This window comes from Corynebacterium sp. HMSC077D03, assembly GCF_001808545.1.
GTDB lineage: Bacteria > Actinomycetota > Actinomycetes > Mycobacteriales > Mycobacteriaceae > Corynebacterium > Corynebacterium simulans.
The window spans coordinates 159,988-217,658 of the sequence record NZ_KV793690.1 but is presented as its reverse complement, the minus strand read 5'-3'; the positions used below and the strand labels follow the sequence as shown (position 1 = coordinate 217,658).

Genomic DNA, 57,671 nt, shown 5'->3' with positions numbered 1-57,671 from the left:
GGAGGCGGTCAGCGTTGCCCTCACCCTTGATCTCAGCGTCGATAGCCTCGAGAGCAGCGTTTGCGCCAGCAACGTAGTTAGCGTGGTGCTTGGTGTGGTGCAGCTCCATGATCTCTGCGGAGATGTGTGGCTCGAGTGCGTCGTATGCGTAGTCGAGTTCTGGAAGTTCGTAGACAGCCATTGTTAATTCCTTTCTTTGGGTACGGTGCCCAATGATAGGAGCGCTGAAAGTATTCCGCCACAATTTTTCCACCCCGCGCTACACTCGTCCGCATCGAAGAGCAGGCCTTGGCCCTAAACGGTGGCCAAACGGCCCGAAGAAAATTCGTGAAAACCATCAAATAACCATCAAATTCAAAGTGAAACGAGGAAGAAAACATGTCGTGGTTGTTTAAACCAGAACCGAAAATCGTTAGCCGGGAAGATGCTCTGCCGGGGCGCGCGGAACCGATCTTGGAGCCGCAGCCGCACGCTGTGTTGGGCACGCCGATTACCGGCCCCTGGAAGGAGGGGCAGAAGTCTCTCGTGATCGGCATCGGCTGTTTCTGGGGTGCGGAGAAAATGTTCTGGGAAACCCCCGGTGTGGAGTCCACGTCCGTTGGCTATGCCGGCGGCACCACCCCAAACCCCACCTATTACGAGGTCTGCCGCGGGCTGACCAATCACGCGGAGGTCGTGCAGATTACCTATGACCCGCAGCAGGTAACCCTGAAAGAGCTCGTGGTCAAGGCTTTGGAGGCACACGATCCAACGCAGGGCTTCCGCCAGGGCAATGATGTGGGAACGCAGTACCGCTCGGCCTTTTATCCAGAGACCGAGGCCGAGCGCGTGGAAATTCAGGGCATCGTTGACTCTTACGCGGGCAGGCTTGCCGACGCCGGCTTTGGTGACACCACCACCGAAGTAGTCGTGCTATCTGAGACCGACGCAGGCGAGTATTACCTCGCCGAAGACGAGCACCAGCAGTACCTGCACAAAAACCCGCACGGCTACTGCCCGCATCATTCCACTGGCGTGAAGTGTGGCTAAGACCCAGCCATGCCGGGATAGAGCGAGAAGCGTTTCTTAGCTAAAAACGCTTTTTTACCTGGTGCCGGAAATCGGAAGGCTTGTTGAGCTGGTCGCGCTCGACGAAGGCGCGCATGCGCTCTGCCAGTTCTGGCGTTAGCTGCGTACGCGCCTGTGAGCCGAGCACGCTATCCCAGTACCAGAAGGTTTCCTCGAAGTAGTTATGCCCGTGCCCGCCGGGAACGTTGAGGGAGTTGAGCTGGTCCAAAGCAACCTGCCAGAAGGTGATAAACGGCACCCATGGCAGGCGCCTGAAGGTATCTGCGTACAGCGTCCTTGGGGTGGGTTCCTGGATCCAGTCAGGGCGCATGAAGATAAGGCGGCGATCCCACCATACGATGGCGTCCGAGGCGTGTTGGCCAAAGACCACGCGGGGGCGCTGCCAGCGTTGATAGTCGTTGCCGAAGGCATCGTGCTCCATATGAGCAGGTACGGAGGCAAACCTGACGTGCCGCCCGGCGTCGATAAGCGGTAGCCGCTCCAATGAACCGCGGTCGCGGGCGCGGGCCAAACGGCGGGTAAAAGCCGTCATCCGCGGCGGGCCGGTAAAGACCGCGCCGTCGCAAGCCGCCAGCAATTCCTCCAAGTCCCGATAGTTTTCAACGATGCCGTAGCAGCCCAAAGACTCCCCGGCGAAGTAAAGCTTCGGCCGGTTATCCTCCGGCATATCGTTGATGCGTGATTGCACCGCGGCGATGAGTTCGCGTGCAGCATTGATTGGTGCTTTGCGGTCCACGACGTAGCAAAAGACCGAAGGAAGATAGGAAAACTGCAGCGTCACGGTGGCGCAGTCGCCATGGGTTAAAAACTCATAGGCGGATACCGAATAGTTGTTGATCCAACCGGAACCTGCTGGCATCTCAATCACAATGGTGTCGCGGCGGAAGGCACCGGTGCGTTCCAGCTCGGCGAGCGCCTGTTGAGCGGCAGCGATGGGGCCGCGGCCTTGGACCAATCCAATGAAAATGCGGATCGGTTCGTGCGCATCAGAGCAGAGCATGACGTCCTTGATGTCGTGCGCGCGGGGGCCGCGATCCAAAAAGGCGCGGCCTTGTGAGCCCACGGCAGTCCATGGCTCCAGGGACCACGGGCTGCCGGAGCGCTCAGGCTCCCACGGCATCACAGAGCCGGGATAGACCAGCTTATTAAGCTGCAGCGCCTGCATCGAGGCGTCGTGGATGAAGCGCCGCCACAGCATGCGGTCACTAAACAAAGTCATGAGATAACCCACGGTTGATCCGGCCAACGGCCACGCCAGCCAGCGTGGCAGCCAGCGTTGGGCCTGGCGGGAGAGCTGGGTGACAGTGAGCTGAGCGGCCTCGCCGATGACGAGCAGGCTGCCATAACCTAGGATTCCGATGGCGATGCCGAGTGCTGCCGACTGGGGGCCGCGTTCGTTGTACTTGTTGACCAGCTTGGCCTGCTCGCTCTGATTACGCAGAGAGCGCACGCCCATCAAAAGAGTGACTGCGCCCAGTGCGAGGTGGGTGCGGCTGCGGGTGGTGGGGCCAACCCTGTCTTGCGGGCGCTTACCGATGTAGCGCAGCCCGCGTTTAGTGATAAACGCAGCGGTGGTTGCCGTGAAATGTCCGGCTGCCTGCCCGATGGCGACGTTGGCGGCCGTGACCCACCACGGGCGAGGAAGGAGCGAGGGTGAGACCGCCGCCCAGGTGGCAATCTCGGCGGCGAAGATGCCGGGCGCCATATTTTGTGGCAAACGTCTCCTGCCCGTCATGCGTACTCCAGGGGTAAGATCGCTTAGCACTTCCAGGCCGAAAACCGCAGCTGAAAGGGTATGTATGGCTGCGGTGCGGGCGAATTTGCGGGCGATATCACGCATGCGAACCATTCAACCAGCATCCTCACCCTCGTGCAGGGGATGTTTGATCGGGCATAAATGATGTGAAATCGGACAGTCCCTTGTGTGAGATCGGGCGTACAACAGGCGAAGTTGGGGGGCTCGGGGCACAATAGGGCTCATGGGAAATCATGTAGGAAACAAAGTCGTACTCATCGGCGCAGGTGATGTTGGAGTTGCCTACGCATTCGCACTCGTTAACCAAGGAACCGTCGACCACCTGGCCATCATCGACATCGACGAGAAGAAGCTCGCCGGCAACGTGATGGACTTGAACCACGGCGTGGTCTGGGCGCCTTCGCGCACCCGCGTCACCAAGGGCACCTACGCGGATTGCGCTGATGCCGCAATGGTGGTCATTTGCGCCGGCGCCGCGCAGAAGCCGGGCGAAACCCGCCTGCAGCTGGTGGATAAGAACGTCAACATCATGAACTCGATCGTCTCCGACGTCATGGCCAACGGCTTCGATGGCATCTTCCTGGTTGCTTCCAATCCAGTGGACCTTTTGACCTACGCAGTGTGGAAGGCTTCCGGCCTGCCGCATGAGCGCGTCATCGGCTCCGGCACCATCCTGGACTCCGCGCGTTATCGCTACATGCTCTCGGAGATGGATGACATCGCTCCGACCTCCGTCCACGCCTACATCATCGGCGAGCACGGCGACTCTGAGCTCCCGGTTGTCTCTTCGGCCAATATCGGCGGTGTGTCCTTGTCCCACCGCTCCGAGGAGGACCCGGGCTACAACGAGCGCATCGAGAAGATCTTCGAAGATACTCGCGACGCTGCCTACACGATCATCGATGCCAAGGGTTCCACCTCTTACGGCATTGGCATGGGCCTGGCACGCATCACTCGTGCAGTCATCCAGAACCAGGCAGTTGTGCTTCCGGTTTCTGCGTACCTGCAGGGCCAGTACGGCGTTGAGGATGCCTACATCGGCACCCCGGCAGTGATCGATCGCTCCGGTATCAACAAGGTCGTTGAGCTGGCGCTCGACGAGCACGAAAAGGAGCGCTTCCGCGCTTCCTATGAAACGCTCAACAAGATCAAGACTGAGATCTTCGGATAGTGAAAATCGTCGCGCACAGGGGATACTCCGGTAAATATCCGGAATTGTCCCCTCTTGCATTTGCTAAGGCGCTGGAGCTGCCGATTCACGGCCTCGAGTGCGATATCCGCCTGTCCCGGGACGGCAAGGTGGTGGTCAACCATGACGCCACCCTTGACCGCACCGCGGGCCGCCCAGGCCGCATCGCGCAGATGGATTGGGAGGAGTTGCACCAGGTCGATATCGGCGGCGGCCAGCACATGTTGCTGCTCGATGAACTGCTGGAGATGCTGGGCGATAACCCGCATCACCTTTACATCGAAACCAAGCATCCCTCCGGCCAGGGCGATGTCCTTGAAGAACAGCTGGTGCTGCGCTTGCGCTACGCCGGGCTTCTCGATGACCCCCGCATCCACATGATTTCCTTTTCCCACAAAGCAGTCCGGCGCATGCAGTCTCTTGCCCCGCAGGTCGATCGCTTCTATCTACGTCGCGACTGGGAGCGGCACTTCCCGGATGTTTTGCTTTCCCGCCCAACGGGCCTGGGCATGTCGTTGTTGCGTGCCAAATTGCGCCCCGATGACATCGGGGCCTTTGGGCTTCCTACCTATCTGTGGACGGTGGATAAACCGGATGACATGAAATGGGCGTGGTCCAACGGAATAGACATTTTGGCCACGAATCAACCAGAAGTGGCCCTACACGCCATCGAGCTCTAGCCAGCAGGTAGATTGGTGAACATGGCCAAGAAGAAAAAGAACAAGGAACAGCTGCCTGAGGGAATGTCTCGCCGTCAGGCCAAGCTAGCTGCTCGCGCCGCAGAGCGCGCGGCCCTAGAAAAGGATGCCCGTCCATTCGGCGGCTTGAGCGCTGAGGCTTCCCTCGTTGCGATGCAGGAATTCGTTCCTTCCGCGACTGCAAAGCTCTCCCTCAAGGGCTTTGACAAGAACGTTTATGTCGCCACCGTTCTGCCGGGCGCTTCTGCCGCACTCATCCGTGACGATGAGTTCGGCGGCGACGCATTCGTGGGCTTGCAGGTACAGTCCCACACCCACAACCCGGGCCGCGACCTCGCATTCGCCCTGAACTGGGTAAAGAATAATGAGCCGGGCTCTACCCTTGAGTCCACCGCGGCAGACGGCTCCGAGCCGGCTCTTAGCGAGTTGCTTGAGGAATCTGCAGACTTGGACATTAACGTCTACCAGGATTTCTCTTGGTGGATGCCAGAGGGCGCTCAGATCACCCCGCAGGTGGCGCAGTCCATGCAGATGGCAAACGACTCCGTCATCGAGTCCCACCAGGTAGGCAACGATATCGAGGGCATCGCCTTCTGGGCAAACGCCGGCGGCGGCAAGGCGCACATCCGTTGGGTACGCCCGAACGATGATGAGAACGCCTTCTTGAACGCCCTGGCCCGCGTTGCAGCACGCGGCGAGCTGAACCTTGGTGAAAACACCAAGTTCGCCGGTGTTTTCCGCACCCACGGCCTCATCGCGCCGGTCTTTGACCTGCAGCCAGAGGTAGCATTCGACTCCTACGAGGCAGAGCTTGCCCGTGTCGACAAGGCGCTCGCCGCAGAGATCGACAACGACGAGAACCTGAACTCCGACGAGCGCAAGCAGCTCGAGAACATCAAGTCCCGACAGGTCACCCTGCGCTAGAAAGTAGCTGTTTAGTACTTCCCGCGCGGACGATGCGCCTATAAAAGACACAAAGAAGGGGAGGCACCTCCGATGAGGTGCCTCCCCTTTCATGATCGCTGCTTTATCGGGAGCGGTCTTACTTCAGCGAATCCCACAGCTGCTGGGTTGCTTCTTCATCCCAGAGCACCACGTTGCCCACCGTGGTGTCCTCGAAGCCGCCGATTGGCACGGTCTCCGTCTCCACGCCGCTCGCCATGGCCAGCGCCACGCGGGCCAGGTGCCAGACGTGGTCTTTTTCGCCCACGATGAATGAGCTGGCGGTGTGGTTGACCAGGGAGATGGTCCTAAACGGGTTGATCAGCGTGCTCGGCGAGGTGATCTTATCCAGCAGCGCTGCGAAGAATTCACGCTGGCGCTGGACACGGTCAAGGTCACCCATGGCGGTAGCGCGCGTACGCACATAACCCAGAGCCTGCGGCCCGCGCAGTTCCTGACAACCCGGCTGCAGGTTGATGCCGGCGAGCGGATCATCAATCGCTTCCTTGACACAGATATCTACACCGCCAACAGAATCGACCACGTTGGCCAGGCCGCCCATGCCGATTTCGGCATAGTGATCGATGTGCAGGCCAGTGGATTGCTCCACGGTTTCCGTCAGCAGCTGCGGGCCACCATAGGTAAAGGCAGCATTGATCTTGTCCATGCCGAAGCCGGGTACCTCGACGTAGCTATCGCGCGGAATGGAGACCAGCTTGGCCTTGCCGGAGGTCGGAATATGAAGGACCATGATGGTATCGGTACGGCCAACGCCCACGTCACCGCCGGTGCCGAGCTCTGCCTGCTGTTCCTCCGTCAGCCCCTGGCGGGAATCGGAGCCCACCAACAGCCAGTTGGTGCCCGCCGTATTGGAGACCTGCTGTTCCGGCATCGCCTCGATGCGGGTCAGGCGCGAATCCGTCCACAAGGTAAAGACCAAAGTCAGCACGAGCATGATCGCCACGAACCAGCCCAGGCAGCCCAAAGACTTCTTAATCGGGTTTACCTTCTTGCGGCGGCGGTGTGGTCGCTGCGGCTTTACACCCCTTGTGCCTTCAGGTGAGCGATAGCTGCGCGGTACATCCGGCGTTGCGCGCCGGGGCGCACGCTGGGGCACAGGCTGCTGCTCGAGCCGGGGCGGCGTGCGCCGTGGCGCGCCCTGATTGCGCTCCATGTATGCGCCCACATCAAAGCGGGTTTCTTCCGGGCGGGGAGGGGTTGGGCGGGAGCTAGGGCTACTCGCTGCAGATCCTGCCCGCGGTGGGCGCGGCGCTGCTTGGCGACGCCGCACTGGGCGCCCAAAGCGATCCCTAATGGGCTTGCCGTCAGCACCGAGCACGTAGTCTGCGGCCGAGCCTGCGCCGGAATCTGCTCCGGAGGCGGGCACAGGGCTATCACCTGCGCGGCGTGCCTCGCGATGCGGGTCTCGTCCAGATTCAGTCATGCGCTCAACTCTACATCGAATTCACTCCTGTCCCATATGTGTACATGCGTTTGTCCACATGCGTGTGTGCCGAACTGGGTTGTGAATAAACAGAATGCGCCGTCTAGAAAAGCAGGGCATATCCCACGAAAGCCACGGCGTCGATGAGAAAGTGCGCGATGACTAGCGGCCACACCTTGCCGGTCTTGGCATAGAAGTATCCGTAGACCAGCCCCATCACGATGTTGCCGAAACCTGCCGATACACCCTGGTAGAGATGGTAGGAACCGCGCAGGATTGAAGACGCTGCGAGGGTGGCCGGCAGCGCCCAGCCTGATTGGCGCAGGCGGGTCATAAACCAGTAGACCACCACGACTTCCTCGGCAAAGGCGTTCGCGGCTGACTTCAAAAGCAGCACTGGCATTTCCACCCAGACATTATCGAAGGAGGTCGGGACCACTTCCTTGGTCCAACCAAAGTGCAGCGCAGTGTAATACAGCGCGAGCCCCGGCAACCCGATGAGCGCGGCCAGGCCTGCGCCCTGCAGCCAATCCCTTACACGCGGGCAACGCTCAAGCATCGCCGCGGGTTTGTTTCGGACCGAAAGCAAATAGAGCGCCAGCGCGCCCCAGGAAAACAGCACGGCGGCGGAGCAGAGCTGCAGGCCCAGGTCCAGCCACGGGGAGACAGATTGGCTCGAGTTGATGGTCACCGATTGCTCGTTCAGCGGTGCTGGATTGAGCAGGTCATCGATGAGCCGCAGCACCGAGCGCACGCCCGAAATCCCAAAACTTAAGGCCAAGACGATGAGGATTTCCGTCAGCGTTGCTCGCATCGCCTGGGGTCGAGCATCCTTGTGTAGATTGCGCGTCATGGGTGCAGCACTTTCGCGAGGCCGAGCAGCTCGGCGTCGTCAAGCGTGATGCCTCCCAAATGCACGCCCACCGGCGGATGGTCTGGCACCTTCCAGGGAATCGAAACCGCGGGCAGCATCGCGACGTTGAACAGCGAGCCCCACGGCGACCACCGCGTTTGTTCGTCGAAATTCTCCTGGTGCGGGAGGGAGGTGAACGCGCCGCGCCTGGGCGGATCATAGGCCAGCATTGGTGTGAGAATGGCGTCTACCTGCCAGTACTCCGCTAACAACGCTGGCAGCTGCGCCGCGTGTTCGCGCGCCGCCGCGTGCTCCGCGTTGCTAACCTGCATCCCGTGCTGGCGAATCCACTCGGCATAGCCGGTGGTCTCCGGGAGCTTGGCCAGCTTGCGCATGAATAGGTTCTGGAAAGCTTGGAATGTCTCGCCTGCCTGCGGATAGGGCGAAATCGACACCGTTTCAAAACCCTGGCCCTCCAGTACCTGCGCTGCTTGATTGACCGCCTGCACCATGTGCGGGGCAACGGCCGTGGAAGCAAAGAGCGGATCGACCAGCACGCCTACCCGTGCGCGTGGCGTCCGTGGGCGCAGCTCGTGGAGAAAAGCGGCGTCGTCAAGAGTGCGCGCAATAAAGCCCTGCACCGCCAGCTCCTCGCCGGAGGGCTTGAAGCCCACCACGCCACAAGCCGCAGCGGGCACACGGATGGAGCCGCCTCCATCCGAAGCATGGGCCGCACGCAGCAACCCTCGGGCCACCTGCACGGCCGCACCGCCCGAGGAACCACCCGGCGTCTTTCCTGGATAGAGCGGATTATCTGGATGTGGCAGGCCTACCGGCTCCGTATCTATCCGCAGGCCCAGCTCCGGTGCCGCGGACTTACCCACGATGCGCGCTCCCTGCTGCTCCAAGCGCTCGATGAAAGGATCGCTGAACTCTGGGAGATAGGTGCGCTGCGCATGCCCCATGGTGGTAGGCATGCCCGCTACATCGTTGAGATCCTTGGCGGAGAGTATCCACCCGCTCAACCGGCCTTCCGCCTGTGGTGCGCGCTCCAAGTCGAGGTGGGTAAATCCATGCTCTTCGGCGCTTAAATGCCCAAGCGATTCGCGGAGAGCCGCCAAGCTGAAATCCGGGGAAAACTCCATGGCGCCACAGTCTAGTGGGCTAGGGTTGCCAGCATGAGCAACGCAACAAAAATTGCTTTCCTTGGCCCCGCCGGTACTTTCACCGAGGCTGCCCTGCAGCAGATGGCCAGTGAATTCGCTGCAGTGGAGCCGCTGCCAGTGGACTCGCCCGCGGCAGCTGTGAACGCGGTGCGCGCAGGTGAAGCGGACTATGCCTGCGTTGCCCTGGAAAATTCGGTCGACGGTGCGGTGACCGCCACGTCCGACGCCCTGGTCGATGGCGACGCAGTGCAGATCTATCGCGAAGTCGACCTGTCTGTTGCGTTTAGCATCATGGTTCGGCCCGGCACTAAGCCCAATGACGTGCGTACCTTCTCCACCCATCCGGTGGCCTTTCAGCAGGCCCGTGGCTGGTTGGCAGAGAATCTTCCCGCTGCCACGTTTGTTGCCGCCAGCTCCAATGGCGCCGCAGCCCAGGCGGTAGCTGCGGGGGAAGTCGATGCGGCAGCAGCGCCGGCCCGCGCCGCGGAACTCTTTGAGCTGGACACGCTTGCCGATGCCGTGGCCGACGTCCAGGGCGCCACCACCCGCTTCGTCCTCGCGGGGCTGCCCGGAAAACCAACGACCCGCACCGGTCGTGACAAGACCGCAGTGGTCTTTACCCTTCCCAACGAACCCGGTTCGTTGGTCGGCGCACTGGAGGAATTCGCCCACCGCGGCGTGGATCTTTCCCGCATCGAATCGCGACCTACCCGCACTGGACTCGGCACGTATAGGTTCCACGTGGAACTAGTAGGCCACATCGATGACGAACCCGTGGCCGCAGCGCTGCGCGCATTGTGGTTGCGCGCGGAAGAACTCGTCTTCTTGGGTTCGTGGCCCTCCTATTCGGATAAGGGCACGCAGCCGCGTGATCTATCGCGCTTGAAAGCGGCAGATGAATGGGTAGCGCGGGCACGGAAGGGCCAATAGTGTAGGAAACTATGAGCGGAAGAATCTTTCTCGTGCGCCATGGCCAGACCTACTCCAACGTCGAGCACCTGCTTGATACACGCCCGCCGGGAGCCGAGCTTACCGAGCGTGGCCGTGGTCAGGCCACGGACGTGGGCCAAGAGCTTGCGGAGCTAACCGCAGGCCGCAAGGTGCGCTTTTATTGCTCTATTGCGTTGCGCGCCCAGCAAACCGCGATGCTGGCGGCGGAGTCTTTTGCCAAGGCCACCGGCCAAATCCGTGTGCCTGTGGAGGTGAAGACGGGCATCCACGAAGTTTTCGCCGGCGACTTCGAGATGGACGGCAGCGAGGACGCCCACCGCTCCTACATGGTGGCGCTGCGCGGCTGGCTCGACGGCGACGAGAACGCCTGCATGGAAGGCGGCGAGACCTACCGCAACGTTTTGGAGCGCTATCAGCCGGTGATTGAAGAAGTTGCCGCTAACTTAGGCGAGGACGAGGACGCGGTCGTTGTCAGCCATGGCGCTGCCATTCGTGTGGTCAGCCGTCACGCCACCGGAGTCGACGCGGACTTCGCCTACACCGGGTACATGGCAAACGGACGTTTTACGGTGATGGAACCCAACGGCCAGCCCTTTGGCAAGTGGACACTGAAGCGCTGGGCAGATACCGATATGGAAGAATCCAGCAGCATCTAGCCGAGGGCGCTAACCCCAGCCCAGATGGTGTAGCTCGTGTTCTTCTAGCCCGAAGTAGTGGCCTAGCTCGTGGAAGACAGTCACCTCGACTTGGTGCGCCAGCTCTTCTTCCGTGTTGCACCATTCCTGCAGCGCACCGCGGTAGATGAAGATGGTGTCGGGGAGAAAGCCCGTGTGGTCGAAAGTGCGATCTGGAAGGGCCACGCCCACGTAGAGGCCCAACAGGTGGGGATTTTCTGCGTTGAAATCCTCCACCAAGATGGCCAGGTTGCGCATCCGCTGGACGAACTCGTCCGGGAGTTTATCGAGCGCATCGTTGACCATCTCATCGAAGCGCTCTTCGCTTACTAAATACACCTGCTGCTCGTTATCGCCTTTTGTATTACCGATTTGCTCGGCTTATTACTGCGCGGCAGGTGCCGGAGCGTTAGCCGCCGAGCTATTGTCTGCTGGGGCGCCTTGTGCGTTAGGCGCTGTGGTGGGCGCTGCGGAAGGGTTGCGCACCGGATTGCGCTCTGGCTGGACTGCTGGTGGCGCGCCGTCGATAGTCAGAGCGTTACGGCCGCCGGTGGCAGAGCCGGTGATGGTGGAGAAGTGGCCATCGTTCGGGTGCATCAAAGAGCAGTTCACGGAGCGGCTGCCACCGTTCCATGCGGCCTCGCTGACCGAGCCCCAGAAGGGCTGCAAGGTGGACTGATAAAGGTTTTCTTCCTCGCCCAGGTACTCGATGGCGGCGGCCGTACAAGTTTCGTTGAGGTAGGAGTTTAGTTCCTCACCGTTGGGGTAGCCACCGGTGAAGTGTTCGCCTAGGTTCACGATGGATACGGTCTCCAGCTGGTGCGGCTGCGCACAGTCCACGGTGCGCACGATCTGCTTGTCATCAATGCTGCGGCATTCGCCAGGCTTGGCGACGACCGACTGATCCACCGCTTCCACGTTGCCGGTATTTAGCTGTGGAACGCCTGCCTCATCGGTGGTCTGTAGGCCACAGAGTAGGGTGCGATCTCCTTGCTGCCATGCTGCCTGTGGCGGCAGGACGGATGCAATGTCGAACTTGCCGTTTGGATCCCATTTGCCGTGCAGGTAGCCCAGGGTGCTGGACTCGCACAGCTCATCGCGCAGCGCGTTCTGGCGGGTGACGTCGGGCCGCTCAGCGTCGGGGCCGAACTCACTGGTGGGGTAGGTGCTGAGATCCTCGCGAGCAGCAACCTCAAAGCGGTGCGGCTTATCGCAGGAAATCTCGGCGAAGTTGGAGATTTCTCCCTTGCCGTCGATGTCCCAGGATAAGCAGGTGCCGGACTCGGCCGAGGTAAATGCAACTACCTCCGGCTCGGCGGAGGGCTGCTCTGCTTTATTGGGAGCGGACTGGTTGCCAGTATTCGGGCTAAGCAGCCCGTATGCACCGAGAAACGCGGCGGCTGCGAGGGTGGCCACCAAGAATAAGCGGACGGCAAACGATGAGCGCCAAGGAGAATTCTTACTCATAAGGCCTCCCATAGTACCCGCCTGCCTGGGATTCTTCTTATCTCTTAGGTGTCGAGAGCGCGGCTTACCCGCGTGGTAAGCCGGTAGCGGTCGGTGCGATAGACCGAAGAACACCACTCAACTGGGCGATCGCCCGAGCGGGACTTGCGGATGATGTGCAGCAGTGGGGTGCCGGGCTCGACGTCGAGAAGCTGCGCTATCTCCGCATCCGCCGCAATCGCCGTGACCGTCTGATCTGCCTCCGTGATTGGCAGATCGAAGTTGGAGTCCAGGATGGCGTAGACCGAGTTGTAGATGTCATTTTCCAGAAGGTTGGGAACAAAGGCAGAGTTATACCAACCGTCATCGATGGAATAGGGCTCCCCATCGCCCAAGCGAAGGCGGCGCAGGTGGGTATGCGTCACGGAAGGATCGGCGCCGAAGAACTCGGACACCTCATCCGGGGCTGACGCGCGGCCGCCCAAGAGGATTTTGCTGGAGGCCTGGACACGTTGGGCACCCATTTCATCGGAGAATGAGGCCAAATGCAGACGAGATACTAGGGGATTAGGGGCGACGAAGGTGCCTTTGCCGCGCACGCGCCGCAGGCGTCCGGCGGCAACCAAATCACCGATGGCGCGGCGCACCGTGATGCGAGAGACGCCATAAGTCTCTTCCAGAATACGCTCACCTGGGAGGATGTCCCCTGGTTTCAAAGTGGTGTTGCACAGCTCGGTGAGGATGTCACGCAGCTGGGCATGCTTTGGGACGGGTCCATCGGTGATTATTTGTGCGGTCATAAACACATAATAATTCGCTGGTTATTACCACTGCAAGGGCAGCTTAGTGCGCTAAACTTTTAAGCGTGATTGATCTAAAGTTCCTCCGCGAAAACCCAGACGTTGTCCGTGCCTCCCAGGTAACCCGTGGTGAGGATCCAGCTCTTGTTGACGAGCTTCTGGCCGCCGACGAAGCTCGCCGTTCTGCCATCCTGGCAGCCGACGAGCTACGTTCCGAGCAGAAGGCCTTTGGCAAGAAGATTGGCCAGGCCTCCCCAGAAGAGCGCCCAGCCTTGCTGGAGGGTTCTAATGAGCTGAAGGAAAAGGTCAAGAAGGCCGAGGCGGAACTGGCTGCTGCTGAAGAAAAGGTAAACGAGCTGCAGTTCCAGCTCTCCAACGTCGTGGAGGGCGCGCCGGCTGGCGGCGAGGATGACTTCATCGTCCTCGAAGAGGTTGGCACGATCCCAGAGTTCGACTTCGAGCCGAAGGATCACTTGGAACTCGGCGAGTCCCTTGGGCTTATCGACGTAAAGCGTGGCGCCAAGGTGGGCGGCGCCCGCTTCTACTACCTGACCGGTGACGGTGCCTTCCTGCAGCTGGGCATGCTCATGCTCGCGGCACAGAAGGCGCGCGAGGCTGGCTTCCAACTGATGATCCCGCCAGTTCTGGTTCGCCCAGACATCATGGCTGGCACCGGCTTCTTGGGCCAGCACTCCGATGAGATCTACTACCTGCCGGCAGATGATCTCTACCTCGTCGGTACCTCCGAGGTTGCGCTCGCGGGCTACCACAAGGATGAAATCCTGGATCTCAGCGACGGCCCAATCAAGTACACCGGTTGGTCCTCCTGCTTCCGCCGCGAGGCTGGCTCCCACGGCAAGGACACCCGCGGTATCCTGCGTGTTCACCAGTTCGACAAGCTGGAAATGTTTGTCTTCTGCAAGCCGGAAGAAGCAGAGCAGATGCACCAGATGCTACTGCAGATGGAAAAGGACATGCTCGCTGCGATGGAGCTGCCTTATCGCACCATCGACATCGCTGGTGGCGACCTTGGCTCGTCTGCGGCCCGCAAGTTCGACAACGAGGCATGGGTTCCAACCCAGGGCTGCTACCGCGAGCTGACCTCCACCTCGAACTGCACCACCTTCCAAGCGCGTCGTCTGCAGACCCGTTACCGCGACGAAAACGGCAAGACCCAGTACGCCGCAACCCTCAACGGCACCCTGGCCACTACCCGCTGGCTCGTTGCCATCTTGGAAAACCACCAGCAGGCCGACGGCTCCGTGGTTGTCCCAGAAGCGCTGCGCCCATTCGTGGGCAAGGATGTTCTGCGTCCGCGCTAAAGCAGATTAGTTAACAGTTATATATACGTCCCCCGGGTTTTCCTGACCCGGGGGACTTGTCGTGCTTAACTAGTAGTTGTTTTGTCCGAGCTACCTTTAGCCTTCACAAAGTCCCGCATATTTTAACCAGGGGGAAGAACTATGAACGCCGTTAAAGACTTCTTTTATCAACGCATTGTCACCCTGGCACGGGGCGTTACTATTGCGCAGGGGCTTAAGTTTCGCACCTGGGGCGAGGAGAATATCCCGGACAAGGGCGGCGCGGTGCTCGTGGTCAATCACACCGGTTACATGGACTTTGTCTTCGGAGGTTTTCTACCGCATAAGAAGAAGCGCCTGGTGCGCTTTCTGACCAAGGCCGGCGTCTTCAAGACCCCAGTCGTGGGCCCACTGCTGAAGATGATGGGCCACATCCCGGTAGACCGTATCGATGGTGGAGCTTCCATCCGCCAAGGCATCGAGCTGGCCAAGGCCGGCGAGCTGGTCGGCGTCTTCGCCGAGGGTACGATTTCCCGCAGCTTCGAAATCCGCAGCATGCGTGGCGGCGCAGCCCGCATCGCTTATGAAGCCGGCGTGCCGATTATCCCGACGGTCACCTTCGGCTCCCAACGGTTGTGGACCAAGGGACAGAAGAAGAACCTGGGCCGCAGCAATACCCCGCTGCTTATCCGTGCCCTCGAGCCTTTTAAACCGACTGGCGACGTCGAGGCAGACACCGCCGAGATTCGTCGCCGCATGCAGGAAGGCCTCGAGATGCTCTGGAAGGACTACGAGGCGGAGTTTGGTCCAATGCCGAAGGGCGCTTTCTGGGTTCCAGCCCGCATGGGCGGCGGAGCGCCGAGCCTGGAGGAAGCAGAGCGCGAGGATAAGGCGGTCGAGTCGGAGCGCTACCGCGTGCGCCGCCTGCGCGATGACCTGATGGGGCTCAAGACTCGCATCTCCGAAGCCACCTCTGAGCTGGTCAAGGACCGTCTGGCCATTACCGCAAAGCCGGCCAGCGGCGAGGTGGAGGAGCTCAAGCGCACCACCCCGGAGACACTCGAGTGGATCAAGGAAAACCTCAACATCGTCATCGAGGAGGCCACTCGTGGCTTGGGTGAGGGCCGCGACAAAGTCACCGAAATCATGGGACAGCTCAAGGTTGATGTGGCTGAGACGCAGGCCAACATCGCCACCAGTAGCAAGGAAGTCTTCGCGGGCTCCAAGGTGGAGCAGGGCTTGTTGAGCGCTGCAACTCAGTCGCGCCTTATCGTCTCCCGCCTGCCGCACCGCATGAAGGCGCACTTCACGCAGATCCCGCGCATCGTTGTGGCAGATGAATCCACCTTGAATTATGAGGATGGTTCCGTGACCAAGCGCCTGCACGATGCATTCGCCGGCGTTTATCCGGAGTCGCAGATGCTGGTGCTGATGTCCCCGCAGGCGGCAGCTCACCCAGACTCCACCTTTGCCAATATCCAGCAGGAACTGTGGAGGATTGAGCATCAGGGCGGCGTCGTCAAGCATGGCTCCGAGGTTATTGCCATGCACCCGCTTTCCGACGCCGCCGTTGCTGCCATCGAAGCACACAGCGACATTGTCGTCGAATGGGCCTACGAAGGTGGGGAAGTGGTCTCTGGTCATATCAAGCGCGAGCTGCGTGAGGTGAAGGACGTCCTGGGTGAAGTACCCGGTGCCCGTTTCGTGGACACCCCAACGGGGCTAATCGTGGTTGCAGATGAGGCATGTCGTTGGGTTGCTACTGAGCAGATTCTTGAGCTAGTGGGGGCGGCCCCGCGTGAGGTGACCGTCTTTGCTGGTGAGGCAGGAGACGAGGTTTTCTTGGACCACACGCAGGTGGTCGCGCTGGAGACTGCGCCCATTGAGCTGGTCAAAGAAGCAGGTTCCGTGACCTACTCGGCAGAGCGCGCTGGCGTCTCCGAGGTGCTGGAGGCGATGGCGAAGTTGAATAAGAAGAAGTAGACCTTAAAAAGGTTAGGGAAACCGCAAGGAGCGTCTGGATATGACCAGACGTTCCTTTTTATTTGTCTGTCTACACCCCCCTATAGGGGTATAATAAGTTTCTTTCCTTTATAAAAACTCATGGAAAATGCTGGTTACGGTGGCGAAACTTACGAGTGAGTAGTGCAACAGCGCGCTTTCTGTCGTGACCCCTAACATAAGATTTAGGAGAAAAGATCTTCAAGGCCCGAGGCGGGGAATGGACCACTTTGGGCGACCATGAGGCTCCACCTGTCACCGTAGCGCGCGCCGTGCGAGAGCACGGCGACTGTATTGCGATGGCATAAGGGGCAAGTTAAGGAGATGAGTTTAGTAATGACAAAGCTAAGCAATCAGAGTTTCAACCCGGAATACTTTGAAAAGGCATGGGAGAACTACTCCGATGAGGAATATGACGTCGTCATCATCGGCGGTGGCTCCGTTGGCGCAGGCGCAGCAGTCGACGCCGCTACCCGTGGCCTGAAGACCGCAGTTGTCGAGTCCCGCGACTTCGCGGCAGGTACCTCTTCCCGCTCCTCCAAGATGTTCCACGGTGGCCTGCGCTACCTGGCGATGTTCGACTTCCGCCTGGTCGCCGAGTCTCTCCATGAGCGCGAGCTCAACATGTCCACCCTGGCTCCGCACCTGGTCAAGCCGCTGAAATTCATCTTCCCGCTGACCCACCCAGTCTGGGAGCGCGTGATGATGTTCGGCGGCTTTACTTTGTATGACCTCATGGGCGGCGCAAAGAGCGTTCCGATGCAAAAGCACCTGACCCGCAAGGGCGTGCTGAATGTTGCCCCGGGCCTGAAGGATCACGCAGTGGTTGGTGGCGTGCGCTACTACGACACGCTTGTCGACGACGCTCGCCACACCATGACCGTCCTGCGTACCGCCGCCGAGTTCGGCGCCAGCGTCCGTACCGGCACCGAGGTCGTGGGCTTTGAAAAGGACCGCGGCGGCCGCATTACCGGCGCGCATGTCCGTGACGTTGCAACCGGCCGCGAGACCACCATCAAGGGCCGCGTCTTCATCAACGCCACCGGCGTGTGGAATGACAAGATCCAGGAGATGGCCGGCGTGGAGGGCAAGTTCACCGTCCACGCTTCCAAGGGCGTGCACATCGTCGTGCCGAAGGACGCCCTCGACGCCGATGCTGCACTGTGCTTCGTCACCGAGAAGTCCGTACTCTTCGTTATTCCATGGGGCGAATACTGGATCATCGGTACCACCGACACGGACTGGGAAAAGGGTCTATCTCTGCCGGATCCGGCACCAACCAAGGCCGACATCGACTACATCCTGGATCAGGTTAACCAGCGCGTTTCCCGCACCATTACCCGCTCCGACATCGTCGGCGTTTACTCCGGCTTGCGCCCGCTTTTGACCGGTAAGTCCGACACCACCACCAAGCTGTCCCGCAACCACGCCGTGGCCAAGGTTGCTCCGGGCCTCGTCTCCGTTGCCGGTGGCAAGTACACCACCTACCGCGTCATTGGTAAGGATGCCGTTGACCTGGCCGTCAAGGAGCTGACTTTCGACGCTCCAGAGTCCGTCACCGAACGCACCCCAATCCTGGGTGCCGAGGGCTACCACGCTCTGGCTAACCAGGTACCGACCTTGGCTAAGCGCTACGGAGTGCACCAGGACGTCATCGAGCACCTGCTTGGCCGCTACGGCTCCCTGCTGGGCGAGGTCCTCGCTCCGGCAGAAGAAGACGCTGAGCTGCTGAAGCCGGTTCCAGGCGCAGAGCAGTACCTGTGGGCTGAGGTGCGCTACGCCGTCACCCACGAGGGTGCACTGCACCTGGATGACATCCTTTCGCGCCGCCTGCGCATCGCCATTGAGTACGCACACCGCGGCGTCGATTGCGCCGATGCGGTGGCCAACTTCGTCGCTCCGCTGTTGGGCTGGGACGATGCTACCAAGCAGGCAGAAATCGCCGCATTCAAGCAGCACACCGAAGCCGAGCTGCAGGCAGAAGCAGCACTGACCGACCAAGAAGCAAACGACATCCTCGTGCGCGCGGCAGGCAAGCCGCAGGTATAAGGACCATTCAAGAGAAAGACTAAAAGCATGACCGCAATGGATGCTTTCCTCTGGGAGTTCATCGGAACTGCCCTGCTCCTCCTGCTGGGTAACGGCGTGTGCGCCTTGGTTACCCTGCGCACCTCCGGTGCCAAAGGATCTGACTGGATTGTCATTGCCCTGGGCTGGGGCATGGCAGTTTTCGTGGGCGCCAGCGTGGCGGACCCTTCCGGCGGCCACCTCAACCCGGCCGTGACCTTGATGGTTGCCATCAACGGCGGCCTTGAGTGGAACCTCGTTCCTGCTTACATCGCAGGCCAGCTTTTGGGCGCAATGCTCGGCGCATTGCTTGCTTGGGCGGCCTTCAAGCAGCTTTTCGACGCCAATAACCTCGACGAAGCTGGCAATGAAACCGGTGCGAACGCCTCCACCGGTGGCATCTTCTTCACTGGCCCTGCTCACCCGAATAACTTCTGGAATGCGGTCACTGAGTTCATCGGTACCTGCGTACTGTTGATGTTCATTGCCTTTGGTCCTTCCGGCGGTGAGATTGGTGCACTGAAGTATTTCGCAGTCGCATTCGTCGTCGTTTCGGTCGGCCTTTCCCTGGGTACCCCAACCGGCTACGCCATCAACCCGGTCCGTGACCTGGGCCCGCGCTTGATGTACGCATTCGTCCTTCCCATCAAGGACAAGGGAAGCGCCAACTGGGGCTATGCCTGGGTGCCAATCGTCGCCCCGCTGCTTGCTGCAGTAGCCATCGGTTTCCTTTCCATGGCTTTGGCTTAAATACGCATCTCACCGCATTTTTGAAAATACGCAAGGAGTAAATCCATGAGCGAAAACAAGTTCGTAGCAGCAATCGACCAGGGCACTACGTCCACCCGCTGCATCATCTTCAACCACGACGGCGAGCAGGTCTCCGTCGGCCAGTTCGAGCACGAGCAGATCTTCCCGGAAAAGGGTTGGGTTGAACACGACCCGAAGGAAATCTGGGACAACACCCGCCGCGCCGTCGGCGAGGCTTTGGCCAACGGCGACGTCTCCGTCGAGTCAATCGTTGCGCTGGGCATCACCAACCAGCGCGAGACCACCGTCGTGTGGGATAAAAACACTGGTGAACCGGTCTACAACGCAATTGTTTGGCAGGACACCCGTACCACCCAGATCTGCAAGGAGCTGGCGGGGGAGGAAGGCCCGGACAAGTGGCGTCGCCGCACCGGCTTGGTCATCAACTCCTACCCGGCAGGCCCGAAGGTCAAGTGGATCCTCGATAACGTCGAGGGCGCTCGCGAGCGTGCCGAGGCTGGTGACCTGCTCTTCGGCACCATCGATACTTGGCTGCTGTGGAACCTGACCGGTGGCGCCGAGGGCGACGGCGACCAGCCGCCAGTTCACGCAACCGACGTCACCAACGCATCCCGCACCTTGCTCATGGACATCGAAAAGCTCGAGTGGGATGAGGAACTGTGCAAGGAGATGGGCATTCCTACCTCCATGCTGCCGGAGATTCGTCCTTCCCTCAGCGACTTCCGCACTGTGCGTGCCCGCGGCTCCCTGGCTGGTGTGCCGATTCGCGCCATCCTTGGCGACCAGCAGGCAGCAATGTTCGGCCAGGGCTGCTTCCGCCCGGGTTCTGCAAAGAACACCTACGGCACCGGCCTATTCTTGCTGCTGAACACCGGTACCACCCCGAAGTTCTCCGAGAACGGTCTGCTGACCACGGTGTGCTTCCAGCGCGAGGGTGAACGCCCTGTCTACGCGCTCGAGGGCTCGGTCTCCATGGGCGGTTCCCTGGTGCAGTGGCTGCGCGATAACCTGCAGATGATTCCGAACGCGGCCTCCATCGAGAACATGGCCCGCTCCGTCAAAGACAACGGCGGTGTTTACTTCGTGCCGGCCTTCTCCGGACTCTTTGCGCCGTACTGGCGCCCGGATGCCCGCGGCGTCATCGTTGGTCTTACCCGCTTTGCTAACCGTAATCACATCGCCCGTGCGGTTCTGGAGGCAACTGCCTACCAGACTCGCGACGTCGCCGATGCCATGGTTGCCGATTCCGGTGTGGAGATCACCGAGCTGCGCGTCGACGGCGGCATGACCCACAACGAGCTGCTCATGCAGTTCCAGGCGGACATCCTGAACGTCGAGGTGCACCGCCCGAAGAACGTGGAGACCACCGCAACCGGTGCTGCCTTCGCCGCTGGCCTGCAGGTCGGCTACTTCGAGGATCTGAAGAGTCTGGACACCGGCAGCGGTGAGTTCAAGGTCTGGAGCCCGAAGATGGATGAGGAGGAGCGTTCCAACCTCTACAGCGAGTGGAAGCGCGCCATCAAGCGTTCCCTGGCTTGGGAAGACTCTGAAGATGACGACGTCGCTCAGTAGGCAACCCTCTCGCTAGCTCCCGATTAGCTAGCGCGTTCTAGGTCCCGCATCTTTTTGGTGCGGGACTTTATTTCTTACAGGAGGTGCAAATTGCCTGCGGGCGCGAAGTAGACTGTGGGACATGGTTGATTCCTTATGGGCGCCGCGCCTTATTGCCAGTGACATCGACGGCACTTTGTTAGATAAGAACCATCGCGTCACCAAGCGTAACCGTGAAGTAATAGCCCGAGCCGTGGCTTCGGGTGCGTACTTTGCGCTTTCCACCGGGCGCCCGTTCCGCTGGATTGCGCCCGTGCTCGAGCAGCTGCCCGTCCGCCCGGTATGCGTGACGTCGAATGGCGCCGTCATCTACGATTCCGCGGAAGATAAGCTCCTCAATGTTCACGCGCTCTCGCCCGCCGCCATCACAGAAGTTATCGCCGTGGCGCAGGAGGTGCTCGACCCGCTTGGGGGAGCAGGCTTCGGCGCGGAACGCGGCGGGACCTCGCTTGCCGACCCCGTCGAAGAGCTTTTTGTGGTGGAGCCCCGCTATTCCGAGAACGCGCTTTTCGACGGCTTTGGGGTCGTTTCCATCGATGAATTAGCGGCTGAGCCCGCGGTGAAATTGCTTATCCGTAACACGCAATTTAGCGCCCCTGAACTCTACGATCTGATTGCTCCGCGGGTGGACCCAACGGTTGCTCACGTTACCTATTCGATGACGGAGGGCATCCTCGAAGTCGCTGCCCCCAACGTGACCAAGCGCAAGGGCGTGTCCTGGCTGGCGGAGAACTTCGGCATCGAACGTAGCGACATAATCGCTTTTGGGGACATGCCCAATGACATCGAAATGCTGTCGTGGGTGGGGCGCGGCGTCGCCATGGGCAATGCGCATCCTGCCGTGAAGGAGGCCGCTGACGAAGTCACCATGGCCAACCATCAATCGGGCGTGGCAAAGGTGCTAGAACAATGGTTCTAGCATCTTAATCCTGCAGGGGCTGACACCCCCTGCCAACTAGTCGGTGAAGACGTTAATCTTCTCGGTTGCTGGGTCGTACTGGATGTAGCCACCCTGGAAGTCCACGCGGATTTCGCGGCCGTTGCCGGTGGAGACCTCGTCGGAGGTCGGCAGGCCGAGTTTGGTGGAGTTGTCGCCCTCGGACCAAGCCTCAGCGACCTTGCCCGTCAGGGCGTGGGTGCCCGTTTCCTTGGAAGAGAGAACAACGCCGTTTTCAAAGAGCTGGGAGACAATGCCCGCCTTGAAGTCCGGGCCGCCTACTGCGAGGCCGAGAACCGGGCCGAAGGCGTTCAGGATTGCCGTCCAGGACTGCTGCAGGCTCGGGTTGCCGGAGATCTGGACGACCTTGGAGACAATGTTTGGAATCTCCGAGGTGGTCAGGCCACCGACGACGGTCTTATTGCCGTCGACCTTCTGGCCCGAGCGAGACAGGAAGATGCCGACCAAAGTCGCGGCGATACCGGCAACCGCCTGGACTACTGCAACCGGCACCTGGACGCCGCCCAGGGAGGAGGTAGCGCCGTTCGTACCGGTGTTTCCGCCTGGGTTTCCGCCGGTGTTTCCACCCGGATTATTGGTACCCGGCGTCGTGGTGCCGGTATTCGTCCCAGTGTTCGTGTTGGTGCCATCGTTGGATGGCAGCTGCGCACCGGAGCCGGCAGTGCCGTTCTTGATGGACTGGTATTTGCGGTAGGTCGCATTGCGGATATCGCCCCAACGTGCCACGGTGTACTTGCCTGGGCAGGCGGTGTAGTGCAGGTCATTGTGGCCGTGGAAGGTCGGAACGTGAGCAACCGTTCCTGCTGGGAAACGGGAGCCGTTGAAGCCGCCGGAGACCAGGTCGGTGGAGCCCTTCGGGTTGATGTTGGAGATCGCGGCCTTCCAGCCAGCGATTTCCGCCACGGAATTCAGCATGGCTTCCGTCGGTGCTGTGGTTTCGTAGTTACCAATCATGGAGATACCCCACGTGTTGGTGTTAAAGCCGCCAACGTGTGCGCCCTGCACGGCCTTATCGAGGCCGCCGTAACGGCCCTCATAGATGGTGCCGTACTTATCCACCAGTGCGTTGTATCCGATATCGCACCAGCCCAGGTTCTGCGCGTGGTAGTGGTAGATTCCGCGCACCTGCGCTGCAGCATCAGCCTTGGTGTAGTTGTTGCTGCCCGCGGTGTGGTGCAGGGTCAGTGCCTTAACGCCGTCGTCGTAGTCTGGCCCCATGCAGCGCTTAGACTCGTCCGCACCCCAGCCCGCGCGGGAGACGACCCTTGGCATGCCGTCGGTGACGGCGGTCTGCTCGATAGCCTCGCCAGCCTGCGCATTGCCGTCAATGAAGACAGCCTCCATGCCCTCGGTGCTGGTGTTGTTTGCCGACGCGCCAGATTCCTGTGCGCCAGATTCCTGTGCGCCGGAATCCTTAGTGTCCATCTCCTGCACGTCAGCCACCGGCGCAATGTCACCGACGTTGTACGGCAGCGGCGCCGGGTGCGGGTTGGCTGCTGCTTCCGCGGCCTGTTCAATCACGGACTGATTGGAGTCCTCCGCCGGTGCGGAAGCAGGCGACTGGCTTGCCGACGCCGCCGGTGTCGAGGTTTCCTGTGCCGCGGACCCCGGGGCCTGTGCACCATCTTCTTCCACGGGGGTTTCCTCGAAGCTCTTGTCCAGGTTGGTGCCCGAGACAAGATCTACGTTGTTGATGGAAACCTGCACGTCGTTGGTGGTGCCGGTGTAAATCAGCTCGGTGCCGTTAGTGGCGTTCGGATCGTCGTTGGTATAACCCGAGTTGTCCATGCCGTACCACTGCGACCACGAACCGTCAGCCTGCTTCGCGCGCACGAAAGCGGCGACGTCACGAGCGCCCTTCCAGGTCACAGCGAACATGGAGAAAGGCTCGTCGCGGTGGAATTGCTTGACGGCGCGGGGGCCGTCGCCTTCGCCCTGGGCAGAGATAGCAGCGTCATCGACAACGACGGTTTCGCCGTCGCCAAAGCTCGTCGAGGCGGAAGCTACTTCGATGGGGCCGGAGCCGTTTTCTTGGGTGCGCAGCACTTGGTGGCCACCGAAGGCGGCAGCCGCAACCATCGAGACAGAGGTGACAGCAGCGATGATCGGAGTGGACCACTTCGACTTGGTAGGAACGAGACGGCGTCGTAGTTGCACGTTATCTCCCTTGAGGTTTTGCGTAACGCGTGCGGGTGGTTTAGACAGCTCAAACCGAATTACGAAAGTTAACAGTTGCGCAAAATGTTACTTATGTTGTTTCTGTTAATTCTGTTCCGACACGCGTCAAAAGTGCATTCTTGATGAAGTTCTTTGTGGGTGTCATCCCCGGCGACAAGGGCGATCTCCAATAAGGTGGGGTACATGACTTCTTATGACCTCATCGTTGTTGGATCCGGATTCTTCGGCCTGACCGTTGCAGAACGTGCGGCCTCTCAAATGGGCAAGAAGGTGCTCATTGTCGAGCGCCGTAACCACCTGGGCGGCAACGCCTACTCCGAGGCGGAGCCGGAGACCGGCATCGAGGTGCACAAGTACGGAGCGCACCTGTTCCACACCTCTAACGAGCGCGTGTGGAACTACGTCAATCAGTTCACTGATTTCACCGACTATCAGCACCGCGTCTTTGCCATGCACAACGGCACCGCGTATCAGTTCCCAATGGGTCTGGGCCTTATCAATCAGTTCTTCGGCAAGTACTACTCGCCGGATGAGGCACGCCAGCTCATCAAGGATCAGGCCGGCGAGTTCGACGTTGATGAGGCGCAGAACCTGGAAGAGAAGGCCATCGCTCTTATTGGTCGTCCGCTCTACGAAGCATTCATCCGCGATTACACCGCAAAGCAGTGGCAGACCGACCCGAAGGAGCTGCCGGCGGGCAACATCACCCGTCTGCCGGTTCGCTACACCTTCAACAACCGCTACTTCAACGACACTTACGAGGGCCTGCCGGTAGACGGTTACGCGGCATGGCTGGAGAACATGGCGAAGCACGAGCTTATCGACGTCCAGCTGGACACCGATTGGTTCGAGGTTCGCGAACAAGTTCGCGAAGAGAATCCGGATGCGCCGGTTGTTTACACCGGCCCGTTGGATCGCTACTTCGACTTCTCTGAGGGTGAGTTGGGCTGGCGCACCCTGGACTTTGAACTTGAGGTCTTGCCGACCGGCGACTTCCAGGGCGCCCCGGTGATGAACTATAACGATGCTGACGTTGACTACACCCGCATCCACGAGTTCCGCCACTTCCACCCAGAACGGCAGGATAAGTACCCGAAAGATAAGACTGTCATCATGAAGGAATACTCGCGCTTCGCCGAGTCTGGCGACGAGCCGTACTACCCAATCAACACTCCAGAGGACCGCACCAAGCTCGAGGCTTATCGATGCCGCGCTGCCGCCGAGGCACGCGAGAACAACGTTCTTTTCGGCGGCCGCCTGGGTACCTACCAGTACCTCGACATGCACATGGCCATTGCCTCCGCGCTGAGCATGTTCGACAACAAGCTGGCCCCGTTCTGGAACGAGGGCAAGGCCCTCGAACAGGAGCGCGGCCACTAAGCCGAACTCCGTCAACATAACACTTAACACTCAACACTCCACCCAACACTCCACACTGTGGAGTGTTGGGTGGAGTGTTGTATGTAGTGTTGCGCAGGCCGGGAAAGCTATGATTGACCTGCGAAATCAACCCTTACTTTGAGGATTTTGGACGAGGAACACGTGCGAACACTACACAACACACCACAGTGTGTGTAGTGTTGTGTGTAGTGTTTGAGGGTGTTCAGGAGCGTTGAGCGCTGATAGGGGTGAGTGATTGTGGTCTGGGACGATGACCAGGCGGAGATCGCCGAGATCATTGGGAGCCTGCGATCTCAGGGCACCGATACGCGCGCCGTAGAGGTCAAGGCAGCTGCGGGAGGTTTTCCCAAGAAGCTTGTTCGCTCTATCTCTGCCTTTGCTAACGGAACCGGTGGAATCATCATCTTGGGGCTGGATGAAGACAACGGGTTCGTTCCGGTACCAGGCTTTGATGCTACCGCCATGGCGGATGCCCTGGCTGGCGCATGTGCAGACCTCGTGACCCCGTCGGTTCGCGCCCAGATCGACATTGTTGAGTGGGAGGGCGCGAGCATTGTCGTTGGCACCATTCCCGAATGTGCTCCTTTTGAGAAGCCTTGCTGGGTCGTTTCTCAGTCGAAGTATCACGGCAGCTATATCCGGGTCCATGATGGGGACCGCGTACTAAAGCCATACGAGATCGACAGGCTGGAGGAAAACAAGACCCAGCCGGAATGGGATCTGGAGCCGGTTCCGGCTGCTGACATCGACGATCTGGATCCTGACATTGTGGCCGAGATCTTGGCCCGCGAGTGCTCCATCCATGAACGCATTTTTGGACGGTTGAGCGATGAAGAGGCGATGTTAGCGCTCCACCTGATTACCCGGAATGACAACGGAAAACTAGTGCCAACTCTGGGCGGACTTATGGCAGCGGGCACTTACCCGCAACAGTTTTTCCCGCGGCTCAACGTGACCTTTGCAGCATATCCCGGCACCGATAAATCGGCCGGAATAGGCAAGCAGCGCTTCCTCGACAACGAAAGTCTGGTGGGGCCCATTCCGGTGCTGGTCGCGGATGCCGTGCGGGCAGTCCGACGCAATATGCGCGTCGGAGGCGTAATCGAGGGAGTCTTCCGTAAGGACTTGCCGGACTACCCTCCGGAGGCTGTGCGTGAGGCAGTCGCTAATGCGCTTATGCACCGTGATTATTCGCCGCAGGCGCGGGGCACGCAGGTACAAGTGAACCTGTATGTCGACCGGCTGGAGATCCTTAACCCCGGTGGTCTTTATGGAACGGTCACCGTTGATCGATTGGGCACTGCGGGTATGTCTAGCGCGCGCAATCAGCATTTGTCTGCGTTGCTGGAGGTGACTCCTGCCGGTGACGGAGACGGGTACATTGCGGAAAATCGTGGTACCGGATATATCGAGATTCTCGACCAACTGGAGCGGCAGCTGCTGCCGCCGCCGGTACCACGGGATTCATTAACCGAATTTGAGCTCACCTTTGCGCGGCGAAATCCGACTACCCCGGAGCGCACCGCGGCGTTGGGTGGCGGAACCCGCGGGCGCGTGCTCGACTATCTGCGCGAACACAGGACAGCGTCCAGCCGCGAATTGGCAGCGGCTGCAGGGCTGTCCCTCAACGGCGTGCGCAGGACCATTAACGAACTTGTTGAGGAAGGCGTCATCGTGCGCACTGAGCCGCTGAAGAGCCCGAAGCAGCGCTATCGGCTGCAGGGCTAACCACGGCGTTCAACGTCACCTTGTTCGTGCGCCGCCGCTGAATACCTCGGCGCGAATTTCTCCATCTGTTCAAGCACGAGCTTGATGGCCTCCGGTGCCTTGTCCGGTGGATACTTGTAGTCGCGAAGCAACCTGCGGACCGAGCGGCGTAGTTTCGCACGTACGTCATCGCGTACTGTTCAGTCGGTCTTTGCATCGCGACGCAGCATGGAAACGAGCTGGCGTGCGATTTCAGCAAGAACTTCGTCCATGAGCTCGGTTGCGGATTCGTTTGTCGACACCGCGTCGAAGAAGGTGAGCTCGTCATTGCCTAGTGGCGGGGTGAATTGTTCACCGCGATTGCTTGTCCTTGACAATCGCTTTGGACGGGCGGATGAGTTCGGCGATGGCATGCACATGGCGATCGCTTCTGCGCTGAGCATGTTCGACAACAAGCTGGCCCCGTTCTGGAATGAAGGCAAGGCGCTTGAACAGGAGCGCGGCCACTAAAACAGCTTGCCTGCTTAAATCCCCGCCGACGAGGAGCTTTGAATCTTCTTCGGCGGGCTTTTTGTATCTGTACGCCGGCGCTTTGCCGGTTTACGTGTGCCGCGGGTCGGTGTTGAATGCGGGGGTGAAACTCCGTAAAGTTAACACTAGGTTAACAAACAGAGAACAGAAAGTAATTGGGTGAGTACCATGACGCATCTCAATGATCACCGCCTCGCGACCCTGCGCCAGGACCTCCACGACCTGTACGGCAACACTCACGCTGCCGCTGAAATCGACGCCGAGGTAGACGCGGCAATCGCGCGCCATACTGCCGGTGCAACGGTCGAAGAATTCATCCCTGTTCTGGTTGAACGTGAGGTAAAAGAATACTTCGGCGGGCACCGCATCCATGTTCGTTTCTCTGCTGGCACCAACCACGCCCTTGCGGAGAAGGTTGTTGAATTGACCAAGGAACAGGCCGGTGACGCCTTGTTTGTCGACGCCGCCCATTTTCACACCGAGGTTGACCCCAACAACCGCATGGTCAGCATGCCTGACTTCATCGTATACCTAGGCCGCGACATCCCGCGCGACGAAGCTGGCAAGGACATCAAGATTTGGGATATCGCTGCGGCCAATACGCCAGAGGAAGAGCGCGAACTTATCGACGACCTCGGCGCACGCGTGCTTTATATGTTGGGCAAGCTGGGCATCGAGCCAGCGGGCGATAAGGCCCCTGTCAAAGCCTAATCTCACAACTAGAAGCGATAGGCTGGCGGCAGTTTTTCATCAATAGCGCTGTTGGCTACCCAGAACTCGGCGTAGTTATAGGGCATGTAGTGCGTGCCCATGCCTGGATGCCAATCCTGCTCGCCTAGTTGCGGCGGAACTGAGCGCTGTTGATTGAGTTCGCCGTGGGCATAAAGCCGCTCGGGCAGCGCGCCGATGATGGGCCGGTAGTCGGCGAGAAGGCGCGCGAACTGCGCCGAGAAATCCGCGCGAGAAAGATCCTTTTCCAAGATCTCAATGCGCTCGAGAAGGGCGCTGATCGCGCTCGTCGCCGGAAGGTCTCCGCTTTTTGCCACTGCAGAAGCTTTCTGCATATCTGCTTTCAACCATGCCAACTCAGTTGACCGCGTGAGTTTTTCGCCCTTAGCCATGCGCTGGAGATCATCCAGCTGCGCCTTCGCAGTGCTGAGTCGGCGCAACTGGCGGTAACCCTGCGTAATCGACCTGCTGTGTTGGAAAAGTAGGGAAGTGCTAGCCGAAGGATCCATCGAATCCAGTGCCACAATATTCGGCTTTACCCGGCGATAGTCAGCCTTGATCTGTTCCCATTGAGCCTTGAAGGCTTCGTTAATCAGCGGGGTATTAAGTCCCGCGACGATTTTGTCGCCCTCGATGATGAACTTTGTGGCAGCCGGGAGGGTACCACGGTTGAAATCCAGCTGTTCGAGGAGTCGACGGGCGGTTACCCTGCGCGAATACAGAAATGAAGCCACGAGCATCGTGACCGCCAGCACTGATATCGCGATGAAGATGCTCCAGCCCGGAAGCCCCGTGGTCGATTCGCGGGAGATAGAGGGATCGCCCGCAGCCTTGGCCGCTAAAAGCAGGCCGACGGTGTAGTTGCCGCCGCGCACCGGCGCTTCCATCTGGTCCAGAATACCGTCCAGGCGCCCCGGCTTCTCGATGGAAATCGCCTCGCACACATCATTACTGCAACGGGCAGTCGATGACATTGGATCCAAACCAACGCCGATGAGCAGCGTTCCTTCCCTAAGGCTGCGTCCATCCGTGTTCAGCAGGCCGCGGGCGTTGTCTCGCAGGTATTCCAATGCATCAGTCGATACATCCTTGTGGTTGTGCTCATAGGTGAAGTACAGAATCCGGCTTACCTCAGGAGGTAGGTCGAGTGCCTCCGATTCCTGGCGCAGAGCTGATTCATCCGAGGGCGAAAGCAGATTACCTTCATCAAAAATCTCCACCGTGGGCGTAGCGGCGTGTGCCGTTGCTGGCAGCGTCACCAGCAAGAAAGCTACGGCAAGTAGCTGGAAAAGATATTTCATTAGATAAATAGAGTCCGCTCTTAAAGAGATAGAGAATGCGAGCGCATTTATGGCTCTTTAGGCTCGGATTAATCGTAGTGCTCACGGCCGGGTTGTGTTAAATATGCGTCACTGCAGCCCTGAATCCGTGTGGGAGCGAGGTTATCGGCCACAAACCACTAGGCTGTTTGACTGAATATTGTCATAAAACCGTTTGGAGAATCGAAGTAATCGTGACTGCCAACAATCCCTCCGCCAGCGCCGCTGGCAGCGAAACCCGCGTTTTCGAACCTGTTCAGCGAATCTTGCTGCCCAAGCGCGGCGAGCCTTTTGACGTCCGGATGCTCTATCTCATCGAGTCCGAGCAAAACCGCGAGCGCCTGAGCTGGACCAACCGCACTGCGGTGACGATTCCAGCGGGTGAAGAGGCTTCTTTCGAGACCTACTTCAACGCTTTCCCTGCTTCCTACTGGCGCCGCTGGTCCCAGCTGAAGTCCATCGTGCTCTCCCTCGAGCTCGAAGGCCAAGCCAACGTGTCCATTTACCGCTCCAAGCAGGACGGTCAGCGCATCTCCGTGGCCAACCACCTGGTCGGCAGCGGTCACCATGACTTCGAACTGCCGCTGAAGAACTTCGAAGACGGCGGCTGGCTGTGGTTCGACATCACCGCAGAGAAGGAAACCGTCCTTTCTAATGCGGCATGGTGCGCACCGCATGCCCCACAGGCACAGATCCTGCCCGATGGCACCGAACTGCCGGCTTCGGAAAAGCGCGTTGCCGTGGGCATTCCTACCTTCAACCGCCCAACCGACGCCGTCGCAGCGCTGCAGGCTCTCGCCGAGGACCCAGTGGTTGACGGCATCATCGACTACGTCCTTATGCCGGACCAGGGCAACCAGCACCCAGCAGACGAGCCAGGCTACGAGCAGGCCGTCGAGCACTTCGGCCCGCGTTTCCGCGAGTTCCGTCAGGGCAACCTGGGCGGATCCGGCGGCTACTCCCGCATCATGTACGAGGCGTTGGAGAACACCGATTCCCCGTTCATCCTCTACATGGATGATGACATCGCCATCGAGCCTGACTCCATCCTGCGCGCAGTTCAGGCCGCGCGATACGCCGCAAAGCCGATCATCGTTGGCGGACAGATGCTGAACCTGCAGGAGCGCTCCCAGCTGCGCACCACCGGCGAGCAGGTCAACAAGCACGACTTCATGTGGGGCGGGGCGCCGCACGCGGTCTACGACCACGACTTCGCCAAGTACCCATTGCGCGCTATTGGCGACGCCCAGTCGCACCTCGACCCACGCAAGTACGACTCCCGCGCTTTGCACCGCCGCGTCGATGTCGAATACAATGGCTGGTGGATGTGCCTCTTCCCGCGCGTCGTAGCTGAGACCAACGGCCAGCCGCTGCCGCTGTTTATTAAGTGGGATGACACCGAGTACTCCCTGCGCGCAGCCGCTAACGGCTTCCCAACCGTGACTTGGCCAGGCGCTGCCATCTGGCACATGGCGTGGGCGGACAAGGACGACGCCATCGATTGGCAGGCGTACTTCCACCTGCGCAACCGTCTCATCGTCGCTGCGATGTACCACGACGGCGACGTCAAGGGCATTACGAAGTCCATCTTCAAGTCCACCCTCAAGCACACGATGTGCATGGAATACTCCACCATGGCTATCCAGCTGGAAGCTATGAAGGACTTCTTGGCCGGCCCAGATCACCTCTTCGACATCCTGGAATCCTCCCTGCCGCGCATCGCGGAAATCCGCAAGAACTACTCCGATGCCGTCATCATCGAGTCTGCCGACCAACTGCCAGCTCCGACCGGCGCGCCGGGCGTACCGACCCGCAACATCGGCGGCCGCCTCGGCAAGGTCAAGAAGCTGCCATGGCTGCTGAAGTCCGCAAAGCACCTGGTCACCAAGGAAGACCGCGCGCACCACGAGGCGCCGCAGCTCAACCTCACCCCAGACGAAGCGCGCTGGTTCACCCTGTCCCGCGTGGACTCCGCAACAGTTTCCACCGCAGGTGGCACCGGCGTGGCCTTCCGCAAACGCGACCGCGATCTGGCCACCGACCTCGTCAAGCAGACCCGCGGCCTGCTCAAGGAGATCGAGGAGAACTTCGACGATCTGAAGGCGCAGTATCGCGCCGCGATGCCGGAGCTGACCTCCCGCGAATCCTGGAAGAAGGTATTCGATGCCCAGTAAGCTTTCTGTAGCGGAATCACACGTTCTGGAAAGCATCCAGAACGCAGCTTTCGACGTCCCTGGAGTTGTACCTGCCGCCCGCGGCCTTAGCCACTTGGGTGAGCATGCCCTGGGCTGGATGGGAACTTCCGCTCTCATGTACGTGGTCAATCGCGCGGACAAAGCGAAGGCTCGCCAGTGGGCATACGTCGGCGCGAGTGCTTTTACCGCCCATGCGGCCAGCGTTGTGTTAAAGCGCATCGTTCGCCGCAAGCGTCCCGATTACCCGTACGTGCGTGTGGGCGTGGCAACGCCGTCTAAGCTGTCGTTTCCTTCTTCCCACTCGACGTCGACAACCGCGTTCCTCGTCGCCGTCGCGCATCTTTTGTCCACCCCAGCGCCGCTTGTCGGCGTGCCCGTGATGATGGCTTCGCGTATGGTGCTCGGAGTGCATTATCCAACGGATACCGCGGTTGGAGCTGCGATCGGCGCAGTCACCGCAGAGGCATTAACCCGCTACGAAAGGAAGACCGCGTGAGCGATTCCCACCACGACGACGGTACGCAGCGCGTGTTCCACTCTGAACCGCATACTTCAGGCATCGACACTGGCCGCAAGCGTAAGCCGCCGAAGAACCTCGCCGACGGAATGGTAAAGGCCCTCCGCCCAAAGCAGTGGGTCAAAAATGTCCTCGTCCTCGCTGCTCCAGCAGCAGCGGGTGCGGACGCACTGTTCCATTCGCGCGTGCTTCTCGACGTCCTCCTTGCCTTCATCGTCTTCTGCATGGGCGCGTCCTCGATTTACCTCATCAATGACGCACGCGACGTCGAAGCTGACCGCGCGCACCCGACCAAGCGTTTCCGCCCGATTGCCGCCGGCGTCCTACCGGTTGGCCTGGCCTACGCCATGGCGGCAGTGCTCATCGTTGGCTCCATTGCTTTGTCCTTCCTGGCCACCGCTGGCCCACAGCTGGCAATCGTGATGGCTGTGTACATCGCTTTGCAGCTGGGCTACTGCTTTGGCTGGAAGCACATGCCGGTTATCGACATCGCGCTGGTTTCCTCTGGCTTCATGCTGCGCACAATGGCCGGTGGCGTTGCCGCGGGCATCGTCTTGTCGCAGTGGTTCCTGTTGGTTGCGGCATTCGGCTCGCTGTTTATGGCTTCCGGTAAGCGCTATTCCGAGATTCTTCTTGCGGAGCGCACCGGCGCCAAGATTCGCAAGTCCCTCGAGGGCTACACGCCGACCTACCTCCGCTTCGTCTGGACCCTTGCGGCTACCGCTTTGGTCATGTCCTACTCGCTGTGGGGCTTCCAGCTTTCCAACGCCGCCGATGGCCCAGCTGGCGTCTGGTACCAGGTTTCGATGGTCCCGTTTACCATCGCTGTGCTGCGCTATGCCGCTGACGTCGACCGCGGCAATGGCGGCGCTCCCGACGAAATCGCCCTGGAAGACCGAGCACTGCAAGTCCTTGCGCTCGCGTGGCTGGCCTGCATCGCTATGGCGGTCTACATCATGCCGATGCTGTAGAGAACAGGGTTCTCTACAGGGGCAGAGCGCTCTACAGGAACGGAATATGACACCATAAGGAATGTATTCTGGCAGCACAAAGCCAGGAATATAACCAAATAAGATGGGTAATGTTAAACTTTTACCCCGTGAATAACACTAATAACAAGAATCTGGTCCGGCTCAGTGCCGTGGCATCGGTGATTGTTATTAGTGTTTTTTCTTTTTGGGGAGGCTTTGTCCGCCGCTGGATTTCCGACGACGGCCTCATCGTCCTGCGCACCGTACGCAACCTCGAAGCCGGAAATGGCCCCGTGTTCAACATGGGCGAGCGCGTCGAGGCTAACACCTCCACGCTCTGGCAGTACCTGATCCTGCTGCTGCGCTGGATCACTAGCGCCGACCTCGCAGGCATTGCCATCTACTTAGGGCTTTTCCTTTCTGTCTGTGCGATGGCGCTCGGCACATTTGCCACCGCTGGTCTTGTTTCGCGGGGCAAGAGCGCAACCCTCGTCGCTCCTGCCGGCGCACTGGTCTACCTCGCGTTGCCACCAGCTCGCGACTTTTTCACCTCCGGCCTCGAATGGGGCCTAGCCATCTTCTATCTGGCTGTGCTGTGGTGGATGCTGCTGAAGTGGGCTCGGGGCGTCGATAAGCATGCGGCGAATGCCAGCGACTCCATGCCATATTGGCTGGCTGTCTGGGCTGGTCTGTCCTGGCTCGTGCGCCCGGAGCTCGCTCTCTATGGCGGGCTGGTTGGTGTGCTGCTGCTGGCTGCCCACCGTAATTGGAAAGCATGGCTCGGCATTCTCGCTGCGGCGCTGCCATTGCCACTGGGCTACCAGATTTTCCGCATGGGCTACTACGGCCTACTTACCCCGCACACTGCGGTGGCGAAGTCCGCATCCGGCGCAGCGTGGAGCCACGGTTTTAACTATTTGGGCGACTTCGCTCTGCCGTATGCGCTCTACTTACCGCTCATTGTCCTCGCCGCGTGGGCGCTGTGGAGCCTGCGTCGTGAACTGCGTCCCAGTGGGTTTCGTACTCCGGCCACCGCAGCCTACCTTTTGCTCGCGGCCGGTCTTTTGCATCTGATTTATGTCCTGCGCGTCGGCGGTGACTTCATGCACGGCCGAATGCTTTTGCTGCCGCTCTTCGCGCTGCTGCTGCCCGTCTTCGTCCTTCCACTGCGCTCCATCCTTGGCGCTGTCACCACCTCCATCTGTGCAATCTGGGCATGCGTGATTGTTCTGCGTGGGCATTCCGTTGACTGGGATGATTTTTCTCGCCCGCTCAACATCGTCGACGAGCGTGAGTTCTGGACGCATGCCACCAAGCACCAAACCGGCCACCCGCCGCGCTCGGTGGAAGACTTCGACCACATGCGCTTTATTGAGCACTACCAAGAGGGCATGGATGAGCTCGAAGCCGGCGACGCCCTTGCCGTTCTTTATGCCAAGAAGGGTGAGGAGAATGCCTATGGCTGGATGGGCATCGAACGAGACCCCAGCATTGATGAATTACCCACGGTCTACTTCATCAACATGGGCATGACTTCTATGAACGCACCGCTCGAGGTGCGCGTGCTCGATGACATCGGCTTGGCGACGCCGCTCGCCGCCCGCCAACCACGCATCGCCGACGGCCGCATCGGTCACGACAAGAGCCTGCCGACATATTGGCAGGCGGCGCAGACCGCGGTGGACATTGACGAGCTGCCATCCTGGTACGACAAGGAAGAAACCCGGAAGGCGCGCAAAGCCTTGCAGACTGAGGACTTCCAGAAGCTGTTTGCCACCTACAAAGATCCGCTTGATGCGAAGAGATTTTTCGAAAACATCAAATTCGCGCTAACCGACGGCCGCACCCTGACTTTTTCCGAAGATCCTGGCGATTACCTTGGGAAATGATAGGGGTTTAATCTCCGTTACGGCGTGGCAGCTTCCCTAAACTGCCCTGCGCCTACTCAGCGAACGTGGTTCTGGATGGGACTTTGCTGGCTAAGTGGGTTAAGCTGCTAGAGATTCCTCGTTATATTTCTGTGACGTTAACGTTTCCAGATGTGGCGACGATATGTGTCAGTAGCACTAAATTTTTCTATCTAGCTCTTGTTGAGAAGTACATAAAGGAGAGACATGACTTCACTGAGCTCGGGTCTCAAGGCGCGTGTTCTCACAGCCGTAATGACCGTTGCGGTTGCGCTTGGACTCGCTGTTGCCGCCGGTAGCCAGGAAGCGTCCGCTGCAAACCGCGACTTTTTGCGTGCTGATGCCACGGGCACCTGTGACTGGGATGCCGTCGGTTGGTGGGTGCAGCGCTGTGACGTTTGGTCCCCAGCAATGGGCCGCAACATTCCGGTGCAGATTCAGCCGGCTAAGAACGGCGGCAACGCTGGTCTGTACTTGCTGGATGGCCTGCGCGCGACGAACCGCACCAACGCTTGGATCAACGACGTAAATGCTGCCCGCACCTACGAGCCGCACAACATCACCCTCGTAATGCCGGTTGGCGGAGAGGCCTCCTTCTACGCTGACTGGGAGGGCCCGGCTACCTACAACGCTGTTTCCCCGATCAACTACAAGTGGGAAACCTTCCTGACCTCCGAGCTGCCTGGCTACCTGGAGCGCAACTTCGGCGTTGCTCGTAACAACAACTCTATCGCTGGTCTGTCCATGGGCGGCACCGCAGCCATCACCCTGGCCGGTAAGCACCCAGACCAGTTCCGCCAGGTTCTGTCCTACTCCGGCTACCTGACCACCACCTTGCCGGGTGCGCAGACCTTTATGCGCCTCGCGCTTCTCGACGCCGGCGGATTCAACATCAACGCAATGTACGGTTCTCTGGTTAGCCCGCGCCGTTTCGAGAACGATCCGTTCCGCGTCATGGGCGGTCTGCGCAACACTGACATCTACATCTCTGCAGCTTCCGGTATCCCAGGTGCAGGCGATGCAGGTTACTTGCCGCAGCATCAGCTGTCTGGCGCCGTTTTGGAGATGTTCGCTGGCGCTACCACCCGTATCTGGGAGGCAAAGGCTCGTGCAACTGGTCTGCGCGTGACTTCCAACTACCCAATGCAGGGTCTGCACAACTGGGCACAGTTTGGCTACCAGCTGGAGCACTCTAAGCCACAGGTTCTCAATGTGATGAACGCTTGGTAAGCATCTAGGGAATTCGTTAGGAATCGCTCCGGCGAATTGTCCTAGATGGGTTCTTAACCGGCCGCAGGTTTTCCTGCGGCCGGTTTTGTGTTTTGGGCGTGTTCCTCTATGAAAAGTCTCAAGTTCAACTTAAACTTGAGCACACAATAGACAGCACTTCGCGGCCTAGATGAGGAAAGTCCGGAGGAGGGGAACCTTCGGAAACCACGCCTAGTCCGCTACCTCGACATTAAAACCTCGACTTCATACAAGGACTCATCTATGCGTAAAAATGCGTCTGCATCCAGCCTGCGCTCTCCAGGTTCCCCGACCAAGGCTCGTAAGGGTCTGGCCATCGCAGCTTTGCCTACTGCTGTAGCGGTGGGCCTGTCTCTCCTGCCGAATGCAACGGCTCAGTCCTCCCTTGGTTCTTTGACACAGAACCTGGGTAGCTCCAACCTATCCGATGCTTTCGCTCCTGGCACCCCGCCGGAGCGTACTCCGATTCAGACCGAGTACCCAGAGGTTGAGGGTCTTCCGGAAGGCGTCGATATTTCCCGCGTGGAATACCTGACCAACCGCAACCTGCGCGTCTACATCAAGTCCGCAGCGATGCCGGACAAGGAGCAGGTTGTCCAGATCCAGCTTGCTCGTGACTGGTACTCCAGCCCGGATAAGAAGTTCCCAGAGGTATGGGCACTCGACGGCCTGCGCGCACGCGATGACGAGTCCGGCTGGACCATCGAGACCGACATCGAGACTCAGTTCGCTGAGCGCAACGTCAACCTCATCATGCCGGTGGGCGGCGAGTCCTCTTTCTACTCTGACTGGCAGAAGCCGGACAATGGCCGCAACTACAAGTGGGAGACCTTCCTGACTAGGGAGCTCGTCCCGATTCTCGATAAGGCTTATCGTTCCAACCAGAAGCGCGCCGTTACCGGCATCTCCATGGGCGGTACCGCGGCTATGAACTTGGCGGAGCGAAACCCGCACCTGTTCCAGTTCGTTGGTTCCTTCTCTGGCTACCTGGACACCACCACGCAGGGCATGCCTGAGGCTATCGCCGCAGCCCAGATGGACGCCGGCGGATACACCTCTACCAACATGTGGGGTCCGCACTACTCTCAGGATTGGATCGACCATGATCCGAAGCTGGGCATCGAAGCACTCAAGGACATGAAGGTCTACGTCTCCGCCGGCTCCGGTAAGGACGACTACGGCAATCTGAGCTCCGTGGCAAAGGGCCCTGCAAATGCTGCTGGCGTTGGCCTCGAGGTCATCTCCCGTATGTCTACCCAGACCTTCGTCGATTACGCGAAGCGCGCCGGTGTGCCAGTTGTTTCCCGCTTCCGCCCATCTGGCGTTCACAGCTGGGAATACTGGCAGTTCGAAATGCGCGAGGCTTGGCCAGTCATGGCCGACGCCCTCGGCATCGCTAAGGAAGACCGCGGCGCAGATTGCACCCCGGTTGGAGCTATCGCAGAGGCAACCAAGTCCGGCATCCTAGGCTCCTGCCTGAACAATGAGTACGACGTCGCCGGCGGTAAGGCCGAGGATTTCCAGGCGGGTACCGCTTACTGGTCCCCAGAGACTGGTGCACACGCCATCTTCGGTCGCATCGGCGCACGTTACGCAGAAAGCGGCGGCCCGACCTCCTGGCTGGGCTTCCCAACCACCGGCGAGACCAAGACCCCAGACGGCAAGGGTCGCTTCGTTCACTTCCAGCACGGCTCCATCTACTGGACCGCAGAAACCGGCGCTTGGGCTATTCCAGGTGACATGGTTGAGGCATGGGGCAAGAATGGCTTCGAAGGCGGCGACCTGAAGTACCCAACCGGCCCAGTCACTAAGGTCGGCGAGGGCTTCGCACAGGACTTCCAGAATGGCGTTCTGACCCGTAACCCGGATGAGTCCCACTCCATCGTCCACGGTGCCATCGGTGCCAAGTACAAGGAGCTGGGCGGCCCGTCCTCCTCGCTGGGCTTCCCGAAGGGTGGCGAAAAGCCAATCAAGGGGGGCTTCTTCCAAGAATTCGAGCACGGCAACATCTACTGGTCCGCTGAATCCGGTGCGCACTACATTCTGTACGGCCCAATCATGGACGAGTGGGGCAAGCGCGGTTTCGAGCAAGGCGAGTTCGGCTGGCCAACCAGTGACTACAACCAGATCGCAGCCGGCGGCATCTCCCAGACCTTCCAGCACGGTGAGATCCGCGAAATCATGGGCAGCGTTCAGGCGGAAAAGAAGTAATCATGCGTACCTCCTTCCGGGTTCCTGTAATGTGCGCAGCCTTTATGGCTGCAGCACTCGGCCTCAGTGCCTGTGGTTCCGCAACGGTTGAAAGCGAAAACTCTCCCGAACAGACGAAAGTCGCCCCGCTCGAGCGTTCTTCGCAGCCTGCAAGTGCTTCTGAAAGTGCTTCTGCGAGCGCTTCTGAATCTAGCTCGCAGTCGGCGGATTCTTCGGACGAAAAGTCCTCTTCAGAATCCAGCGCTGCTTCGGCAAGCGATGAGCCTGAAGACCGTGGCGCCCGGGAAATCTCCGCTATCCCTTCGCCTAGCCGGACTCAGGGACCTGAGCAAGATTTCCTAGCTGCAGTTCAGAAAGCTGGAGTAAAAACAGAAGGTGCAGAAGATCAAATCATCGGTGCAGGCCAAGCTGCGTGCAACGAAGGCGATGCCGTAACCATCCCCGCTGTTGCAGGTCAGCTCATCGAGCAGGGCCGCGCACCTTTGTCACATGAGGAGCTAACCGCTGTCCTCACGGACCAAGCGCGCGGCACCCTGTGTGCTAAATAAGGTAGAAATTTATGCGAAAAACACTCACGGTTGTTGCCGTCCTCGTCGTATTAGCTGTCATCGGCGCGGGAGCGGTTCACTTCTTAAACGCCAACAAGGCAGGAGAATCCAACAACCTGAGTGAGCCGGTGCCCACCGAGCAGGGCGGGGGAGTCGAGGCCCCTGCCCAGCCGGATTGGTGCCCGCGCTTCGAAGTGATTTCTGCCCCTGGCACTTGGGAATCTAAGGCCGATGATGACCCTATCAACCCGACCGCCAACCCCAAGTCCTTCATGCTTTCCATCAGCAACCCGCTGAAGGAGGCCTACGTTCCTGAAGACGTAAAGGTCTGGACGCTGCCTTATACCGCGCAGTTTAAAAACATCAACGCTCAACAGGAGATGAGCTACGACGAATCCCGTGATGAGGGTACCTCTCGCCTCGAGGGCGAGCTGACCACCATGCACGAGAACTGCCCAGCCACCAAGTTCATCATCGCCGGTTTCTCTCAGGGCGCTGTCATTGCGGGCGACGTCGCAGACCGCATCGGTGGTGGCAATGGCCCAATCCCAGCCGAGGCTGTTTCGGGCGTTGCGTTGGTGGCAGATGGGCGTCGCCAAGCAGGCGTAGGCCAGAACCCCGGCGTGCCCGTTGCTGGTGTCGGTGCAGAGATTGCACTGCAGCCGGTTGGCATGCTCATCCAAGGCATCGTTCCTGGAGCATCCATGCGCGGGCCGCGTGCAAATGGCTTCGGCTCCTTGGCAGATCGCACCTTCCAGATTTGTGCACCTGATGACTCTATCTGCGATGCCCCACTCGATGGCCCAAACGGCCTTGAGCGCGCACGCGGGCTCATTGAAGCAAACGGTGTGCACGCGATGTATGCCACCAACCCGAACGTGATTCCGGGCACGACTGCCAATCAATGGGTCGTCGGCTGGGCGCGGGAAATTATCGACCGCACCTAACTCCGTTCAAACTTAAAACGGTCATGTTATGTAACGCTGTGCGTCTCCGAGATGATATTTTTAATGTCAAAAGTAAACAATCTAAGCCCAAAAGGAGATTAGATGGACCTCCAAGCATTGATTGGCCAGTTCTTTGACGGGAATGGTCGCATTGTTCTGCCGCCTCACTTGACCCTGCCGGGGCTTTGTGAGTACGTCTTTGAAATGGAACAACAATCAGGAGTTCCTGATCGCCCGGTTTTGCGCCAGTGGCTCTTTGATGATGACCCAGCTGGTGCTCCGCGCGATTTCACCCGCTCAGAGGTAAACAAGCGAATCAAGGTTGTGGCCGCGCGCCTGCAGCAGGTCGGCGCAGTAGGGGACCGCGTGGCTATTCTTGCCGGAAACTCTCCTGAGTATCTGTTTGGCTTTATGGGCGCGATGTATGCGGGAATGACGCCGCTGCCACTCTATGATCCGAACGAGCCGGGGCACTCCGAGCACCTGCGCGCAGTCTTTGGTGATTCGAATCCTTCGATTGTTCTGACCAACAATGTTTCTGCAGCCGCAGTTCGCCGCTACTTCGCAGACTTGCCGTCGGCGCAGCGCCCACGCGTGATTTCCATCGATTCTCTGCCGGATTCGCTCGCGGCTTCGTGGAAGAATCCAGTTGAGCAAGGCGCCGGTGAGGGCGCAGCAGCGCCCGTCGACGCTCCCGCTTTCCTCCAGTACACCTCCGGCTCTACCCGCACTCCAGCGGGCGTGTTGCTGACTAACCGCTCGATTTTGACGAACGTACTGCAGATTTTTGCTGCGGTACACATTAAGATGCCGCCGCGCATCGTTTCCTGGCTGCCGTTGCATCACGATATGGGCATTATTTTGGCTTCTTTCGCCACCATTTTGGGCTTGAACTTCGAGATGATGACACCGCGTGACTTTGTGCAGCAGCCGAAGCGTTGGGTACGCCAGATTAGCCGCCAGCCAGGCGATGAGAACTTCGCAGGAATCTATGCCGTGGTTCCGAACTTTGCTCTGGAGCTAGCTGCTCGTTATGGCGCACCGGTTGCGGGTGAGGATATTGATCTATCGCATATCGATGGCATTATCATCGGCTCCGAACCTGTAACAGAGACTGCAGTTGATAACTTCTGGGAGGTCTTTAGCAAGTACGGTCTCAAGCGCGAGGCTATGCGTCCTTCCTATGGTTTGGCAGAGGCAGCGTTGATGGTGGCTACTCCGCAGGAAGGCGAGCGCCCGCTCATCACGCACTTCAACCGTGAGCAGTTGACGGCAGGCAAGGCCGTTGTGGAGGCTAAGTCCGATCAGACGGTGGCTTTTGCATCAAATGGTCAGGGCATGCCTGCTCAGTATCTGACGATCGTGGACCCAGAAACCAAGGCTGAGCTTGCCGACGCCCAGATCGGCGAGCTGTGGCTGCACGGCGACAACATGGCAGCTGGTTACCTAGGCCGCGAGGACGAGACAGCTTCTACTTTCCGGAATACTTTGGCCACGCGCCTGCCGGAGGGTTCCCGCGTTGTTGGGGCGCCGGAAGATGACAAGTGGATGGCCACGGGCGACCTTGCCACCATCGTGGATGGTCACCTCTACATCACGGGCCGTTTGAAGGACTTGATCGTGGTTGCGGGACGAAACCACTACCCGCAAGATATCGAGGCGACCGTCCAGGAGGCCTCGGCGCATGTGCGACCAGATTCCATCGCTGCCTTCTCTGTGGAAGGTGGCAGTACCGAGCAGCTAGTGCTGCTGATCGAACGTGCTGATGATGCAGATTCTGCAGGCGATGAAGCAGCGACTGAGGTTATTCGTACCGCCGTCTCGAAGGCACACGGTATTACACCGGAGGTCATTCGCTGGTTTAGCGCGCATGAAATCAATCGCACTTCTTCTGGGAAGATTGCACGCCGTGTAGCGAAGAAGCACTTCCTCGCGAGCTAACGCGGCGCTCTAATCGCTTTTACACCTCTGCTGTATTGCACTGCCATATAGCAGAGGTGAGTTGTTATCGTGACAGAAGTTAACAAAATGAGACAATAAAGCGATAAAGATTGCAGGCATGCGGCAACCAGTGCTGTGCAGAATTGTGCGGAAACTCCCCATTTATAGAAAGCTAATTTAGATGACTGTTGAAGAACTACGAGGCTGGCTACGCAATTGGGTCGCGCAAACCACCGGCCTATCCGCTGAGGAAATTACTGATAGCAAGCCTCTAGAAAACTTCGGGTTGTCCTCCCGCGATGCAGTAGTTCTCTCCGGTGAGCTGGAGAACCTACTCGGGATGAAGTTAGAACCGACTGTCGCTTATGAATACCCGACTATCGCACAGCTCGCTGACCGTCTGGTCAACGGCGTAGCATCCTCGAGCAACTCCGCGGTCGATTCCAGCAGCGGTGCCGCCTCCACGCGCAATGCCGGCATCATTGGCGGCGATATCGCGATTATCGGTGAAGCTGGCCGTTTCCCCGGAGCACAGAACGTCAAAGAGTTCTGGGACATGTTGGTCGAAGGCCGTGCCGGAACCGGCCCGCTACCTATGGGCCGCTGGTCGGAGTACGCCGCAGAGCCGACGGTCTCGGAAAAGATTGCTAACCAGAACACCGATGGTGGTTACCTCGAAGACATTGCTAGCTTCGATGCGGAGTTCTTTGGGCTTTCTCCCCTCGAAGCCGCGAACATGGACCCTCAGCAGCGCATTCTTCTTGAACTAGCTTGGGAAGCGCTCGAGGACGCAGGGCTTCCAGCCAACCAGCTGCGCGGCACTGCAACGGGCGTGTACATGGGTTCGACTAACAATGACTACGGCATGCTCATCGTCGCTGACCCTGCAGAGATGCACCCTTATGCCATGACCGGCACCTCTTCTGCAGTGGTGGCCAACCGCATCTCCTACGCACTGGACCTGCGTGGCCCTTCCATCAACGTGGACACTGCATGCTCTTCCTCGCTGGTCGCTGTTAGCCAAGCCGTCAATGACCTGCGCACAGGTGCCTCTGACGTAGCTTTGGCCGGCGGCGTTAATATCCTCGCTGCTCCGCATGCCTCGACTGGTTTTAGCGAACTTGGAGTTATCTCCCCGACCAGCGCTATCCACGCTTTCTCCGACGACGCCGACGGTATCGTCCGCTCTGATGCCGCCGGCGTTTTGGTGCTCAAGCGTCTCGCCGATGCTGAGCGCGATGGCGATAACATCCTCGCCGTCATCAAGGGCACTGCCGTTAACTCCGACGGCCACTCCAACGGACTAACCGCCCCGAACCCAGACGCGCAGGTTGACGTCCTCGAGCGCGCCTACGCCGACGCTGGTATTGACCCGCAGCTAGTCGACTACGTCGAAGCACACGGCACCGGCACCATCCTCGGAGACCCAATCGAGGCCACCGCCCTTGGCCGTGTTCTCGGTTCCGGGCGCGAAATGGCAGCGCCGATGCTTCTCGGTTCTGCGAAGTCGAACATCGGTCACTCTGAATCCGCTGCCGGCGTAGTTGGCCTCATTAAGGTCATCGAGTCGATGCGCCACGGCGTCATCCCGCCAAGCATCAACTTCTCCGCCCCAAACCGCTACATCGATTTCGACAACGAGCACCTCGAAGTCGTCGAGGATCCCCGCGAGTGGCCGGAATACTCGGGCCAAAAGGTCGCCGGTGTCTCTGGCTTCGGCTTCGGCGGCACCAACGCACACATCGTTCTTACCGACTACCGCGGCCTGACTGCCGAGACCGCAGCGCAGGTCAACATCGACGAGGGCGCTCCAGTCTCCCTGCCGATTTCCGGTCTTCTTCCATCTCGTCGCGAGGCTGCTGCAGGCCAGATCGCTGACTACATTGAGCAAGAACATCCTGACCTGCTTTCTCTCGCGCGCACTCTTGCGCGCCGAAACCATGCACGCTCCCGTGCAGTGGTGACGGGCGTCAGTGAAGAGGACGTCGTCAAGCGTCTGCGTCAGGTAGCCGACGGCAAGGTCTCCATGGGCATCGCCTCCGCAGATTCCCCGTCTGTACCAGGCCCCGTCTTTATCTACTCCGGCTTCGGTTCCCAGCACCGCAAGATGGTTAAGGATGTGCTCGAGATTTCTCCAGCGTTTAAGGAACGCTTGGAAGAACTCGACCGAATCGTCGAATTCGAGTCCGGGTGGTCCATCCTTGACATCGTTGCCGACGACGCCCAGACCTATAACACTGAAACCGCCCAGGTAGCGATTACCGCAATCCAGATTGCTTTGACGGACCTTCTTGCGTCCTTCGGCGTTCGTCCGGCGGGTGTTATCGGTATGTCCATGGGCGAAATCGCCGCTGCCTACGCTTCCGGCGGTATCACTGCAGAAGACGCCATGCTTATCGCCGCTCACCGTTCCCGCTTGATGGGCGAAGGTGAAAACTCGCTCGGTGAGGAAGAACAGGGCGCAATGGCTGTCGTTGAGCTGACTTCTGCCGAGATCGAAGCTCTTGACGGCAACATTGAACCTGCCGTCTACACCGGCCCTGGTATGACAACTGTTGGCGGTCCGCGCCCTGAGGTCCTCGCTTTGGTGGAAAAGCTGGATGCAGAAGGAAAGTTCGCACGCGCTCTTAACGTGAAAGGTGCAGGACATACCTCGGCTGTGGACCCAATTCTGGGCGAGTTGTATGCAGATATCGCTGGTATCGAACCACGGCCGCTGCACACGACGCTGTACAGCTCTGTTGATCGCGGTGAAATCTACCGCCCAGGTGCCCTTGTCCACGATGAGGATTACTGGATTCGTATGACTCGCCAGCCGGTCATGCTGCAGGATGCTACGGAAGCCGCTTTTGCCTCTGGACATACGCAGATTGTGGAAATATCACCGAACCCGATTGCGTTGATGGGGCTAATGTCGACTGCTTTTGCGGTTGGTAAGTCTGATGCGCAGTTGCTGTTTAGCTTGAAGCGGAAGGTCGATCCGACGGAGTCTTTGTTGGACCTTCTGGCGAAGCTGTATGTGGCTGGCGCACCGGTAGACTACACGGCGGTCTTTGGTTCGGGCGCGCTTGTCGACGCCCCTCACACCCAGTTCAAGCGCCAGCGCTTCTGGACGAATGCCCGTCCTTCTTCTGGCATCTCTGGTTTGCCAGGTGCGCGGGTTAACCTGCCGGAGGGCAAGGTTGCGTTCTCGACGAATGCAGACCAAGCTCCTTCTGCTCTGGCAATTTTGGAGGCTGCTGCTGAGGCAGTTACCCCGGGGGCACAGATTGTGGCTTCGGAGGAGCACGGTGACTTGCCGCCGCAGGGTGAGGTAACCACTGTGGTGTCGAAGTCATTGGGCGGATTGTCGATTGCGGTTTACTTTGTGAACGGTCCGGCTACGCAGCTGGTTGCAGAGGGTTTCGCTTCCGCATTGAACTTGGCTGAAACCGGCATTCCGGGTGTGGCTGCGATTGCCGAACCTGCCGCACCGAGTGCACCGGCATCCTTTACTGACGTCAGCGACGTAGAAGCTGTGCGTTGGGACCCATCGAAGGAGACGGTGGAGGAGCGGCTTTCGCTGATCGTCTCTGAGTCAATGGGCTACGACGTTTCTGACCTGCCGCGTGAGTTGCCGCTGATCGACCTAGGCCTGGACTCGTTGATGGGCATGCGTATTAAGAATCGCGTGGAAAATGACTTCCAGATTCCACCGATGCAGGTGCAAGCGCTTCGCGACGCCTCTCTCGCCGATGTCATCACCATGGTCGAGGATGCCGTCGCCGGTAAGTCTGTTGCTGGTGCTGCCGAGACCAGCGCTGCGGAGGTTGGCGCTGTAGAAGCCGACGCTGAAAAGGACGGCGTCGACAAGCACGATGCAGAAAACAGCGCTGAAGGCGTGGGTGTTGCCCCTCGTGATGCCTCTGAGCGCATGGTCTTTGGCACCTGGGCAACCTTTACCGGCAAGGCAGCAGCGGGCGTGACCTCTCAGCTTCCGCAGATTGATGAATCTGTAGCGGCGGATATCGCGCAGCGCCTGAGCGAGCGTGCTGGCATTGAAGTCACAACTCAGCAAGTCCTCGATGCCGAGACCCTCGAACCTTTGGCGGACCTTGTTCGCGAGGGGCTGGAGACCGAAGTCGAAGGCAACATCCGCGTTCTCCGCGAAGCCGAGGGACCCGCTGTCTTTATGTTCCACCCTGCCGGCGGAACGACGGTTGTCTACCAACCACTGGCGCGTCGTCTGCCAAGTGATGTCGCAGTCTACGGCGTCGAAAGGATCGAAGGCTCTTTGGAGGAGCGCGCTACTGCCTATATCGATGACATCATCAAGTACGCCCGCGGCCGCAAGGTAGTTCTCGGCGGCTGGTCCTTCGGTGGTGCTTTAGCCTATGAGGTTGCCTACCAGCTAGCGGACCGCACAAAGCGCGGTGAGGAAAGCGCAGAGGTTGCTTTCATCGCGTTGCTCGATACCACTCAGCCTTCAGATCCTGCTCCGGATACTCTCGAGGAGACTAAGGCGCGGTGGGCTCGTTACGCTGCCTTCGCAAAGAAAACTTATGGCCTAGACTTCGAGCCGCCATACGAGATGCTCGAGACCATGGGCGAGGATGCCTTGATGACCATGCTCGCAGAGTTCCTGTCTAACACCGATGCATCTGAGCACGGCTTGGCTGCTGGTGTCTTGGAGCATCAGCGCGCGTCCTTCGTGGACAATCAGATTCTGGGCAAGTTGGATATGCAGCGTTGGGCTGTTGTTGACGTCCCGGTGATTTTGTTCCGCTCGGAGCGCATGCATGAAGGTGCCATTGAACTCGAACCGCGGTATGCCGAGATTAACCCGGATGGTGGCTGGGGCGCTATCGTTGAGGATCTGGAAATCGTGCAGCTGCAGGGCGATCACCTAGCAGTTCCTGATGAGCCGGCTATCGGTATCGTGGGCAAGCACATCAATGATTGGATCGAGGAGAAGATTCGGTAGTGACTACTACTGCTCATAAGCTGGAAGACCTGCGCCAGCGCCTGGAGCGCGCGCAGGACCCAGGCAGCGAGCGCTCCCGCAAGCGCCGCGATGACGCCGGCCGCTCAACCCCGCGTCAGCGTATTAATGCGCTGCTCGACGAAGGTTCTTTCGTTGAAACGGGTGCCTTGGCAAAGACCCCGGGTGACCCGGACGCGATTTACTCGGACGGCGTTGTCACCGGTTATGGCCGCGTGAATGGCCGCCCAGTGTGCATCTATGCGCACGATAAGACGGTTTATGGCGGCTCGGTTGGCGTTATCTTCGGTAAGAAGGTTACCGAGATTATGGACATGGCCATCAAGATCGGCTGCCCAGTAATCGGTATTCAGGACTCCGGCGGCGCGCGTATTCAGGATGCGGTGACTTCGCTGGCGATGTATTCGGAAATTGCGCGTCGCCAGCTGCCACTTAGTGGTCGTAGCCCGCAGATTTCCATCATGATGGGTAAGTCTGCTGGCGGTGCTGTGTACGCCCCGGTTACTACTGACTTCGTTATCGCAGTCGATGGTGAGGCCGAGATGTATGTGACCGGCCCTAACGTCATCAAGGAGGTCACGGGTGAGGAGATTACTTCCCATGACCTTGGTTCTGCGCGCCAGCAGGAGCTAAACGGAAACGTTAGCGCTGTGATTGCCTCTGAAGACGATGCTTTCGATTTGGTACGAGACTTGCTGGACCATCTGCCGCTGACTTGTTTCGATGAGGCGCCGGAGTTTGCAGCTCCCGAGGATTCGGAGCTCGAAGATCCAGAGCTCAATGAGTTCATGCCTGACGACACGAATGCGGGCTATGACATGTTGGAGCTTTTGGCGCAGCTAGGTGATGACGAAGAAATCATCGAGCTACAAGAAAACTACGCGCCGAACATGATTACCGCCTTTGGCCGAATTGATGGCAAGGCTGTCGGTTTTGTTGCCAATAACCCGATGCATTTGGCCGGTTGTATCGATGCCGATGCTGCGGATAAGGGCGCGCGCTTTATCCGTATTTGCGATGCTTATAACATTCCGCTCGTCTTCGTCGTTGATACTCCGGGCTACCTGCCGGGCGTTGAGCAGGAAAAGGCGGGGCTCATCCACCGCGGCGCTAAGTTCGCATTCGCGGTGGTGGAGGCAACGGTGCCTAAGGTATCGCTGATTGTGCGAAAGGCTTATGGCGGCGCTTATGCGGTTATGGGTTCAAAGAACCTGACCGGTGATATTAACCTGGCCTGGCCGACTGCGCAGATCGCTGTGATGGGCTCTGCGGCCGCAGTCGTGATGATTGCAGGCAAGCAGCTCGAAGCTGCAGAGACCCCGGAGCAGCGTGCAATGACGAAGAAGATGTTTATGGACTTCTACGACGAGACCATGACCGCTCCTTATGTCGCTGCAGAGCGCGGCTACTTGGATGCAATGGTGGAGCCGAGCCAGTCGCGTTTGGCTTTGCGTCAGGCTTTGCGACAGCTGGCCACGAAGACCGAAAGTGACTTGCCTAAGAAGCACACCATCGCGCCGATGTAACGCCCTAAAGGGGAGCGGACGATAAAGGTGGATGAAACGACCTCAGAAATGAAGGAGAAAGTAAATGTTGCTGTCTAGCGCACTCGATATTGTCGGTGAAATCATCAACTACGTCGTTATGATTTTCAACTATGGCGCAGCAATGTCCAGCTAAGAACTTTTGCCAGAAGCCTTTCTGGCAGCCGAAAGCAGTCTTCCCACAGGGCAACTTGTGGGAAGACTCTTTTTGTATAGCGGGGTTTATATTGCAGGGCTGGGAACTACGACTGGTCTGCCACCGCCGGGAGGCAACCAACATATTCGACCTCTCAAGCGGGCCATTCTTCCGCGGCCGGTGGGTTTATCGGGTGAATCATCGTTGATGGCGTTGTGGTAGTGGCATAACGGAACCAAATTGTCGATGTTTGTCATTCCGCCGTCTTCCCATCTATCCAGGTGATGGAATTGGCATTCGTTGGCTGGGCGCCGGCAGCCCAGCCATGCGCAGGTGGGATGCTCAGCCGCCAACATGGTGCGCTGTTTTGCCGACGCAAAACGCCGCGTGCGGTACAAGTTAACCGGGCCAATTTCTGGATGAACGAGGGTAACGAAGCCGATGTCTGCGAAACGCTTCTGGATGAACTCTGCGCCGCTTAGCGTTCCGCCATCTGTGGCCAGAAGCTGGATATCGTCGCCGTCACCGCGGGCGATTTTATCTAGCTGTTCCAAGCGCACAATCACGTGCGCATGCAGCTGTGGCGAGCTGGAGCCAGCGCCGCTAAATACTTGGCGGACTGCTCCGAGCAAGTCGAGGCCGGCTGCAGCTTCTTCAGCCGCAGTTGCGGCGGCAGTGGGGTCTTTAGCAGTGGCTTTGATGGTGCCGAATAAATCAGCAATAGCGCGCGGGGAGTCAGTAATGACGAGACTGTGCGGGCCATTATCGCGCCGTAGCACCTTTACCCCGCGGGCAACCTGCGGTGGCTTCCTTAGCTCTTTCAGGCGGGCGACAGCCACCTTGGCAATATCGCGCTCCCTGGTGGCACACAGTTCTTCTCGTAGGCGCCAAGCTTTGCGCTTATCCCTAACGCGGCCGACGTACTTTTCAATCTCTCGCAGCGATTCCAAAGAGTGCGAAGTATTTCGCGCTGCGCGCTGCATGGCGCTGAAAGCAGTCTTTCCAAAATAGATTTCATGCAAGGACAACAAGGACTGCGCAAAAGACTCGGTGGCGCCCATCGCCACCAACTCGCTGCGGTTGTGGCCCGCACATAATGAGACCACGTGCATACCGCGCGCAAGTACCCCGAGTAAGTCCCCCAACTTCATGCCCAAACCATAAACGGCGTGGGGTGGCCCCGCAACTGGAACTAGTGGCGGCGGGAAGCGAGTGCGGCGATACCGCGCCAGCCGAAGAAGAACAGTGCCGACATCGTGGTTGCAACGATAAGGAAGCTGTAGTGCGGAAGGCGGCCGTTCACCAGCATCCATAGAGCCATTCCGCCAATTACAGCAGAAAGCCAAACTACGAGGCCTTCCTTCCAACGACCACCGATTTTTGCAGCGAGGATGATAACCCATCCGAGAAGAGCGCCGACGGTCCACGGCCAGAATGCATCAACCCAGCTACTGAAGGAGAGCCCTCCATGCGCAATGCGGGCGAGAACTGCGAAGATGGCGAGGGCGATGATGTCGATAATCGGTGCTGTGCGCATGAGTGTTTAAGTGTCCTTTCGATTCAGCGCTTGGTAGGTCAGCCCCTTGCTGGCGTAATGCACAAAGTAGATGACCCAGCCAATGATAGTGACCAGAGCAAAGGAAATAAGGCGGTAGATAATCGCTGCGGAGGTGGCATGTGCGGCAGTCAGGCCCGTAGCCACCAGCGGCGCAATGAGGGCGGCCTCCACCGTTCCAAGACCGCCCGGCGTAACCTGCGCCGAGCCCGCCAGCTTTGCGGCGAGGAAAGCGAGGGCGATGCCGGCCATCGTTGTGTGGTCTTCAGCAGCGCGTAGCCAAGGAATTTCTCCAGTAATGGCCCACACGCTGGCCCACAAAGCGAGCATGTCGCACAGGCGGTGCAAGAGCGAGGAGATACAAATGACCGCAAACGGGCCGCGGCTCAAGTGCACCTCGTCAAGGTTGTTTACTTCCTTGCGGACGCGCGCTAGCTTCGCACCCTTGAGAACTCGCTGGTGGTTTAGCCAGCGCTGAATGGTTGCCGGGTGGGATGTAATCCAGAAGATAGCGCCCATTGCCGCCAGCATCAGGACGATGGTGGTCAGCAACGACCCCAATGCCATATCCGCGTTCAAGAAAAACACACCGGCGACGCCGATGAGAGACAGGAACATCGAGGAAATGATCGATGACAGGAACAGGAAATAGCTGCACAATGCCACCGATGCGCCCCACCCGCGCTGTACCTGGAATGTCAGGATCGCAGCGAAGGCCGGTCCTGCGGGAAGGGTGGTGGACCAGGAATTGGAGGCCAGCGTAATTGCATAAGTTTCCCGCAGCGGGACCTCAATCTTGCCGGCCTTGATGAGCAGACGCATGACCTCTGCCATGCCGGCAATAGACCCGAATGCGAAGAGTACAACCAGCACGACTGGTAGCGGCTCCGCATGCCGAAGGCGTGTTAGGCCCTCGGCGATAAAACTCAGGTGGCCACGAAAGAACCATCCGAGTGCGATCAGGATGAGCAGCGAAACAATCCAGGTTAACCAGTTCTTCTTCATCGCTCTCCCGTGCGCTTATCGGCTTGGAGGCGCTGCATGAGCTCGCTGAATGGGATGAGGGAAGAGTCTTCCGCGAGGGAACGGCCACTGCGCTCGGGGCCTTCGTCCTCGTCTTTAGATGGCATCGCGGCAGCGGTTGGTTGGGCAGCAGACGGTGCAGAGACCGAAGCTGGCTGGCTGGAAGCTGGGGCGGGTTCGCGGCCGTGACCCAACTTGTCGTAAGCGCGATGGATGAAGCGGGGCGCCCACCAGTTGTCTTCCCGCAGCAAGTGCATGACGGCGGGGACGAGCAGCATGCGGACGATGGTGGCGTCGATAAGCAGTGCAAAAATCATGCCGAAAGCGATGTACTTCATCATCACGATGTCGGAAAAGCCGAAAGCGCCTGCCACCACAATCATGATGAGAGCCGCAGCCGTGATAATGCCTCCGGTGTGCGCAGTGCCGATGGCGATGGCTTCATCTGTATCGGCACCGTCCGTACGACGGCGAGCCTCCACCATGCGGGAGACTAGGAAGACCTCGTAATCGGTGGAAAGACCGAAGACGATGGCAATGATAAGCACCAGAATTGGACTCATCAGTGGGCCGGCAGTAAAGCTCAAGGCGCTCGCTCCCAAGCCGTCGACGAACATCAGGGTCAAAATGCCCAGCGTTGCGCCGAGGGAGAGCAGCGTCATCAAGATGGCCTTAATCGGTAAGATGAAAGAGCCGAAAACTAGAGACATCAGCACGAATGTTGCCAGTACGACGTAGAGAGCCATCCACGGCAGCTTGTGGAAAAGGGCATCCAAAGACTCAACCTCCATGGCCGGAGTGCCTCCCACGTAGAGCTCAACGCCTTCAGGGGCTTCCACCTGCTCGAGTTCGTGGACGATACGGGCGTAGTCATCACGGTCCTTGATACCTGCGGCAAGGACGGTGGTGCCGTCCTTCGTTGGAGTAACAGGGCCCATCGGCTTGGTGAGGCCTTCGAGCTGGCGTACTTGCATGACGACGTCGACAAGCTGCTGATTGGTGGCGTTAGTTACCACTAGCTTTACCGGCTCAGTGCGGAAGGACGGGAACTGTTCATTGAACTCGTCCTGAGCCATGCGGGTTTCATGTTGTGGCGGCAGGTAGGTCTCGTTGATGCCGCCGAACTTAACACCAAGAACTGGCAAGGTAAGGGCAATGAGCAGGCCGCAGATGGCCACGGTCATGAGCTTGGCATGGCGCATGGCCCAACGAGGAAGCTTGTACCACACTGTGTCTTCTAAGCGGCGGGCCTTTCGAGAAGTCTTGCGTACGGCGAACTTGTCGATGCGCTTGCCCAGCAGGCCGAAAAGCGCCGGCAAGACGGTCACAGACAACAGCGCTGCCAGGCCAACTGCAGAGATTGAGCCATAAGCCACGGACTTCAGGAAGGCCTGCGGGAACAGGAAAAGACCAGACAACGCCACGGTCACCATGCCCGCGGAAAAGACCACGGTTTGGCCGGCTGTGGCGGTCGTGGTGGCAACGGCATCGGGGGTCGAGAGGCCTTTATCCAGCTCCTCGCGGAAGCGGGAGACCATGAACAGGCCGTAGTCGATAGCAAGGCCCAAACCGAGCAGCGTTACGACGGCCTGGGCAAAGACGTTGACCTGCTGGAAGCCAGCGAGCACAGACAAAATACCCAGCGAGCCCAAGATAGAAAGGCCACCTACAACAAGCGGCATGCAGGCAGCGACAACCGAGCCGAAGACAATCAGCAGTAGGAGACCAACCAACGGAAGGGCTGCTTTTTCAGCGCGGGAGATGTCGTTGGCCATGCCCTCATCGAGAGCATCGGCCACAGCGGTAGCACCAGCGACTTTGACCGGGATGTCGGTGGCGGTGAGGTCGCTTTCAATCGCGCGGAAGTCCTTCAGCGTCTGTTCGCCGTCGCCTTTGAGGCTGATGGCGGCAAAGGCAGTGCTGTGGTCCCGATTGACCAAGTTTGGGTTCTTGGTATCGAAGTAGCTGGTGATTCCATCGATTTCCTGCGGGTGCTGCGCCTTGAGCTGTCCGAGGTGGTCTTTTGCTGCGGCAAAGTTCTGATCAGGATCAGAAAACAGCAAAATGACATCGCCGGAGTTGTCGCGCCCGAAGGTTTCCTGTTCGATGCGGGCTGCGCTTGTCGACGCCGCGCCGGGGTCCTCCCAGCCTTCCTGGCTCATGCGCTCGCCTAAGCGAGTGCCGAAGCCGATGAAAAGGAGCAGGATGATACCAACAATGACGAGCGGGACGACTTTGCGATGCGCATAGGAAAAGCGGCCCCAAGCGTAGAACATGGTCCTCCTAACGCGGCTTGAGTAGGGCGGTGAGCGGGCGGAATGGTTGCAACCAGGCGCCGCCTTCTGGCAGGTTGTCGAGGTTGATGCGCGGCAGTGGCTCGCGGAAGACGCCTTCGATGTCCTCGAGGTCGACGAATTCGATGTCATCGTGTGTCACGGCCCAGGAGGCATGCTCGTGGAAGCCGAGAACGCAGACGGGCTTGCCCTCGGCTGCGATTTCTTCGAGGAGGGACTGGAAATTCTGGCCGTCGGCGGAGGCGACGATGACGCCTTCGAGTTTGTCGCGGTTGGCTTGGATGTAATCCACCATGTCTGGATCGACATCGTCGTCCTCATGCAGTTTCGGCTTGGCAAAGACTGCGAAACCGACATTACGGATCGCCTCGACCCATGGGCGGATGACATCAGCGCCGCCGGGGGTGACGTTGGTGAAGACGGCAGCTTCTGGCTGGGCGTCGTTCTGCAGAGCGATATCGACGAGCCAGCGGCCGATGGCATCAAAACGCGGGCGGTGCGCTGCAGTTGGGCGGCCACCGAGGATGGCGCCTAGCCCCATGTCCATGTTGGGGGCGTCCCAGATGAGTAGGTAGGAACCTTGCATTAGATCTTCTCCCACAGGTACTCGGTGATGACGTGGTCTTTGTCGAGGCCCTTGCCCTCGAACTTGGTGATGAGCTGGCGGTCAGTCAGCTGCGGGCACTCGGGCCATGGCCAGCCTTTGTAGCGGAGGGCGGGCTCGACGTCGACAAGCTCGTTTATCCACTCGGCGTAACCTGCGTGGTCAGTAGCGACGTGCAGAACACCGCCCTTTTTCAGGCGGGAGGCAAAAAGGTTGAGGGTGCCGGATTGGATGATGCGGCGCTTGTGGTGGCGGGCCTTCGGCCATGGGTCAGGGAAGAAGACACGGATGCCGTCCAAGGATTCTGGCGCAAACATGCGGACCATCACCTCGATGCCGTCGCCGCGGATCATGCGGATGTTGTCGATGTCGTTGCGAACGACAGAGCCTAGGAGCTTGGCTAGGCCCGGCTTGTAGAGCTCGACGGCGATGATGTTGGTGTCCTGCTCGAGCGGTGCCATAGCGGCGGTGGAAGTGCCGGTGCCGGACCCGATTTCGACGATGGTCTTAGCGCCGGTGCGGCCGAACCAGGAATCGATGTCGAGGCGTTCGTCGGCAAGCATTGCTCCTAGGCGTGGCCAGTGCTCTTCGAAGAGGGCATTCTGGTTGTCAGTGAGCGTGCCGCGACGGAAGGTGACGTTGCCGAGGCGTGGGTAATCGAGGTCGTTTCCGAATTCAGCGTTGAAGTCGGTCTGCAGCGGGCGGCCGTGAGGCATTTCGCCGGCTGGGGAGTTTTGAGGATTATCTGCAGTATTCATTGCTCTTTATTGTTCCCTGTGCTTATGCCTCTAACAAAGTGCCGCGCCGCTTTTCGCTGGGTGGTGGAGGGAACTTTACGCGGTGGATATAACCGGGTTGAGTCTCGAAGGGGTGGATTATTCCAGACAAAGCTGCGCCCACTTCTGAACATTTCAGCCCCGTATTGGGGTGGGGTGAGGGACTGTATGCTGTATGTCACAACGGCATACGCTTGGTTAAGTTGTGGTGAACGGCATGGTTATAACCATATTGGCTTTGAATGCCTAATTTTGACCCTAATTCGCGGCGACGTGGGGTTAATCTTGTGGTGAAAGACCCGTGGGGGACGTGTGCTCCGGCCAAGAACCCGGTAGATGTTCCTCGGCGGTAAAAATCCTCACGAACCGGACCACTAGGAGATTCTTAGATGACCGCCACCATTAAAGGCCTCGTCGGCGAGTTGCCAACGAGCAACGAAAAGCTCATTTCTTGGATTAGCGAAAGTGTTGAACTCTTCCAGCCGGAGCGCGTGGTCTTCGTAGACGGCTCCCAGGAAGAAGCAGATCGTCTGGCAGGCGAGCTCGTCGAAAAGGGCACGCTCATCAAGCTGAACGAGGAAAAGCGCCCGAACTCCTACTTGGCTCGCTCTAACCCTTCCGACGTCGCGCGTGTGGAGTCCCGCACTTTCATCTGCACTGAGTCTGAGGAAGATGCGGGCCCTACCAACAACTGGGCACCGCCGGCGGCGATGAAGGAGGAGATGACGGAGGCATTCCGCGGCTCCATGAAGGGCCGCACCATGTACGTCGTTCCTTTCTGCATGGGGCCAATCAGCGACCCAGAGCCAAAGCTGGGTGTGCAGCTGACTGACTCCGAGTACGTCGTTTTGTCCATGCGCATCATGACCCGCATGGGAGCACAGGCCCTGAAGAAGATCGGTGCGGACGGCGACTTCGTGCACGCTCTGCACTCTGTAGGCGCTCCTTTGGAGGAGGGCCAGGAGGATGTGGCTTGGCCGTGCAACGAGACCAAGTACATCACCCAGTTCCCAGAGACCAAGGAAATCTGGTCCTATGGTTCCGGTTACGGCGGAAACGCCATCTTGGCCAAGAAGTGCTACGCGCTGCGCATCGCTTCTGTTATGGGCAAAGAAGAGGGCTGGATGGCTGAGCACATGCTCATCCTGAAGCTGACCAACCCAGAGGGCAAGAACTACCACGTTGCGGCGGCTTTCCCGTCTGCTTGTGGCAAGACTAACCTCGCGATGATCACCCCGACCATCCCGGGCTGGTCCGCAGAGGTTGTCGGTGATGACATCGCGTGGATGCACCTGCGCGAGGACGGCCTGTACGCCGTTAACCCGGAGAACGGCTTCTTCGGTGTGGCGCCGGGCACCAACTACGATTCCAACCCGATTGCTATGAAGACCATGGAGCCGGGCAACACCATCTTCACCAACGTCGCGCTGACCGACGACGGCGATGTCTGGTGGGAGGACATGGGCGAGGCTCCAGCCCACCTCATCGACTGGCTCGGCAACGACTGGACCCCTGAGTCCACCACCAACGCGGCACACCCGAACTCTCGCTACTGCGTCCCGATTACCCAGTGCCCAACCGCTGCACCAGAGTTCGATGACTGGAAGGGCGTCAAGATTGATGCCATCCTGTTCGGCGGCCGCCGCGCGGATACTGTCCCGCTGGTTACTCAGGCATTCAGCTGGAACCACGGCACCATGATCGGCTCCCTGCTGGCTTCTGGCCAGACTGCAGCTGCGGAGGGCAAGGTCGGCGCACTGCGCCACGACCCAATGGCTATGCTGCCGTTCATCGGCTACAACGCTGGCGACTACCTGCAGCACTGGATTGACATGGGCGAAAAGGGTGGCGACCGTATGCCGTCCATCTTCCTGGTCAACTGGTTCCGCCGTGGCGAAGATGGCCGCTTCCTGTGGCCGGGCTTCGGTGAGAACTCCCGCGTTCTGAAATGGATTGTCGATCGCATCGAGGGCAAGGCTGAGGCTGTCGAGACCGTCGTCGGCCACACCGCTCGCGCTGAGGACATCGACATCGAGGGCCTGGACTTCGATATCGAAGATGTTCGCGAGGCACTGTCCGTCAACGCTTCCGACTGGGCTGGAGACATGGAAGACAATACCGAGTGGCTGCACTTCTTGGGCTCCCGCGTTCCTTCCGAGGTGTGGGACGAGTTCAATGCTTTGAAGTCCCGCGTGGAAAACGCCTAATCTTCTTACTTTCCGCGATTGGCTAAGTCTAAAACAGGTAGCTGATTGCTGAAGAGGCTGGCTTCTGGCAGCTTGAGTAACTGAATTCAGGCTGTTTGGGCCTCTAGGGTCTGGCTCCGATCATGCATCGGAGCCAGAACCTTTGTGTTATTTCGGGCAAATGGTAGGTCAAACAATGGTGCAGCTGTAGTTATTGTTACCCACGACGACCGTGTTCGGAAACAATGTTCCCGAACGTTTGAATTGGATACATTTTGCGGGGAATCGGGTTCAGCGGCGTAGCACGAGGACGAGGTTTGAGGTAAGGAACTCGCGCAGGACGGGCACTCGCGTTACCCACCACGCCCAGCTGGGGTGGTAGCGCGGGAACGTCGCTACTAGCGTCGGACCATCCTCTGAGGCGCCGCCAGGTGCGGCGCCACTGCTGGTGATAGCTTCCGCCCACTTAAGGCCCTCGCGGGCAGAGACCGCAAACAGCGAAGTGCCGAAGACGTTCTTCGGCGGG

The 57,671-nt window shown here is 59.3% G+C and carries 43 protein-coding genes and 2 pseudogenes (1 of these 45 running past the window's edge); 27 read left to right on the top strand and 18 right to left on the bottom strand.

Annotated elements, in window-relative coordinates:
• Positions 1-181, bottom strand: the 5' end (the start) of a protein-coding gene (locus tag HMPREF2888_RS07480) for a superoxide dismutase (protein WP_061925107.1). It extends 422 nt beyond the left edge of the window; only the first 181 of its 603 coding nucleotides appear in the window; it begins with the start codon at positions 179-181; its stop codon lies beyond the left edge, outside the window.
• 197 nt (positions 182-378) lie between these two features.
• Between HMPREF2888_RS07480 and msrA the strand changes: the two genes are divergently transcribed.
• Positions 379-1,029 (top strand): peptide-methionine (S)-S-oxide reductase MsrA, encoded by a 651-nt coding sequence (gene msrA, locus HMPREF2888_RS07475; protein WP_061925106.1) that lies wholly within the window; start codon positions 379-381, stop codon positions 1,027-1,029.
• A 40-nt stretch (positions 1,030-1,069) separates the two neighbouring features.
• Here msrA and HMPREF2888_RS07470 read toward each other — a convergent pair whose 3' ends face one another.
• Positions 1,070-2,917, bottom strand: coding sequence for an alpha/beta-hydrolase family protein (locus tag HMPREF2888_RS07470; RefSeq protein WP_082778662.1), 1,848 nt, complete (start codon positions 2,915-2,917; stop codon positions 1,070-1,072).
• Between the two features lie 130 nt (positions 2,918-3,047).
• On the opposite strand from HMPREF2888_RS07470, the gene HMPREF2888_RS07465 reads away from it, so the two are divergent.
• From HMPREF2888_RS07465 to HMPREF2888_RS07455, 3 genes are read left to right on the top strand one after another with little or no spacing between them, the layout of a single operon-like run.
• Complete coding sequence (locus HMPREF2888_RS07465) at positions 3,048-3,995, top strand: L-lactate dehydrogenase (protein ID WP_061925105.1); 948 nt, start codon at positions 3,048-3,050, stop codon at positions 3,993-3,995.
• Entirely contained in the window at positions 3,995-4,693 is a 699-nt protein-coding gene (locus tag HMPREF2888_RS07460) for a glycerophosphodiester phosphodiesterase family protein (RefSeq protein ID WP_061925104.1), read from the top strand. The genes HMPREF2888_RS07465 and HMPREF2888_RS07460 overlap by 1 nt, the downstream gene beginning before the upstream one ends.
• A gap of 21 nt (positions 4,694-4,714) precedes the next feature.
• A complete protein-coding gene (locus HMPREF2888_RS07455) occupies positions 4,715-5,635 on the top strand; it encodes a DUF5926 family protein (RefSeq protein WP_061925103.1) in 921 nt (306 codons plus the stop codon).
• A 118-nt stretch (positions 5,636-5,753) separates the two neighbouring features.
• Here the strand turns inward: HMPREF2888_RS07455 and HMPREF2888_RS07450 are convergent, their stop codons facing one another.
• The 3 genes from HMPREF2888_RS07450 to HMPREF2888_RS07440 form a co-directional block, all read right to left on the bottom strand.
• Complete coding sequence (locus tag HMPREF2888_RS07450) at positions 5,754-7,097, bottom strand: LCP family protein (protein WP_083296624.1); 1,344 nt, start codon at positions 7,095-7,097, stop codon at positions 5,754-5,756.
• A 103-nt stretch (positions 7,098-7,200) separates the two neighbouring features.
• A complete protein-coding gene (locus HMPREF2888_RS07445; RefSeq protein WP_210386811.1) occupies positions 7,201-7,950 on the bottom strand; it encodes a CPBP family intramembrane glutamic endopeptidase in 750 nt (249 codons plus the stop codon).
• The gene (locus tag HMPREF2888_RS07440) at positions 7,947-9,095 is read right to left on the bottom strand and encodes an amidase (RefSeq protein WP_070433109.1); all 1,149 of its coding nucleotides are present in this window, start codon (positions 9,093-9,095) and stop codon (positions 7,947-7,949) included. Before HMPREF2888_RS07440 ends, HMPREF2888_RS07445 begins: the two co-directional genes overlap by 4 nt.
• A gap of 33 nt (positions 9,096-9,128) precedes the next feature.
• On the opposite strand from HMPREF2888_RS07440, the gene pheA reads away from it, so the two are divergent.
• Entirely contained in the window at positions 9,129-10,046 is a 918-nt protein-coding gene (gene pheA / locus HMPREF2888_RS07435; RefSeq protein WP_061925094.1) for a prephenate dehydratase, read from the top strand.
• 11 nt (positions 10,047-10,057) lie between these two features.
• Positions 10,058-10,723, top strand: coding sequence for a histidine phosphatase family protein (locus HMPREF2888_RS07430; RefSeq protein ID WP_061925090.1), 666 nt, complete (start codon positions 10,058-10,060; stop codon positions 10,721-10,723).
• Positions 10,724-10,732: 9 nt separating this feature from the next.
• Here the strand turns inward: HMPREF2888_RS07430 and HMPREF2888_RS07425 are convergent, their stop codons facing one another.
• The 3 genes from HMPREF2888_RS07425 to HMPREF2888_RS07415 are packed head-to-tail and all read right to left on the bottom strand — an operon-like array spanning position 10,733 to position 12,987.
• Positions 10,733-11,080 carry a metallopeptidase family protein gene (locus HMPREF2888_RS07425; RefSeq protein WP_096337089.1) on the bottom strand — a complete coding sequence of 116 codons (348 nt, stop codon included), beginning with the start codon at positions 11,078-11,080 and terminating at the stop codon, positions 10,733-10,735.
• 45 nt (positions 11,081-11,125) lie between these two features.
• Complete coding sequence (locus HMPREF2888_RS07420) at positions 11,126-12,208, bottom strand: septum formation family protein (RefSeq protein WP_061925087.1); 1,083 nt, start codon at positions 12,206-12,208, stop codon at positions 11,126-11,128.
• A gap of 44 nt (positions 12,209-12,252) precedes the next feature.
• Positions 12,253-12,987 carry a GntR family transcriptional regulator gene (locus tag HMPREF2888_RS07415; RefSeq protein ID WP_061925084.1) on the bottom strand — a complete coding sequence of 245 codons (735 nt, stop codon included), beginning with the start codon at positions 12,985-12,987 and terminating at the stop codon, positions 12,253-12,255.
• Between the two features lie 65 nt (positions 12,988-13,052).
• Between HMPREF2888_RS07415 and serS the strand changes: the two genes are divergently transcribed.
• The 6 genes from serS to HMPREF2888_RS07385 all read left to right on the top strand — a co-directional run bounded on the left by serS (position 13,053) and on the right by HMPREF2888_RS07385 (position 21,657).
• On the top strand, positions 13,053-14,309 hold the full coding sequence (serS, locus tag HMPREF2888_RS07410; protein WP_061925081.1) for a serine--tRNA ligase: 1,257 nt from the start codon (positions 13,053-13,055) through the stop codon (positions 14,307-14,309).
• A 141-nt stretch (positions 14,310-14,450) separates the two neighbouring features.
• Entirely contained in the window at positions 14,451-16,271 is a 1,821-nt protein-coding gene (locus HMPREF2888_RS07405) for a lysophospholipid acyltransferase family protein (protein ID WP_061925078.1), read from the top strand.
• A gap of 354 nt (positions 16,272-16,625) precedes the next feature.
• Entirely contained in the window at positions 16,626-18,338 is a 1,713-nt protein-coding gene (locus HMPREF2888_RS07400) for a glycerol-3-phosphate dehydrogenase/oxidase (RefSeq protein WP_061925075.1), read from the top strand.
• A gap of 27 nt (positions 18,339-18,365) precedes the next feature.
• On the top strand, positions 18,366-19,106 hold the full coding sequence (locus HMPREF2888_RS07395; RefSeq protein WP_061925072.1) for an MIP/aquaporin family protein: 741 nt from the start codon (positions 18,366-18,368) through the stop codon (positions 19,104-19,106).
• A 45-nt stretch (positions 19,107-19,151) separates the two neighbouring features.
• On the top strand, positions 19,152-20,699 hold the full coding sequence (glpK, locus tag HMPREF2888_RS07390; protein WP_061925069.1) for a glycerol kinase GlpK: 1,548 nt from the start codon (positions 19,152-19,154) through the stop codon (positions 20,697-20,699).
• 121 nt (positions 20,700-20,820) lie between these two features.
• Complete coding sequence (locus HMPREF2888_RS07385) at positions 20,821-21,657, top strand: Cof-type HAD-IIB family hydrolase (protein WP_061925066.1); 837 nt, start codon at positions 20,821-20,823, stop codon at positions 21,655-21,657.
• A 36-nt stretch (positions 21,658-21,693) separates the two neighbouring features.
• On the opposite strand, the gene HMPREF2888_RS07380 is transcribed toward HMPREF2888_RS07385, so the two are convergent.
• Positions 21,694-23,853 carry an N-acetylmuramoyl-L-alanine amidase gene (locus tag HMPREF2888_RS07380; protein WP_061925063.1) on the bottom strand — a complete coding sequence of 720 codons (2,160 nt, stop codon included), beginning with the start codon at positions 23,851-23,853 and terminating at the stop codon, positions 21,694-21,696.
• A 204-nt stretch (positions 23,854-24,057) separates the two neighbouring features.
• On the opposite strand from HMPREF2888_RS07380, the gene glf reads away from it, so the two are divergent.
• Positions 24,058-25,254 (top strand): UDP-galactopyranose mutase, encoded by a 1,197-nt coding sequence (gene glf / locus HMPREF2888_RS07375; protein WP_070455318.1) that lies wholly within the window; start codon positions 24,058-24,060, stop codon positions 25,252-25,254.
• A gap of 252 nt (positions 25,255-25,506) precedes the next feature.
• Positions 25,507-27,003 (top strand): ATP-binding protein, encoded by a 1,497-nt coding sequence (locus tag HMPREF2888_RS07370; RefSeq protein WP_246815048.1) that lies wholly within the window; start codon positions 25,507-25,509, stop codon positions 27,001-27,003.
• Here HMPREF2888_RS07370 and HMPREF2888_RS12515 read toward each other — a convergent pair.
• Positions 27,000-27,390: pseudogene (locus tag HMPREF2888_RS12515) on the bottom strand (type I restriction enzyme endonuclease domain-containing protein); the annotation flags it as partial. The gene HMPREF2888_RS07370 and the pseudogene HMPREF2888_RS12515 sit on opposite strands and share 4 nt — an antisense overlap.
• A 291-nt stretch (positions 27,391-27,681) precedes the next feature.
• On the opposite strand from HMPREF2888_RS12515, the gene HMPREF2888_RS12990 reads away from it, so the two are divergent.
• Complete coding sequence (locus HMPREF2888_RS12990) at positions 27,682-28,224, top strand: three-helix bundle dimerization domain-containing protein (RefSeq protein WP_061925057.1); 543 nt, start codon at positions 27,682-27,684, stop codon at positions 28,222-28,224.
• 8 nt (positions 28,225-28,232) lie between these two features.
• Here the strand turns inward: HMPREF2888_RS12990 and HMPREF2888_RS07360 are convergent, their stop codons facing one another.
• Positions 28,233-29,543, bottom strand: coding sequence for a hypothetical protein (locus HMPREF2888_RS07360; RefSeq protein WP_070455320.1), 1,311 nt, complete (start codon positions 29,541-29,543; stop codon positions 28,233-28,235).
• A 212-nt stretch (positions 29,544-29,755) separates the two neighbouring features.
• On the opposite strand from HMPREF2888_RS07360, the gene HMPREF2888_RS07355 reads away from it, so the two are divergent.
• The 11 genes from HMPREF2888_RS07355 (at position 29,756) to HMPREF2888_RS07305 (ending at position 48,553) form a co-directional block, all read left to right on the top strand.
• Complete coding sequence (locus tag HMPREF2888_RS07355; RefSeq protein ID WP_061925052.1) at positions 29,756-31,735, top strand: glycosyltransferase; 1,980 nt, start codon at positions 29,756-29,758, stop codon at positions 31,733-31,735.
• A complete protein-coding gene (locus tag HMPREF2888_RS07350; protein ID WP_061925049.1) occupies positions 31,725-32,252 on the top strand; it encodes a phosphatase PAP2 family protein in 528 nt (175 codons plus the stop codon). Before HMPREF2888_RS07355 ends, HMPREF2888_RS07350 begins: the two co-directional genes overlap by 11 nt.
• Positions 32,249-33,244: a decaprenyl-phosphate phosphoribosyltransferase gene (locus HMPREF2888_RS07345; protein ID WP_061925046.1), complete on the top strand. Its 996-nt coding sequence runs from the start codon at positions 32,249-32,251 to the stop codon at positions 33,242-33,244. Before HMPREF2888_RS07350 ends, HMPREF2888_RS07345 begins: the two co-directional genes overlap by 4 nt.
• Before the next feature lie 110 nt (positions 33,245-33,354).
• Positions 33,355-35,133, top strand: coding sequence for an arabinofuranosyltransferase AftB family protein (zomB, locus tag HMPREF2888_RS07340; protein ID WP_061925044.1), 1,779 nt, complete (start codon positions 33,355-33,357; stop codon positions 35,131-35,133).
• A 225-nt stretch (positions 35,134-35,358) separates the two neighbouring features.
• Positions 35,359-36,381, top strand: a complete 1,023-nt coding sequence (locus HMPREF2888_RS07335; RefSeq protein WP_061925041.1) for an alpha/beta hydrolase — start codon at positions 35,359-35,361, stop codon at positions 36,379-36,381.
• Positions 36,382-36,642: 261 nt separating this feature from the next.
• Positions 36,643-38,610: an alpha/beta hydrolase-fold protein gene (locus HMPREF2888_RS07330; RefSeq protein ID WP_061925038.1), complete on the top strand. Its 1,968-nt coding sequence runs from the start codon at positions 36,643-36,645 to the stop codon at positions 38,608-38,610.
• Positions 38,611-38,654: 44 nt separating this feature from the next.
• Positions 38,655-39,158, top strand: coding sequence for a DUF732 domain-containing protein (locus HMPREF2888_RS07325; protein ID WP_235591088.1), 504 nt, complete (start codon positions 38,655-38,657; stop codon positions 39,156-39,158).
• Positions 39,159-39,169: 11 nt separating this feature from the next.
• A complete protein-coding gene (locus HMPREF2888_RS07320; RefSeq protein ID WP_061925032.1) occupies positions 39,170-40,105 on the top strand; it encodes a cutinase family protein in 936 nt (311 codons plus the stop codon).
• 102 nt (positions 40,106-40,207) lie between these two features.
• Positions 40,208-42,046, top strand: coding sequence for a FadD32-like long-chain-fatty-acid--AMP ligase (locus HMPREF2888_RS07315; RefSeq protein WP_061925030.1), 1,839 nt, complete (start codon positions 40,208-40,210; stop codon positions 42,044-42,046).
• 181 nt (positions 42,047-42,227) lie between these two features.
• On the top strand, positions 42,228-47,009 hold the full coding sequence (locus tag HMPREF2888_RS07310; RefSeq protein ID WP_061925027.1) for a type I polyketide synthase: 4,782 nt from the start codon (positions 42,228-42,230) through the stop codon (positions 47,007-47,009).
• Complete coding sequence (locus HMPREF2888_RS07305; RefSeq protein WP_061925024.1) at positions 47,009-48,553, top strand: acyl-CoA carboxylase subunit beta; 1,545 nt, start codon at positions 47,009-47,011, stop codon at positions 48,551-48,553. Before HMPREF2888_RS07310 ends, HMPREF2888_RS07305 begins: the two co-directional genes overlap by 1 nt.
• Positions 48,554-48,793: 240 nt before the next feature.
• Here the strand turns inward: HMPREF2888_RS07305 and HMPREF2888_RS07300 are convergent, their stop codons facing one another.
• From HMPREF2888_RS07300 to trmB, 6 genes are read right to left on the bottom strand one after another with little or no spacing between them, the layout of a single operon-like run.
• Positions 48,794-49,858, bottom strand: coding sequence for an HNH endonuclease signature motif containing protein (locus HMPREF2888_RS07300; RefSeq protein ID WP_061925021.1), 1,065 nt, complete (start codon positions 49,856-49,858; stop codon positions 48,794-48,796).
• A gap of 41 nt (positions 49,859-49,899) precedes the next feature.
• A complete protein-coding gene (locus tag HMPREF2888_RS07295) occupies positions 49,900-50,244 on the bottom strand; it encodes a DUF3054 domain-containing protein (protein ID WP_061925014.1) in 345 nt (114 codons plus the stop codon).
• Between the two features lie 6 nt (positions 50,245-50,250).
• The gene (locus tag HMPREF2888_RS07290; RefSeq protein WP_061925011.1) at positions 50,251-51,267 is read right to left on the bottom strand and encodes a lysylphosphatidylglycerol synthase transmembrane domain-containing protein; all 1,017 of its coding nucleotides are present in this window, start codon (positions 51,265-51,267) and stop codon (positions 50,251-50,253) included.
• Complete coding sequence (locus HMPREF2888_RS07285; RefSeq protein ID WP_061925008.1) at positions 51,264-53,561, bottom strand: MMPL family transporter; 2,298 nt, start codon at positions 53,559-53,561, stop codon at positions 51,264-51,266. Before HMPREF2888_RS07285 ends, HMPREF2888_RS07290 begins: the two co-directional genes overlap by 4 nt.
• Before the next feature lie 7 nt (positions 53,562-53,568).
• Entirely contained in the window at positions 53,569-54,165 is a 597-nt protein-coding gene (locus HMPREF2888_RS07280; protein WP_061925006.1) for an NYN domain-containing protein, read from the bottom strand.
• Positions 54,165-54,941 carry a tRNA (guanosine(46)-N7)-methyltransferase TrmB gene (gene trmB, locus HMPREF2888_RS07275; RefSeq protein ID WP_061925002.1) on the bottom strand — a complete coding sequence of 259 codons (777 nt, stop codon included), beginning with the start codon at positions 54,939-54,941 and terminating at the stop codon, positions 54,165-54,167. The genes HMPREF2888_RS07280 and trmB overlap by 1 nt, the downstream gene beginning before the upstream one ends.
• Before the next feature lie 407 nt (positions 54,942-55,348).
• Here trmB and HMPREF2888_RS07270 point away from each other — a divergent pair, with 407 nt between their 5' ends.
• A complete protein-coding gene (locus HMPREF2888_RS07270; RefSeq protein WP_061925000.1) occupies positions 55,349-57,166 on the top strand; it encodes a phosphoenolpyruvate carboxykinase (GTP) in 1,818 nt (605 codons plus the stop codon).
• Positions 57,167-57,436: 270 nt separating this feature from the next.
• Here the strand turns inward: HMPREF2888_RS07270 and HMPREF2888_RS12735 are convergent.
• A pseudogene (locus HMPREF2888_RS12735) lies at positions 57,437-57,671 on the bottom strand (hypothetical protein); the annotation flags it as partial.

Bases quoted from the DNA above. Each gene is read 5' to 3' on its own strand.
- msrA (WP_061925106.1), top strand. From the start codon at position 379: ATGTCGTGGTTGTTTAAACCAGAACCGAAAATCGTTAGCCGGGAAGAT.
- HMPREF2888_RS07470 (WP_082778662.1), bottom strand. From the start codon at position 2,917: ATGGTTCGCATGCGTGATATCGCCCGCAAATTCGCCCGCACCGCAGCC.
- HMPREF2888_RS07465 (WP_061925105.1), top strand. From the start codon at position 3,048: ATGGGAAATCATGTAGGAAACAAAGTCGTACTCATCGGCGCAGGTGAT.
- HMPREF2888_RS07455 (WP_061925103.1), top strand. From the start codon at position 4,715: ATGGCCAAGAAGAAAAAGAACAAGGAACAGCTGCCTGAGGGAATGTCT.
- HMPREF2888_RS07450 (WP_083296624.1), bottom strand. From the start codon at position 7,097: ATGACTGAATCTGGACGAGACCCGCATCGCGAGGCACGCCGCGCAGGT.
- HMPREF2888_RS07445 (WP_210386811.1), bottom strand. From the start codon at position 7,950: ATGACGCGCAATCTACACAAGGATGCTCGACCCCAGGCGATGCGAGCA.
- HMPREF2888_RS07440 (WP_070433109.1), bottom strand. From the start codon at position 9,095: ATGGAGTTTTCCCCGGATTTCAGCTTGGCGGCTCTCCGCGAATCGCTT.
- pheA (WP_061925094.1), top strand. From the start codon at position 9,129: ATGAGCAACGCAACAAAAATTGCTTTCCTTGGCCCCGCCGGTACTTTC.
- HMPREF2888_RS07430 (WP_061925090.1), top strand. From the start codon at position 10,058: ATGAGCGGAAGAATCTTTCTCGTGCGCCATGGCCAGACCTACTCCAAC.
- HMPREF2888_RS07420 (WP_061925087.1), bottom strand. From the start codon at position 12,208: ATGAGTAAGAATTCTCCTTGGCGCTCATCGTTTGCCGTCCGCTTATTC.
- HMPREF2888_RS07415 (WP_061925084.1), bottom strand. From the start codon at position 12,987: ATGACCGCACAAATAATCACCGATGGACCCGTCCCAAAGCATGCCCAG.
- HMPREF2888_RS07405 (WP_061925078.1), top strand. From the start codon at position 14,451: ATGAACGCCGTTAAAGACTTCTTTTATCAACGCATTGTCACCCTGGCA.
- HMPREF2888_RS07400 (WP_061925075.1), top strand. From the start codon at position 16,626: ATGACAAAGCTAAGCAATCAGAGTTTCAACCCGGAATACTTTGAAAAG.
- HMPREF2888_RS07395 (WP_061925072.1), top strand. From the start codon at position 18,366: ATGACCGCAATGGATGCTTTCCTCTGGGAGTTCATCGGAACTGCCCTG.
- glpK (WP_061925069.1), top strand. From the start codon at position 19,152: ATGAGCGAAAACAAGTTCGTAGCAGCAATCGACCAGGGCACTACGTCC.
- HMPREF2888_RS07385 (WP_061925066.1), top strand. From the start codon at position 20,821: ATGGTTGATTCCTTATGGGCGCCGCGCCTTATTGCCAGTGACATCGAC.
- glf (WP_070455318.1), top strand. From the start codon at position 24,058: ATGACTTCTTATGACCTCATCGTTGTTGGATCCGGATTCTTCGGCCTG.
- HMPREF2888_RS12990 (WP_061925057.1), top strand. From the start codon at position 27,682: ATGACGCATCTCAATGATCACCGCCTCGCGACCCTGCGCCAGGACCTC.
- HMPREF2888_RS07360 (WP_070455320.1), bottom strand. From the start codon at position 29,543: ATGAAATATCTTTTCCAGCTACTTGCCGTAGCTTTCTTGCTGGTGACG.
- HMPREF2888_RS07350 (WP_061925049.1), top strand. From the start codon at position 31,725: ATGCCCAGTAAGCTTTCTGTAGCGGAATCACACGTTCTGGAAAGCATC.
- zomB (WP_061925044.1), top strand. From the start codon at position 33,355: ATGTTAAACTTTTACCCCGTGAATAACACTAATAACAAGAATCTGGTC.
- HMPREF2888_RS07335 (WP_061925041.1), top strand. From the start codon at position 35,359: ATGACTTCACTGAGCTCGGGTCTCAAGGCGCGTGTTCTCACAGCCGTA.
- HMPREF2888_RS07330 (WP_061925038.1), top strand. From the start codon at position 36,643: ATGCGTAAAAATGCGTCTGCATCCAGCCTGCGCTCTCCAGGTTCCCCG.
- HMPREF2888_RS07325 (WP_235591088.1), top strand. From the start codon at position 38,655: ATGGCTGCAGCACTCGGCCTCAGTGCCTGTGGTTCCGCAACGGTTGAA.
- HMPREF2888_RS07320 (WP_061925032.1), top strand. From the start codon at position 39,170: ATGCGAAAAACACTCACGGTTGTTGCCGTCCTCGTCGTATTAGCTGTC.
- HMPREF2888_RS07315 (WP_061925030.1), top strand. From the start codon at position 40,208: ATGGACCTCCAAGCATTGATTGGCCAGTTCTTTGACGGGAATGGTCGC.
- HMPREF2888_RS07310 (WP_061925027.1), top strand. From the start codon at position 42,228: ATGACTGTTGAAGAACTACGAGGCTGGCTACGCAATTGGGTCGCGCAA.
- HMPREF2888_RS07300 (WP_061925021.1), bottom strand. From the start codon at position 49,858: ATGAAGTTGGGGGACTTACTCGGGGTACTTGCGCGCGGTATGCACGTG.
- HMPREF2888_RS07295 (WP_061925014.1), bottom strand. From the start codon at position 50,244: ATGCGCACAGCACCGATTATCGACATCATCGCCCTCGCCATCTTCGCA.
- HMPREF2888_RS07290 (WP_061925011.1), bottom strand. From the start codon at position 51,267: ATGAAGAAGAACTGGTTAACCTGGATTGTTTCGCTGCTCATCCTGATC.
- HMPREF2888_RS07285 (WP_061925008.1), bottom strand. From the start codon at position 53,561: ATGTTCTACGCTTGGGGCCGCTTTTCCTATGCGCATCGCAAAGTCGTC.
- HMPREF2888_RS07280 (WP_061925006.1), bottom strand. From the start codon at position 54,165: ATGCAAGGTTCCTACCTACTCATCTGGGACGCCCCCAACATGGACATG.
- trmB (WP_061925002.1), bottom strand. From the start codon at position 54,941: ATGAATACTGCAGATAATCCTCAAAACTCCCCAGCCGGCGAAATGCCT.
- HMPREF2888_RS07270 (WP_061925000.1), top strand. From the start codon at position 55,349: ATGACCGCCACCATTAAAGGCCTCGTCGGCGAGTTGCCAACGAGCAAC.